This window comes from Burkholderia ubonensis (genome assembly GCF_902833085.1).
Lineage (GTDB): Bacteria > Pseudomonadota > Gammaproteobacteria > Burkholderiales > Burkholderiaceae > Burkholderia > Burkholderia ubonensis.
On sequence record NZ_CADFEB010000005.1, the window covers coordinates 281,641 to 339,311 of the forward strand.

Here is a 57,671-nt window from a genome sequence, read left to right on the forward strand (position 1 = left end):
TCGGTGTTCGGCTGCATCAGCCTGCTGCTGTTCATCGTCTTCATCCTGCGCATCGCCCACGGCGAGCGAACCATGCTCCCCGCGCGCCGCGTGCTGCTCGGATTCGCGGTCCTGGAGGGCGTCACGGCGGCAGGCGCCGCGTTCGGGAATCTGTACTTTTTCGCGCAGGTCAGCCTGGCCGTCAACGGGATGTTCGGCATCGTCGAAGTGGGCGTTGCCGCCGTGCTCTCGCGCCAGGCTACGCCCACCGCACGGATCATGCTGATCACGGTGGGCTTCGGGTTGTTCAACTTTGCGTTGCACCTGGTCGAGACGCTCGGCTTCCTGCCGGCCGGCCTGGCATGGCTGAATGCCGACATTCGTCCGAACCCCGTCATCGCCGTGATTGGACTGGCCAATCATCTCGTCGTGCTCGCCGCATGGATCAACCACGTCGGGAAACAGCGGCAGGAGGCGCGGGAGGAACTTGCCGACTGGCAGCGAAGCGAGCACGAACGGCTGCGGCACGAGGTCGCGCAGCGCACGGCGGCATTGAACGCGGCCTTGCTCGACGCGGAAGAGAAAAACCAGCAGAAGATCGAAACCCTCGGCTATGTGAGTCACGACCTTCGCGCCCCGCTTGCGACGATTGCCGGCTACGCCGGACTGCTGCTGGACGCCGCCGATTCGAAGCAGGCCAACCTGATCCGCGCGATCGAGCGCAGCGTGAGCTATCAACTCGGCCTGATCGACGAGCTGATCGGGTATGCGAAAGCCGAGCTGCAGCCGCTGGACATCGCCCCGGCGCCAACGGACCTGCTCGCGCTGCTGAACGACATCGCCGAATATGCGATCGCACTCTGTACGCAACTGAACAACCAGTTCCACTATCAGGCGCTGACGTCATTGCCTCGCCGGGTGGCGATCGATGGCCGCCGGCTGCAGCAGGTGCTGCTCAACCTGCTGTCCAACGCGTCCAAATTCACCCGTGACGGCATCGTCATGATGACCGTGCGAGCGCGCCGGCAGGACGACCGCTGGCTGATCGGATTCGACGTCGCGGATACCGGCATCGGGATCGGCATCGAGCAACAGTCGAGCCTCTTTTCGGCCTTTCGCCAGATGCAGTCGATGAACGGCACCACGGGCCTCGGGCTGTTCATTGCGCAGCGCATCGTCACCACGATGGGCGGCGACCTGCGCGTGTCGAGCGCGCCTGCTCGCGGCACCTCGTTTTCGTTCGAGATCGTCGTGGCCGCCGCGGAGGCTGGCGCTGCGGCGACGTCGAACGTCATCCCCTATTCGTCCTTCGGTTCCGCCGACATGGGCTTGCGACGCGATCGCCCGCCGGCGATTGCCGTTCCACCCGAAAGCGACCGCCGGGAACTGGCGGTTCTCGCGAAAGACGGACGCCTGACCGACATCGAGCAATGGATCGACAGCACGAGCCGCGTTCACCCCGCAGCCACGGCGTTTCTGGCTGAGATCCGGCTCAGTCTCGACGCACTGGATTTCTCGGGCATCGAAGCGCTCGCGCTGGCGCCTCACGAGCGTCCGGTACATTGAAAAAACCGAAGGCCCGCTACCGGCAAATTGCCGATGCGGGCCTTGGGGGATTCCGATGGCGTCAGCCTATGCACTCGGCTCCAAGTTCCTCGAGGACATTACTGGCACGACAACACCACAACGCCGCCAGCATGGTATTGGCCTCCATTCTTTCCCAATATTGTTGGGAGGTGGTTTTCGGATGAGGTGCTTTGCCTCACGTGTGATTAGGCGCGCGCGATGGACGCTGCGATGACGCACTGGATATGCCTGAAGTTCTCCTTTCGAAGTTTGCGCGGGACCGTTCACAGAGCCTGTTTTGCAAGATCGAAATGGCGCGAAGAAATCAGGCAGGTCGCAACTACCGCGTTTCTCCGTTATTAATGGAGCGTGCGGCCCCGCCTATGGATACAACAAAAAGCCCGCCGGGTTGCAAACCGGGCGGGCCTCTTGGGTACAACTGGGTACATCAGGTCTGGTACATCGGACGGACCGTTACGCCTGCCCCTGGCTCGCGAGGAAGTCCTCGTAATTCCCGCCGAAGTCGGTCAGCGTGCCATGCGTGGTCACTTCGATGATCCGGTTCGCCAGCCCGCTCACGAACTCACGGTCGTGCGACACGAAGATCAGCGTGCCTTCGAACTTCTCGAGCGCGATCTGCAGCGACTCGATCGATTCCATGTCCATGTGGTTGGTCGGCTCGTCCATCAACAGCACGTTGTGGCGGCCGAGCATCAGCTTGCCCCAGATCATGCGGCCCTTCTCGCCGCCCGACAGCACCTTCACCGACTTCTTGATGTCGTCCGCCGAGAACAGCAGGCGGCCGAGCGTGCCGCGCACCATCGTCTCGTCGTCGCCGTCCTTGCGGTACTGGTCGATCCAGTCCATCAGCACGACGTCGTCCGGAAACTCCTCGTACGTATCCTGCGGCATGTAGCCGACGTTCGCGTTCTCGGACCACTTCACCGTGCCGTGGTCGAGCACGAGTGCGCCGAGCAGCGAGCGCAGCAGCGTCGTCTTGCCCGCACCGTTCTCGCCGATGATCGCGATGCGCTCGCCCGGCTGCACCGACAGGTTGAAGTTCTGGAAGATCGTGCGTTCGTACTTCTTCGTGATCTCTTCCGCGACGACCGCGACGTTGTGCAGCTTCTTCTCGAACTCGAAGCGGATGAACGGGTTCTGGCGCGACGACGGCTTGAATTCCTCGATCTTGATCTTGTCGATCTGCTTCGCGCGGCTGGTCGCCTGGCGGGCCTTCGACTTGTTCGCCGAGAAGCGGCGCACGAAGTCCTGCAGTTCCGCGACGCGCTCCTTGGCGCGGGTGTTTGCCGCAGCCTGCCGCTCGCGCGCCTGCGCCGACGCGAGCATGTAGTCGTCGTAGTTGCCCGGCCAGACCTTCAGCGTGCCGAAGTCCATGTCGGCCATATGCGTGCACACCGAGTTCAGGAAGTGACGATCGTGCGAGATGATGATCATCGTCGAGTTGTACTCGTTGAGCATGCTCTCCAACCAACGGATCGAGTTGATGTCGAGGTTGTTGGTCGGTTCGTCGAGCAGCAGCACGTCCGGCTTCGAGAACAGCGCCTGCGCGAGCAGCACGCGCAGCTTCCAGCCCGGCGCGACGTCGCTCATGGGGCCGGTGTGGAATTTCTCCTCGATGCCGATGCCGAGCAGCAGCGCGCCCGCGCGCGCCTCGGCGTCGTAGCCGCCGTACTCGGCGAACTTCGCCTCGAGTTCGGCCGCGTGCATGTAGTCGTCATCGGTCGCTTCGGGGTTCGCGTAGATCGCGTCGCGCTCGGTCATGGCGGCCCACATCTCGGTGTGGCCCATCATCACGACGTCGAGCACGCGCACGTCTTCGTACGCGAACTGGTCCTGGCGCAGCTTGCCGAGGCGGACGTTCGGCTCGAGCGCGACGTTGCCGCCGCTCGGCTCCAGATCGCCGCCGAGGATCTTCATGAACGTCGACTTGCCGCAGCCGTTCGCGCCGATCAGGCCATAGCGATTGCCCTCGCCAAATTTGACCGAGATGTTCTCGAACAGGGGCTTCGGCCCGAATTGCATCGTGATATTGGCAGTAGAAAGCACGGCAGATCCCGTTAAGAGGTAATCGACGGAAAACCGGGTATTTTAGCAGGAGTCGGTGAATCGCTGGGTCACACCGCGTCCGGCTGCCGGATAAACGGGGGCGTATCGCAATTTCCGCGGGGGCGGCAGCCGGCGCCGCAGGCGTCGCGGCCGCCGTGCGCGCCCGTCATTTGCCGACCTTCGCCGACACCTTCGTCGGCGTCTTCAGCTGCGCGAACAGCTCGCTGCACGGCACGTCCTTGTTGTTGCTCGGCGCGATCAGCGGGATCAGCGCGGCCAGCGGGTTGATCAGCCCGAGGCCGACCATCGCGCCGGCGCGCAACGCGAGCGCGCCCGCATCGACGCCGACGTCCGGATTCTTGAACGTGCCCTTCACGTACAGCGGCGAGCGCAGCGAGAAGATCCGGAAGCCCTTCGTGTGCGGATGGACCTTCAGGTTCATCGATTCGTCGCGCAGGCTGATCGGGCCGTCGACGTTGATCAGCGCATCGTCGGTGTCGAGCGCAAACACCTTCGTGTCGAGCACGCCGTTGGTCGCCTGGAAATCGACCGCCGCGCAGTTGATCTTCACGTCGCGGCCGCCGAACAGCTTCTCGTAGACGACGTTCGCGACGTTCAGGCCGGCCGCTTCCATCAGCAGCCGGCTGATCGCGCCGTTGGTCACGATCGCCTTCACCTCGCCGTTCGACGTCGCGGCGAGCGCGGCCGGCGAGTTGCCGGTCGCGGACAACGACGCATCGCCGTTGATCTCGCCGAGCGCCGACTGCATCACCTTCTGCGTCGGGAACAGCTGCTTGAGCTTCAGGTGCCGCGCGGCGACCGTGAAGCGGCCCTTGAGCGGCGCGCCGCTGCCGTCGAGATGCGCGGTCGTCGCGAGCGAGCCGCCCGCGACACCGAACTTCAGCGGCTCGAACGACAGCACACCGTCCTGCATCACGACGTGCGTGTACAGGTCGGTGATCGGCAGGTCAGCGCTCTTGATCAGCTTGCGGCCGGTGAACTTGACGTCCGCGTCGAGCGCGCGCCAGCGGTCGGTGCGGAACGCCTCGACCGGCAGCACGCGGCCTGCAGGCTGGCGCGTCGTGTCGCCGCGCTGCGCCTTGCTCGCGGCGGTGTCCGCGCCGATCACCGGCGCGAGGTCGGCGAAGCGCAGCAGGTTCGACACGAGCTCGCCCGACAGCAGCGGACGCGGCTCGCGCTGCGCATAGGCGAGCGTGCCGCTCAGGTCGCTGCCGCCGACCCGGCCGTTGAAGTTCTCGTAGCGGAACGTGCTCGCGTGCGGCTTGAAGTTGCCGATCAGGCGCCCTTCGGTCGCATAGGGCGGCGTGTCCGGCAGCGTGATGCCGGTCAGCGCATACAGGTGCGACATCGTCGTGCCCTGCAGCCACAGGCGCAGGTCGATCGCGGCCAGTTGACGCGGATCGGTCAGCGTGCCGACGATCGCGAGGCGCGTGTCGCCCGCCTTCAGGTCGGCCTGCAGCGGGAACGGCCGCGACGCATCCTCGAGCGCGAGCACGCCGCCGAGCTTGCCGGTGCCGCTGATCGGCACGCCCTTGTAGCGGCCGTCGACCTTCACGCCGAATGCGTACGCGGGGCCGGCCGCCTTGGCGGTCGCGCGGGCGCCGCTCGCGCCGGAAACCGACGCGACCGCCGCGGTGGACGATGCCTGCGTCGCGGACGAAGCCGCCGGCGTGGATGACGCGTCTGCCGCACTTGCCGCCTGCGCGGCAGACGCGCCCGACGCCGCCTCGGCGCTCGCCTTCGCGCTCAACTGCGCGGCGCCATGCTTGCCGACGCGCTGCGCCGACGCCGCACGCGACGTTTCCTCCTGCTCCTTCATCACGTCGCCGAGCGGAATCGGCTGGCCGAGCGTGTCGATCGCGATCGTCAGGTCGGCCTTCGTGATCGCGTCGTGATACGTGACCATGCCCTTCGCGAAGCCGAAGCTGTCGAGCCGCACCTTCCACGGCGACGGCTGGTTCGACTGCTTGAACTGGAAGGTCCACGTGTTGCGGCCGTCGGCGAGCCGTTCGAGATCCACCGCGGGATTGACGACGTCGATCGACGGAATGACGATTTCATGCGCAAGCAGCGGCAGGATCGCGAGATCGAAATGCGCGGCGTCGAGCGTGACGAACTTCGGCGCCTTCGCCCAGTCGGGGTTGCCGATTTCGATTCGTGTCGCGGAGAGGCTCGGCCACGGCACCCACGCGCGCCAGCCGGTTTCGCCGTCGGGGCGGCGCCAGTCGACCCTGAGGTCGCCGTTGATCGCGAACGGGCGGCCGAGCGCCGCGCTCACCTGTTCGTTGACCCACGGTTTCACGTGGTTCCAGTCGAACGTGTAGACAAACACGCCGGCCGCCGCGATCACGACCGCGACGATGCCGACGATCCATGCAGCCGATTTGCCGATGGCTCGAGTAAGCGTCATGGCGGTTCCGTTGTTGTTCTCGATGCATGTCGCGCCATGCCGGGCCGCTTGCGTGTTGCGTGGACGAACGGCGCACGACACCCGCGCGAGCTTTTCGCTGGGTATTATGACGCACGCTTGCGCGCCGCTTCGGCGCCATTAACGCTTTTTTTCATTTGTGACATGACAGCCATCGGCCTCATCGACGCGCGGGGTGTGACCCGGCGGGACGCGAGAAGCGGCAAGATCCTGCTTGCCCCCACCGATTTCAGCCTGCCCGCGGGCGCGCGCGTGGCGATCACCGGGCCTTCGGGGTCGGGAAAGAGCGTGCTGCTGCGCGCGCTCGCGCTGCTCGACCCGCTCGACGGCGGCCGCGTGCTGTGGCGCGGCAAGCCGATCCGCCGCAGTGCGATTCCGCGCTATCGGCGCAGCGTCGCGTATCTGCGCCAGCGCCCCGCGCAGACGGACGGTACGGTCGAATCGCAATTGCGCTATCCGTATTCGCTCGCGGTCTATCGCGACCTGGCGTTCGACCGCGCGCGTGCAGAGCAGCTCGCCGGGCGCGCGGGCCGCGGCGCGGACTTCCTCGACAAGCGCGCGAGCGAGCTGTCGGGCGGCGAGGCGCAGATCGCCGCGCTGCTGCGCGTGCTGCAGCTCGATCCCGACGTGCTGCTGCTCGACGAGCCGACCTCCGCGCTCGATCCGGACTCGACGCGCGCAATCGAGGCGCTCGTCGGCGCGTGGTTCGATGCGGCGCCCGACGCGCGCGCCTACATGTGGATCTCGCACGATCCCGCGCAGGCCGCGCGGATCGGCACGTTGCGGGTGACGATGCAGGCGGGTGTGCCGAGCGCCGCACAAGCCATGGAGGTCGCGCGATGAATTCCGTCCTGCAGGATCTGAGCCTCGTCGACGTCGGCATCGCGGCGGCGCTCGTCGCGGTCAACGGTGCGATCTCGGCCGCGCTGTCGCTCGGGCTCGGCCGCCAGCTCGCGCTCGCCGCGGTGCGCACCGTCGTGCAGCTGCTCGCGATCGGCTATGTGCTCGGCTGGGTGTTCGGGCATGCGCACTGGTACGTCGTGCTGCCGCTCACCGCGCTGATGACGCTGATCGCCGGCTTCGCGGGCGCCGGCCGCGGCAAGCGCACCTATCGCGGGCAGCGCGTCGACAGCATCCTGTCGATCTGGGCCAGCAGCTGGATCGTCGCGGCGATCGGCCTGTTCGTCGTGATCCGCATTCATCCGTGGTACGCGCCGCAGTATGCGATCCCGATTCTCGGGATGATCCTCGGCAATACGCTGACCGGCGTGTCGCTCGGCGTCGAGCGGATGACCGAGGAGCTCACCGCGCGCCGCGACCGCGTGGAAACGGCGCTCGCGTTAGGCGCGACGCGCTGGGAAGCCGCGCAGGACGCCGCGCGCCAGGCCGTGCGCGCCGGCATGCTGCCGACGCTCAACCAGATGGCCGTCGTCGGCGTCGTCAGCCTGCCGGGCATGATGACCGGCCAGGTGCTGGCCGGCCAGTCGCCGCTGCAGGCCGTGCGCTATCAGATCGTCATCATGTTCCTGATCGCCGCGGCGTCCGCGCTCGGCACGGTCGGCGCGGTGCTGCTGACCTATCGGCGGCTGTTCTCCGCCGATCATCGCTTCCTCGCCGCGCGGCTCGAAGAACGCGCGCATTGACATGCATCGGCGTGCCGCTAACGCGCGCGCCGCTTGCCGAGCGCCTGCCGCAGCGCGGCGAGCACGTCGGCGTCGGGCGCCAGCGCGTCGACCGACGCGACGAGCCGCACCGCGCGCGGCGTCGTCACGTAGGCCTGCGCGCCGACATAGCTGCCGCTGCCGGCCGAGCGCGTCGTCACGACGAGCGCCTGCGGCGCCCGCGCGCCGAGGTCGGCCGTGAACGCGTCGGCGATCGTGCCGTCGCGCGGATGCAGCACGCCTGCCACGTAGTCGTCGGTGTCGAAGCCGGGCGCGGCGTGCGCGGTCGAGTACACGCGCACCGCGTAGCTGCCGGTCGAGCACGGCTCGAGCGCGCCGCTCGACACGACGGCCGTCTGTTGCCGCGACGGCAACGCGACCTTCTTCACGAAGCTGCAGTCGTCGGCCGCATGCGCCGGCGCGGCGACGAGTACAGCGCCGGCGAGCAGCGCGCGCATTCGGTCTTTCATCGGGATTCCGTTCGGAGACTGGGGGTAATGCCGGGGAGGATAACGTGACGCCGGCGTGACGTCACGCCGGCGGTCACGAGCGCAGCGTCGCGCGACCGTTTCGTGTCACGCCGCGCTGCGCCCACGCACCGTTCAGCGCTTGATCGACACCGCCACCTTCGTGCCGTCGCTCATCGTGACGGTTTTCGATCCGCCGTTGGACGAGATCGTCAGCCACTTCACCTGGCTCACCGACACGACGTTCGGGCACAGCAGCGACTTGCCGCCGACCGTCACGCTGCGCGTGCCTTTCGGCGCGGCCGCCTGGAAGCTCATCTGCACGTTCGCCATCCCCTTCGCGTCGATCGACGGCGCGAGCCGGACCTGCGTCTGCCGGACCATCGCGCCGTTCGCGTCGCGCGGCAGGCTGCCGGCGTTCGGACATTCGTCCGGCATCGCGACCGCGCCATCGGGCGGCACCGATTTCCAGTTGAAGTCGTCCGTCTCGCCCGAGCGGATCTTGCGCGTCTCCTGCGTACTGCCGAACGTCTTCGAATCGACCTTGACGGTGTATTCGAGCTGCCCGGTACCGCCGCCCTTCAGGCTGCCCTTGACCGGCGGCGCCGCGAACACGCTGGCGCTGACGCACGCCGCCGCGAACGCGATCGACCACGATGCGGCGACCGACACACTGCGTTGGCTCATGCTGACCTCCTTGTTTTGCGGCGCTGGCGCGCGCCGCGCGGTTTTCGATGCATGATGCGCTGCCAGTCTACCGCCAAGCGGCCCGCCATGCGCCACGATCGCATCGGGTGTTACCCCGCTTGCGCTCGCCGCGCATGCCGTGCGTCCGATGCCGCGCTCAGAAGCCGCTCAGCACCAGCTTGCCGATCGCGCGCCCCGCCTCCAGCAGCCGATGTGCGCGCCGCACGTTGTCCGCGTTGATCGGGCCCAGGTGCTCGCCGAGCGTCGTGCGCAGCACGCCGTCGTCGACGAGCCGCGCGACTTCGGTCAGCAGCTTGTGCTGCTCGATCATGTCCGGCGTCTCGAACATCGCGCGCGTGAACATGAATTCCCAGTGAAACGCGGCGCTCTTCGTCTTCAGCAGCTCGACCGGAATCGGCTTCGCATTCTCGACGATCGTGCAGATGCCGCCCTGCGGCCGGATCACCTCGGCCGCCGCCGGGAAGTGCCGGTCGGTATCGTTGAAGATCAGCACGTAGTCGACCTGCGGGTGGCCCGCATCGCGCAGCTGCGCGGGCAGGTCGCCGAAGTGGTCGACGGCCTGGTCGGCGCCGAGCGCGCGCACCCACTGCACCGATTCGGGCCGCGACGCGGTCGCGATCACGTGCAGCTTGCCGAGCGTCTTCGCGAGCTGGATCGCGATCGAGCCGACCCCGCCCGCGCCGCCGATGATCAGCACCGACTTGCCCGCGTCCGCGCCCTGCGGCGACACGCGCAGCCGGTCGAACAGCGCTTCCCACGCGGTCAGCGCGGTGAGCGGCAGCGCGGCGGCCGCCGCGAAGTCGAGCGTGCGCGGCTTCAGCGCGGCGATGCGCTCGTCGACCGCGTGGTATTCGCTGTTCGCGCCCGGCCGCGTGATGCTGCCCGCGTAGAACACCTCGTCGCCCGGCCGGAACAGCGTCACGTCCGCGCCGACCGCGACGACCGTGCCGGCGGCGTCCCAGCCCAGCACGCGCGGCGCGGCTTCGACCTGCGGCTTCGGCGCGCGCACCTTGGTGTCGACCGGATTCACGGAAATCGCCTCGACCTTCACGAGCAGGTCGCGCGGGCCCGGCACGGGCTGCGGCAGCTCGACGTCGAGCAACGCCTGCGGATCGTCGATCGGCAGGTAACGGGTCAGTCCAACGGCTTTCATCATGCGGCTCCTTGCAGGGGATCGATCGGGCCGCGACGGCGGCCCTGTGACACCGCATCGTAGGCCGCGCGATCATTCGCGAAAACCGCTATATTTCCTGAAACATTTTCTTGAATTTCCGAAGAATGGCATCACCCCCCATTCCCGCCCCCGACAAGCCGCTCGACCTGCTCGACGTCGGCCTGTTCGTGCGCGCGGCGCTGCTCGCGAACGTGACCGCCGCCGGCCGCGAGTTCGGCGTATCCGCCGCGGTCGCGAGCGCGCGCATCGCGCAGCTCGAACGCCAGCTCGGCGCCCGCCTGCTGCATCGCACTACGCGCCGCATCAGCCTCACGCAGGACGGCGAGATCTTCATGGCGCGCGCCGAGGCGCTGCTCGCCGCCGCCGACGCCGCGCGCGCGTCGGTCGGCCACGGCCGCACCGAGCCGTACGGGCGCCTGAAGGTGTCGATGTCGTCGTCGTTCGGCCGCCAGCACGTCGCGCCGGTGATCCCTGCCTTCCTGCGCCGCTACCCGTCGGTGTCACTCGACCTGCGGCTGTCCGACGAGATCGTCGACCTGGTCGACGAAGGCATCGACGTCGCGATCCGGCTCGGCGCGCTGAAGGATTCGACGCTGGTCGCGCGCAAGCTCGCCGCGAACCGCCGCGTCGTGTGCTGCTCGCCCGCCTATCTCGCCGAGCACGGCGCGCCGCGCCATCCGGCCGATCTCGCGCAGCACGAATGCGTGATCCTCGGCGACCAGCGCGACTGGTCGTTCGTCACGCCGCAGGGGCCGCTCACGGTGCGCGTCGGCGGCCGGCTCGTCGCGAGCAACGGCGAGGCAATCCGCGAAGCGCTCGTCGACGGCTTCGGGATCGCGATCAAGTCGACCTGGGACGTCGCGCCCCAATTGGCGCGCGGTGCGCTCGTCACCGTGCTCGACGACTACCCGCTCGCCGACGAAGTCGCGATCTGGGCCGTCTACCCGAGCCGCGCGCACGTGCCGCTGAAGACGCTCGCGTTCATTGCGTTTCTCGCCGGGCATTTCGGTGATCCGCCTTACTGGGATCGGGCGGATGCACGATAGACGGCGCGCGTGGCCGGTGCGGGCCGGCTCCGGGGGCGCGCGTGAGTGAGCCCGACTGCCCGCCCGCGATCGCCGCGTGCCGCCGTCCGGCACCCGAGCCGCACCGACCGGCTACAATGTTGCGTTTGCGGCGCAGCCGCCCGCCGCCGGCATCGGGCGGCCCGGTTCGGCGTCCGCAGGCGGCCACGGCCGCCCACGCATTCCATTCGCATTCCAACCCATCCGTCATGATTCAGAATCTCGTCATCCAGAGCGTCGCGCCGTTGTCGGACGCGCATCACAAACCGTTGCTCGCGCTGGCGCGCGGCGCCCGCGTCGTGCAGGTCGACGAGCACGCGCTGCGCATCGAGGGCGCCAACCCGGCGCAGCGGCCCGACATCGACGTGTATTGCGGCACGCACGCGCTCGACTTCGCGTTCGTCGACGCCGGCCGCACGCTGCGCGACTTCGGGCTCGTCGTGATGGACATGGATTCGACGCTGATCACGATCGAATGCATCGACGAGATCGCGGATTTCTGCGGCCTGAAGGCGGAGGTGGCGGCGATCACCGAGGCGTCGATGCGCGGCGAGATCCGCGATTTCAACGAAAGCCTGACGCGCCGCGTCGCGCTGCTCGCCGGCCTCGACGCGCAGGCGCTCGAGCGCGTGTATGACGAGCGGCTGCGGCTGTCGCCGGGCGCGGAAACGATGCTCGCCGGCGCGAAGGCCGCCGGCCTGAAGACGCTGCTCGTGTCGGGCGGCTTCACGTTCTTCACCGAGCGCCTGAAGACGCGGCTCGGCCTCGACTTCGCGCACGCGAACACGCTCGAGATCGTCGACGGCAAGCTGACCGGGAAAGTGATCGGCGAGATCGTCAACGCCGACGTGAAGGCGCGCATGCTGCGCGACACGTGCGCGGCGCTCGGCATCGCGCCGAGCCGCGCGATCGCGATGGGCGACGGCTCGAACGACCTGAAGATGATGGCGGAAGCCGGCCTGTCGGTCGCCTTCCGTGCGAAGCCGATCGTGCGCGACGCGGCGACGGTCGCGTTCGATCACGTCGGCCTCGACGGCCTGCTGCGCCTGTTCTGAAATCAAAACGCCGGCGCGACCTCGGGTCACGCCGGCGTCTAGCCTATCCGCCCTCTGCGAGCGCCGCTCAGCCGAGCGTCGCCTGCATCGCGCGCTCGATGTCCGCGCGCAGGTCGGCCTCGTCCTCGAGGCCGACGTAGAAGCGCACCAGCGTGCCGCGATGCGGCCACTCCGGCCGCATCGACGCGACGTCGTACGGCATCGCGAGGCTGCACGCGCCGCCCCAGCTCCAGCCGATCGCGAACAGCTCCAGCGCCTCGACGAAGCGGTCGACCTGCTCCGCGCTGTAGCGCGCGTCGAAGATTACCGAGAACAGGCCGCCCGCCGCCGGAGCGCCGCCCGCGGTGAAATCGCGAACGAACGACGCATGCCCCGGACAATCCGGCAGTTGCGGATGCAGCACGGTCGCGATTTCGGGCCGCGCCTTCAGCCAGTGCGCGAGCGCGAGCGCGCTCTTGCTGTGCGCGTCGAAGCGCGCCTGCATGCTCGGCAGGCTGCGCAGCACGAGCGAGCAGTCGTCGACCGACACGCCGATCCCGCAGCGCATCCGCGCGAGCTTCAGATGCGCGTGCAGCGCCGCGTCCGCGGTGATCGTCGCACCCATCAGCAGGTCGCTGCCGCCCGACTGGTACTTGGTCAGCGCCTGCACCGAGATGTCGACGCCGTGCTCGAACGGCTTGAACGCGAGCCCCGCCGAATACGTGTTGTCGATCGCGGTGACGACGCCGTGCTGCTTCGCGACCGTCGTGATCGCCCGGACATCCGGCACTTCCATCGTCACCGAGCCGGGCGCCTCGAGCCAGATCAGGCGCGTGTTCGGCCGGATCAGGTCCGCGATGCCGGCGCCGACGAGCGGATCATAGAAACGCGCGGTGATGCCGAAATCCTTTGCGAGCCAGTTGCCGAAATCGGCGTTCGGGCCGTAGACGTTGTGCGGGATCAGCACGTCGTCGCCGGCCTTCACCAGGCCGAAGTAGACGTTCATGATCGACGCGAGACCCGACGGCTGCAGCAGCGCGTGCGTGCCGCCCTCGATCTCCGCGAGCCGTTGCGCGAGCGCGAGCGAGGTCGGCGTCGCGTGCAGGCCGTAGCGCCACTGGCTGTCCTGGCGCCAGTCGAGGTTGCGCATCGTCGCGAGGTCGGGAAACACGACCGTCGACGCACGCGCGACCGGCGCGGCGAACGAACGGAAGCCTTCCGGAATCACGTCGTCGGGTTGAACGATGCGGGTTTGCAGCGCGCGCTTGGAAGTGGATGCAGTCATGGCGATGAGGCCGGGAGGTAGCCGAACGGTTGCTAAACGGACCGCCAGCATAGTCAAAACGGCCGCGTTTGGCCCGGTACAATGCGCGCCGCGCACACCGAGCCAGCGCGGGACTCAGTCGTCGGCGCGCAGGTCGACGACGCCGCCGACCGTTTCGATCTCCTGCACGCGGCCATCGCGCACCTGCAGCGCCGCGCGCGACCCGCGCGCCGGCCGCAGCACGACCGGCTGCGGGTCCGATTCATCCGAGTTCATCCGGTCCGCCTTCAGGCCGCCCGACGCATCGAAGCGGCCGATCCACACGCCGGTGATGTTGGTGCCGTCGTTCGATTCCTCGATTTCGAGCGTATCGCCGTCGCGGTCGCCGGCCAGCAGGATCACTTCGCCCGTGTCGGCGAACTGGTACTCGCCGTGCACGCCCTCTTCGTTCTCCTTCGGACCGAGACGCACGACGATCGGCCGGCCGCCGAGCGTGCCTTCGTAGCGCGGCAGGCGGGCGAACTCGGGATTCGGCTTGAGCGGCCGCGCGGGGGCCGAGTCGTCCTGTTGCGGGTCCTGCTGCGCGTCCGGCGCGATGACGTGTGCCGCGAATGCATGCGGCGTCGCCATGCCCGCCGCCAGCGCGCATGCGACGACGAGTGCCCGTTGCCATCCCGAATATCGACCCACCTTGTGTTGCTCCTTGCTCTCAGATCCGCTCGAAAATCGCGGCGATGCCCTGCCCGCCGCCGATACACATCGTCACGAGCGCGTAACGGCCGCCGATGCGCTGCAGCTCGTACAGCGCCTTCACGGCAATCAGCGCGCCCGTCGCGCCGATCGGGTGACCGAGCGAAATGCCCGACCCGTTCGGATTCACCTTCGCCGGGTCCAGCCCCAGCGCCTTCGTCACCGCGCAGGCCTGCGCGGCGAATGCCTCGTTTGCCTCGATCACGTCGAGATCCGCGACCGTCAGCCCTGCGCGCTCGAGCACCTTGCGCGTCGCCGGCACCGGGCCGATTCCCATGTACGCGGGATCGACGCCTGCGTGCGCATACGCGACGAGACGCGCGAGCGGCCGCGCGCCGCGCTGCTCGGCCACGCCGCGCTCCATCAGCAGCACCGCGGCGGCCGCGTCGTTGATGCCCGACGCGTTGCCGGCCGTCACCGTGCCGTTTTCCTTGACGAACACCGGGCGCAGCTTCGTGAAGTCATCGGCGCTCGCGTCGTGCCGCACGTGCTCGTCGCGGTCGAACACGACCGGCGTGCCCTTCTTCGAGCCGATCAGCTCGACCGGCAGGATCTGGTCCTTGAAGTAGCCGGCCTGCGCCGCATGCGACGCGCGCCGGTGCGATTCGAGCGCCAGCGCGTCCTGCTCGTCGCGCGAGATCCCGTATTTCGCCGCCACGTTCTCCGCCGTCACGCCCATATGGATCGACTGGAACGGATCGTTCAGCGCGCCGACCATCATGTCGACGACGCGCATGTCGCCCATCCGCTGGCCGAACCGCGCGGCCTGCATCGAATACGGCGCGCGGCTCATGTTTTCCGCGCCGCCGGCGATCGCGATGTCCGCATCGCCGAGCAGCACACCCTGCGCGGCCGACACGATCGCCTGCAGGCCCGAGCCGCACAGCCGGTTGACGGTGAGAGCGGGCACGTGCGGCGCGACGCCGCCGTCGATCGCGGCGACCCGCGCGAGGTACATGTCCTTCGGCTCGGTATGCACGACGTTGCCGAACACCACGTGGCCGACCTCGTCGCCCGACACCTGCGCGCGCTGCAGCACTTCGCGCACGACCTTCGCGCCCAGCTCGGTCGGCGGAAAACCCTTCAGGCTGCCGCCGAAATCGCCGATCGCGGTCCGCACGCCGCTCACCACCACCACTTCACGCTGCATGTTGCCTCCTCATCCCTTGTCCGAATGAAACAACCCCGTGGCCCGGCCGGCGTGCGGCATGCGCGTCAGCCCTGCATCAAGCGCTCCACCGCATCCCGCCGCGGAATCGGCGCGACCGCGCCGTAGCCCGTCGTCGACAGCGCCGCCGCCGCATTCGCGTAGCGCGCCGCCGTGAACGGATCGTCGCCCGCGACGATCCGCGCGACGAACGCGCCGCCGAAGCAGTCGCCCGCGCCCGTCGCGTCGATCGCCTCGACCGTGAAGCCCGGCACGACGCGCCGTTCGTGCGGCGTCGCGACATACGCGCCGTCCTTGCCGAGCTTCAGTGCGACGACCTGCGGCCCGAGCTCGAGCATCGCGTCGACGATCGCATCGCGATCGTCCGCGCCCGTGATCGCCGTGACGTCTTCCCAGCTCGGCAGGCAGATGTCCGTCTGGCGCAGCGCTTCGCGCATCACCGCGCGGGCGCGCGGCAGCGGCCACAGCTTCAGGCGCAGGTTCGTGTCGAAGCTGACCTTCGCGCCGTTGCGGCGCGCATGGTCGATCGCCGCGAACGCGGCGTCGCACGCGGCCGTGCCGATCGCGAGGCTGATGCCCGACAGGTGCACGGCTTTCGCGGCGGCGAGCGCGTCGAGCGGCAGGTCGCCGGTCGCGTAGCGGCTCGCGGCCGAGCCGGCGCGCAGGTAGTCGAACTGATGGCCGGTCGGGCCGTGCGTGACGAAGTACACGCCGGTCGGCGCCGCACGGTCGATGCGCACGTACGTCGTGTCGACGCCTTCACTGCGCCACAGGTCGTTCAGCAGCCGGCCGAACGGGTCGTCGCCGACCGCCGACACGAAGCCCGCCGACGCGCCCTGGCGCGCGGCCGCGATGCAGAAGTTCGACGTGTCGCCGCCGAAGCCCTGCAGGAATTCGGGACGGCCCGGCTGCGACTGGTTGAATTCGACCATCGCCTCGCCGAGCGCGAGGATCTCCGGAAACGGCGCCGCCATTGCTTACACCTCGCCCCACAGATCGTGACCGTCGGCGCCCGTGATCTTCACGGACACGAAATCGCCGACCTTGTAGCGCTTCGACGCCTTCTGCGCCGGCTCGACGTAGACGACGCCGTCGATTTCCGGCGCATCCGCCGCCGTGCGGCCGATACCGCCTTCGTCGCTCACTTCGTCGATCAGCACCTTCAGCGTCTTGCCGACCTTGCGCTCGATGCGCTTCGCCGACACCTCCTCGGCCACTTCCATGAAGCGCGCGCGGCGCGCCTCGCGCACGTCGTCGGGCAGTGCGCCGTCCAGCTCGTTCGCGGTCGCGCCTTCGACCGGCGAATACGCGAAGCAGCCGACGCGGTCGAGCTCCGCCTCGCGGATGAAGTCGAGCAGCGTCTCGAACTGCTCCTCGGTCTCGCCGGGGAAGCCTGCGATGAACGTGCTGCGGATCGTCAGGTCCGGGCAGATCTCGCGCCACTTCTGCACGCGCTCGAGCACCTTCTCGGCGTTCGCCGGGCGCTTCATGCGCTTGAGCACTTCCGGATGCGCGTGCTGGAACGGCACGTCGAGGTACGGCAGCACGTGGCCCTTGAACGGGCCTTCGGCCATCAGCGGAATGACTTCATCGACGCTCGGATACGGATACACGTAGTGCAGGCGCACCCACGCGCCGTACTGCGCCGCGAGCTCGCCGAGCGCGGCGACCAGGTCGGTCATGCGCGTCTTGATCGGCTTGCCGTTCCAGAAGCCCGTGCGGTATTTGACGTCGACGCCGTAAGCGCTCGTGTCCTGCGAGATCACGAGCAGTTCCTTGACGCCGGACTTGAACAGGTTTTCCGCTTCGAGCATCACTTCGGCGACCGGGCGCGACACGAGGTCGCCGCGCATCGACGGGATGATGCAGAACGTGCAGCGGTGGTTGCAGCCTTCGGAAATCTTCAGGTACGCGTAGTGGCGCGGCGTGAGCTTGATGCCGGCCGCGGGCACGAGGTCGACGAACGGATCGTGCGGCTTCGGCAGGTGCGAATGGACCGCCTGCATCACCTCGCCGACCGCGTGCGGGCCGGTGACCGCGAGCACCTTCGGATGCACTTCCTCGATCAGGCCCGAGCCGCTTGCGCTCTTTTTCGCGCCGAGGCAGCCGGTGACGATCACCTTGCCGTTTTCGGTCAGCGCCTCGCCGATCGCGTCGAGGCTCTCCTGCACGGCTTCGTCGATGAAGCCGCAGGTGTTGACGACGACGAGGTCGGCGCCGTCGTAGGTGCCGGAGATTTCATAGCCCTCGGCGCGCAGCTGGGTGATGATTTGTTCGGAGTCGACCAGGGCTTTCGGGCACCCGAGGGATACGAACCCTACTTTGGGGGATTGGGACATCTTGAATGTGGGGGCGTGGCGGCAAAAAAAGAGAGTTTACAGCCATTTAGGGTTCGGCGAGCCAAAATGAGCGGGCGGAATTCACGAGCCACAGGGCGACGTGCGTATCTGCCCTTGTTCTTTCATCTGATGTATCGTGGCGCGATGCGAGCGCCGAACAACGGCCGTTGCGTCGCCTCATACGACCGGCACACGGCGCGCCCGCCCCCGAAACACGAAAGCCGTCCGCCGCGCGAGCGCGTTCGGCCAAACCCCTTCCACCTGCCCTGAAACCCTCGCCATGAAGAAGCTTGTCAACCGCCCGTCCGACGTCGTGCGCGAAATGCTGGAAGGCATCGCGCGGCAGTCGCCGCATCTCGCGATCCTCGGCGACGAGCACGTGCTCGTCCGCAGGCCGCTTCCCGAACCGTCGCAGCGCGTGGTCGCGGTCCTGTCCGGCGGAGGCAGCGGCCACGAGCCCGCGCACGGCGGCTACGTCGGCGACGGGATGCTGAGCGCGGCCGTGTGCGGCGAGGTGTTCACGTCACCGTCCACCGACGCCGTGCTGGCCGCGATCCGCGCGACCGCCGGCCCGAACGGCGCGCTGCTCGTCGTCAAGAACTACACGGGCGACCGGCTCAATTTCGGGCTCGCCGCCGAACTCGCGCGCGCGGAGGGCATTCCGGTCGAGGCGGTCATCGTCGCCGACGACGTATCGCTGCGCGAGCGCGTCGAGCGCGGGCAGCGACGCGGGATCGCGGGCACCGTCCTGATCCACAAGCTCGCCGGTGCCGCCGCCGCACGCGGGCTGCCGCTCGCCCGCGTCGCCGCGATCGCGCGCGAGGCCGCGGCCGATCTCGGCACGATGGGCGTCGCACTCGACGGCTGCACGATACCGGGCGCCGACAAATCGGGCTTCAGCCTCGCCGACCACGAAATCGAGCTCGGCCTCGGCATCCATGGCGAAAAGGGCGTGGAACGCACTGCACCGCTGCCGGCCGACGCGCTGGTCGACACGCTGCTGTCGAGCATCGTCGCCGATCTCGTCCTCGCCGGCGGCGAACGGGTCGCACTGCTCGTCAACGGTCTCGGCGCCACGCCCGACATGGAGCTGGCGATCGTGCTGCGCGCCGCGTACGACAACCTGAGCCGGCGCGGCATCGCCGTCGAACGCGCATGGGCCGGCACGTTCCTGTCGGCGCTCGACATGCCCGGCTGCTCGATTTCCGTGCTGCGGCTGAACGACGAGCGTGCGGCGCTGCTCGACGCGCCGACGCAGGCGCGCGCGTGGCCGGGCGGCGGCGCTGTCAACCCGCAGATCCGGGTGGCCGCCGAGGAAATCCGCGATGCGCCACCCGCAGCGCTCGACGCAACCGGCCGCGCATGGGCCGCGCGCCTGCAGCCGGCACTGCACGCGGTCGCGCGCACGCTGATCGACAACGAAGCGACGTTGGCGGAACTCGACGCGGCGGCCGGCGACGGCGACCTCGGCGCGAGCATGCATCGGGCCGCTCAGGCGATTCTCGCGTTGCCCGACGCCGCGTACGGCACGCCGGCCGGCGCGCTCACGGCGCTCGGCGCCGCGTTGCGTCGCGCGATCGCGGGCAGTTCGGGGCCCTTCTACGCAACCGCGCTGCTGCGTGCGTCGCGCCGCCTTGCCGACGTCGCCGAGCCGTCGGCGCGCGACTGGGCCATGGCGTTCCGCAGTGCGGTGGAGTCGATCGGTGAGCTGGGCGGTGCGCGCGCCGGCGACCGGACGATGCTCGATGCGCTGGTGCCGGCCGTCGACGCGTTCGACCGTGCGCTCGAAGACGATCCGAACGGCGCTGCCGCATGGGCCGTGGCCGTCGAAGCCGCCGAACGCGGCGCGCAGGCAACCGCCCGCATGACGCCGCGCGCGGGGCGTGCGAGCTATCTGGGCGAACGCGCGATCGGCACGCCCGACGGAGGCGCCGTCGCGGTCGCATACTGGTTGCGGGCGTTGCTGCCGCACGTGCGGTAAGCGGCAACTCGGCCGTGCTCGCCAATTGAAGCGGTGTTGTAGTAAGCAAGCGCGTCGCCTTGGTTGCGCCACTCGACAGCCTCTTCGACCATTGCGTACCGGGCAACGATAGAAGCACAGTCTTCGCCACGCTGGACGAGCGCAAGGATGACTGACCGCTGTCTGTCCGGGCGCACGGTCGCGAAGATGCGTCCGCCACCTTCTCGCCGGCCACTCAGGCCGGCGCCTAACCCTCCGCAATCACCCTGCCGAAACGAAAGGACGGCTCCATGTCATTACGACGTTTGATACGCACTGGGCTCTCGCTATGCCTGTTGATCGCAGGCACGGCGATGGCCCAACCGGTCGAAGTACCGGGTTTTACCCACGTACGCTCCCTGGGCGGTATCGACGAATACCGCCTGGACCCCAACGGTCTCACCGTGCTGGCCATGCCCGACCCTGCCGCGACGGTGGTCAGTCTCCAGGTGTTGTACAAGGTGGGTTCACGCAACGAGGTCACCGGCACCACCGGCGGCACCCACCTGCTGGAGCACCTGATGTTCAAGGGAAGCCGGCACTACAACAGGGAACAAGGCAACTCGCTGAACGTCTACATGGAGCGGGTCGGCGCCAGCTTCAACGCCACCACCTCGATGGACCGCACCAACTACTTCGGCACACTCGGGCGTGATGCGTTGGAAGGCTACATCGCGATCGAGGCCGACCGCATGCGTAACCTGCTGCTGCGCCCGGAAGACCTGGCCAGCGAGATGACGGTGGTGCGCAACGAGTACGAGCAGGGCGAGAACAGTCCTTTCCGCGCCTTGTTCCAGCAGGTACTGGCCACCGCTTACCAGGCGCACCCCTACCATCACCCCACCATCGGCTGGCGTAGCGACATCGAGCATGCCAGCGTGAACAAGCTGCGAGCCTTCTACGACACCTACTACTGGCCGGACAATGCGGTGGTCATCCTGGTCGGAGACTTCCGGCCGGAGCAAGCGCTCGGCTGGATCAAGCAGTACTACGGCGACATCCCGCGCGCACCCGCGGCGATCCCGGCGTTGACTACCGAGGAACCGCCGCAGCAGGGGCCGCGACGGCTGGTGCTCAAACGGGCCGGTGCAACGGGCAATCTGATCATCGCCTTCAAGGCACCTCACGCCCTGCATCCCGATGCGGCTGCATTAACCGTGCTGGGCCTGGTATTGAGCCAGGGCAAGAGCAGCCCGCTGTATCGCACGCTGGTGGACACAGCGGTTGCCACGAATGCCAGAGCCAGCTTCATGGCGCAGCACGATCCCGGTCCGTTTCTGGTCACGATCAGCCTGTCGCCCAACGCCAAACACGAGCAAGCCGAGAAAATCGCCTGGGCCGAACTGGAACGCATCAAGACCGAGGGCGTGACTCGCGAGGATATCCAGCGGGTGCTGGGTCCTTACCGCGCCGAACAGATCTACAAGCGCGACGGTGTCGGCATGACCTCCGCCCTGTTGGGCGAGGCGGTCGCGCAGGGCGATTGGACCCAGTTCGTCACCGAGCTGGAACAACTGGAAAAGGTCACGCCCGCCGATGTGCAGCGGGTTGCCCGCAAGTACCTCAATGAAGACCAGAGCACCACCGGCTGGTTCGTACCGGAGAAGTCCACATGATGCGCGTTCGTTTCAACTACCTGCGGCCATGGCTGGTGTTGTTCGCCGCGCTGTGGTTGCCTATTGCGGCTCAGGCGGGCATCGCCGATCGCGTCGTGCGCTCCCGGGCCGGCAGCATCGACCTGTTGGTCTATCCCATGGCGCCGCAGGAGATGGTGTCCCTTTCCGGCGTGATGCCCCTGGGCGATGCCGATGCGGCGAGCAAGGCGGCCAATCCCGCCGTGCCCTTGCTGACCGGCATGTTGCTGCAGGAAGGCAGCGCCCGCCGCGACAAGGTGGCCATCTCCGCGCTGCTGGACAGCCTGGGCGCGCAGTTGTCGTTCCGGACCGAGGGAGGCTACGTCGGCATCCACGGCCGAAGCCTGACCAAGGATTTGCCTACGCTGATCGACCTGATGGCCGAGCAGTTGCGCCTGCCGGCCTTCAAGGCGGAGGAACTCGCGAAGGCCAAGACCCGGCTGGAGGCTCAAGTCCGCCAGAGAGGGGAAAATCCGTCCGCGCAGGCCGCCGAGGCGCTCTATCGATCCATCTACCCCGACGCGCACCTCAACGCCCCGGTGCCACGCGAGCGGATGCTCCAGGCCATTGCCGCCGCCACGCTGGACGATATCAAGGCGTTTCATCGGGCCTACTACGGACCGGCGCATATGACCCTGGTCGTGGTGGGCGGTGCGGACCCTCGCCGCCTGCAGTCCTGGGTGACCGACGCTTTCGCCGGCTGGAGCGGTGGCAAGGCCCTCGTGCGGCAGGGGCCGCCACGCAAGGCGAACCGGGCCGACACGCAGCGCATCGCCATGAAGGACAAGGCGTCCATCAGCGTGATGCTGGGTCAGGCCATCGACGTGCGCGCCAACGACGCCGACTACCTGCCCCTGAGCGCGGCCGTCAACATCCTGGGCAGCGGCTTCACCGGCCGGCTGATGGCGAGCGTCCGCGACAAGGAAGGCCTGACCTACGGCATCCGTGCGAGCCTGTCCGGGCTCTCCATCATGGACGGAGGATTCCTCATCAACACCAGCTTCGCCCCGCCCCTGCTGGACAAGGGCGTCGCAAGCACCCGCCGCGTACTGGACGCCTGGTGGAAACAGGGCATCACCCAGGCGGAACTGAATGCGCGCAAGGACGGCATGATCGGCCGCCATCAAGTCGCCATGGAAACCACGGGACAGATGGCCGCCATGCTCACCCAGACGGTGCTCCAGGACCAACCCCTGAGCGACCTGGATACCTATCCCGAGCGCGTCCGTGCGCTGACCGTGGACCAGGTCAACGCCGCCATCCGCAAGCACCTGGACCCCAGCAAGATGGCGCTGGTCGAAGCGGGGACGTTTGCGGAGAAATAGCACGCCTCCCGCTTGATCGCTTCACTCCGACCCGGCTCGCCCGGGTCGTTCTTCGTCAAGGTCCGCGCCGCATTCCCCGGTAATCCGCGACGAACCCGAAAATATGGGGTTCACGAAGAAGTTAAAGCTCAGGCTCGCACTACCCGCCATGTTCCACTACCGGCATCACGATTGTAAAAATACGAAGCCGAGACGTTGAACAGGAAACCGGAGCCAGGACTGGCGTGATTGCGGGTGTCCAGAAAGCCGGTGCCGTTATTGAAATCATTTAAAAGATGCAACTGATCCCCGGCGACGAGACCAGGGTTATTGTTGGCACTTGATTCAATTAAAATGTGCCAGACAGCCGACCCATTACCCGTCGCCACACCGAAATCACCATTGGGCAAAAATGTGTTGCCGAACAGCGCCAAACTTGCTTCATTCTTGAGAGCCAGAATGGCCACCCGATCGCAACTTCTAATTATATTCCCATTATCCTTGGCGCCACCGAGCGAAAAAATTACCCATTGCGTTACAGTGTCATAGCCATTTATGGACGGATAGGTTCCGACATCGTCCACGGCACCGGCAATGTTCGACCCCGCCCCTGCACCGAGGTAGCTACCGCCCTGGTAGCCGTTTACGAAACGAACAAGATCGCCATACCTAATATAATCTTCCATTTTCACCCTCCGGGTCGTGACGCATTGGTCCATACAGTCATGCAGAATGGGCCTCACAAGCCAACCAGACAATACTTACACATATAAAGCCACGTTTTGGAGCCCGCGCACTGCAAACATACTCTCCCCAACACAACAACAGCAAGAAACAAGCACACCATTCAACAAAGTCGCGCACCATTCAACAAACTCGAATATCCCCTGAAGCTTGCGCAAAGGCGACCGGGAAGCGTCTTGCCGCGCGCCTCCCTACGCTCACCTCATCGTCATCTCGCCATCAACCATCCGATTCAACATCGATACTCATTCAACATCCACAACTACCACCAAAGCGCTGAACAATATCCATCACAATATTGCAAAATCCAGCCAATCCAGCCCCTTATCAACCCGGAAAAACGATAAATTAATTTAATTGGAATTGTTCAATGCCAAACCATAATCTCTGTTGCGCACCGCAGCAGAGGAACACTGCAGTCCAATTACGAAGCAATATGGAATTCCGGACAGCCTTCCAAAACAGATAACTCACGCCCGAAAGCCGCAGAACCAAAACGAACCATAAGGTCACAGACCCCATTTCCTTATAAAAACAAACGCCACCTCACCGAGCATCAACCGCATCAAAAACCACATCATCGATTAACTCACAAAGGAAAAATCGTGAAAAAGATTGTACCGATGCTTTTTACTGCCATGATGCTCGCCTCTTCCTACGCGTCTGCTGACACCCTGTGCAAAGCCGGCAAGATCGACAAGATCGAAACCGATACCAGCGGCAATCTGGTGGTCGTTATTGCCGACGGCTCCTACGCGTTCAGCGCGAAGGAATTTTTCCCGATCATTTATTCCGCCTACAACGACAACCGGAATTTCTTCATCTACGGCAATGGATGCGCGAACGGAACGGTGGCAACCCGCTTCGCGATTCGATAAGCGCACCTCGCGGTTAGTCGACGGCAACGGCGATTAACTTTTATTTTCATGTCGGCGACCGGCATTCGCCGGTCGGCCTCACTCGAGGTTGCCTGACGCCGTTTTTTCGGCGCACAGAATCCACCCGCATTTGGACGGCGCGTTTCGCGCGCTGATCGACGCCGGCGCGCGCGATCACCGCTGCGGGGCTGACGTCACCAGTTGAACCGCGCATGTTGCGCAAGCGATGCATGCGCATGTCGAACGCACGCGCACGACGATCGAGCGGACGGCATTGCCATGCGCTCGTGCGTGGAAGATCGGGAAATCGGGAGCAACACGCTACGGCAGCGATTCAGGCTCGCTCCGTGCATCAGAGAGCCACGAACCCGCAGACGCCGATGCAAACGACCGGCCCAGGGTATCGTCGTACGGCGCCGCCGTCGCAGCGGACCACGAGTCCGCACGACATGCGGCGACCTTGGCGCGGACCTTGGCGCAATACGACAGACTTGCGTCCAATCCACGCGATCCCGGCGCGGCGCGTTGCGCGCCCGCACCGGCTATCCGCTTACTTCTTCTCCGGCTCCGAGCCAGGCGGCTTGAACGGAAACGAACTGAACATCGACTTCGCCTGACTCTGCATCTGCTCCTGCATCTGCACGAACATGTTCTTCGATTGCTCGATGTAGCTCGTCATCATGCCCTGCATCATCGGCGCCTGCATGTTCATGAACTGCGACCAGATCTCCGGATTCATCGCATTGTTCTCATACAGGTTCTTCGACTGGTCCGCGAGCTTGTTCTGGATGTCGATGAACGCCTGGATGTTCTTCTCCAGGTAGGTGCCCATCATCCCCTGCATCGCATGCCCGTAGAAGCGGATGATCTGCGACAGCATCGACGACGAGAACATCGGCACGCCGCCGCTTTCCTCTTCGAGGATGATCTGCAGCAGGATGCTGCGGGTCAGGTCTTCGCTCGATTTCGCGTCGACGACCTTGAAATCCTCCTGGTCCAGCACGAGCTGTTTCACGTCGGTAAGCGTGATGTACGTGCTTGTCTCGGTATCGTAGAGCCGGCGGTTCGGATATTTCTTGATGAGCCGTTCAGCCGTTTTCTTTGTAGTAGTCATGTAACGCCTTTAAATGCCAGCGCAGCGCAGTGACGATCCCCCGCCGCCCGAAAGACGGGCGGCGGGGCCCCTTTGTAGACGCCGAGCCGCGCGGCCACCCGGCCCGCGCGGTTCGGGGGCTCAGCCCATGTGCAGGCCGCCGTTCAGCGAGAAGTCGGCGCCCGTCGCGAAGCCCGAGTCGTTCGACGCGAGCCACGCGACGATCGAGCCGATCTCCTCGGGCCCGCCGAGGCGGCGCACCGGAATCGTGGCGACGATCTTCTCGAGCACGTCAGGGCGGATCGCCTTGACCATGTCGGTGCCGATGTAGCCCGGCGACACGGTGTTGACCGTCACGCCCTTCGTCGCGACTTCCTGCGCGAGCGACATCGTGAAGCCGTGGATGCCGGCCTTCGCGGTCGAGTAGTTGGTCTGGCCGAACTGGCCCTTCTGGCCATTCACCGACGAAATGTTGATGATCCGGCCCCAACCGCGCTCGACCATCCCGTCGATCACCTGTTTCGTCACGTTGAACAGGCTCGTCAGGTTGGTGTCGATGACGGCCGTCCAGTCCTCGTGCGTCATCTTGCGGAACACGACGTCGCGCGTGATGCCCGCATTGTTGACCAGCACGTCGATCTCGCCAACCTCGGCCTTGACCTTGTCGAACGCTTCCTTGGTCGAGTCCCAGTCGCCGACGTTGCCTTCCGATGCGATGAAGTCGAACCCGAGCGCCTTCTGATCCTCGAGCCACTTCACGCGGCGCGGCGAGTTCGGGCCGCAGCCCGCGACCACCTTGAAGCCGTCCTTCGACAGACGCTGGCAGATGCTTGTGCCGATGCCGCCCATGCCGCCCGTTACGTAAGCAATTCGCTGAGACATAAATCTCACTCCATTTTTTTGGTTTCGAGAGCAGCCAAGGCCACCTCTGACTTCACGCGGCGCCGGCCGGACCTCACGGCCGGCGCCGAGAACCGGACGACGGGATTACGGACGCTCGAGCGCGAGCGCAACCCCCATCCCGCCGCCGATGCACAGCGACGCCAGCCCGCGCTTCGCGTCGCGCTTGACCATCTCGTGCAGCAGCGTCACCAGGATCCGGCAGCCCGATGCCCCGATCGGATGACCGATCGCGATCGCCCCGCCGTTCACGTTCACCTTCGACGTGTCCCAGCCCATCTGCTTGTGCACCGCCAGCGCCTGCGCCGCGAACGCCTCGTTGATCTCCATCAGGTCCAGGTCGCCCGGCGTCCAGCCCGCACGCTCCAGGCACCGACGCGACGCCGGCACCGGACCCATCCCCATCACGCTCGGGTCCACCCCCGCGTTCGCGTACGCCTTGATCCGCGCCAGCGGCGTCAGACCCAGCGCCGCCGCCTTCTGCGCCGACATCACCAGCACCGCCGCCGCGCCGTCGTTGATCCCCGACGCGTTCGCCGCCGTCACCGTGCCGTCCTTCGCGAACGCCGGCTTCAGCCCCGCCAGCGCGTCCGCCGTCACGCCGTGACGCACGAACTCGTCGGTCGCGAACTGCAGCGGCTCGCCCTTCCTCTGCGGGATCGCCACCGGCACGATCTCGGCATCGAAGCGCCCCGCCTTCTGCGCCGCTTCCGCCTTGTTCTGCGACAGCGCCGCGAAGGCGTCCTGCTCCTCGCGCGTGATCCCGTATTCCTTCGCGACGTTCTCCGCCGTGATCCCCATGTGGTACTGGTTGTACACGTCCCACAGCCCGTCGACGATCATCGTGTCGACCAGCTTCACGTCGCCCATCCGGAACCCGTCGCGCGAGCCCGGCAGCACGTGCGGCGCCGCGCTCATGTTCTCCTGCCCGCCCGCGACCACGATCTCCGCGTCGCCCGCCGCGATCGCGTTCGCCGCCAGCATCACCGCCTTCAGGCCCGAGCCGCATACCTTGTTGATCGTCATCCCCGGCACCGCGCTCGGCAGCCCGGCCTTGATCAGCGACTGCCGCGCCGGGTTCTGGCCCGAGCCGGCCGCCAGCACCTGGCCCATGATCACTTCGCTCACCTGCTCCGGCTTCACGCCGGCGCGCTCCAGCACCGCGCGGATCACCGTCGCGCCCAGCTCCGGCGCCGCGATCTTCGCGAGCGTGCCGCCGAATTTGCCGACCGCGGTCCGCGCGGCCGATACGATCACTACGTCCGTCATTTCCATTTCCTCCGGGCCGGCGCGACACGGCGCATCGCTCCCCGCCCTGTTAAAAAAACCGCGGCGCACCGGACAGCGTGCGCCGCTGTCCGGTTTTCGTCAATCGCGCTGCAACACGTACCGGCCAGGCGCCGGCTCGATCACCGGGAACTGTGGCGAGCCGAGCTGCGCGCGCGGAGCCACCTTGCGGCCGCCGTACTGATCGAGCCATTCGATCCAGGCCGGCCACCAGCTGCCGGGCTGCTCGGTCGCGCCGGCGAACCAGTCGTCGGCCGATTCGGACGGGCTGTCGTCGTTGACCCAGTAACTGCGCTTCTTTTTCGCGGGCGGATTGACCACGCCGGCGATGTGGCCCGACGCACCCAGCACGAACTTCAGCGGGCCCGTCAGGATCGACGTCGACGCGTAGGCCGTCTGCCACGGCACGATGTGATCCTCGCGCGAGCCGTAGATGAACGTCGGCACGTCGATGCGCGACAGGTCGACCGCTTCGCCGCACACGGTCAGCGCGCCCGGCACGCGCAGCCGGTTCTCGAGATAGGTATTGCGCAGGTACCACGCGTACATCGGGCCGGGCAGGTTCGTCGAGTCGCTGTTCCAGTACAGCAGGTCGAACGGCGCCGGCGTGCGGCCCTTCAGGTAGTTGTCGACGACGTAGTTCCACACGAGATCGTTCGGGCGCAGGAACGAGAACGTGTTCGCGAACTCGACGCCGCGCATCAGCCCGGGCGGCGTGCCGTTCTTGCCGCCGATCGTCTGTTCGCGCATCTGCACGTGCGCCTCGTCGACGAACACGTCGACGACGCCCGTATCGGAGAAGTCGAGCATCGCCGTGAGCAGCGTCATCGACGCGGCCGGGTGCTCGCCGCGCGCCGCGAGCACCGCGAGCGCGGTCGCCAGCATCGTGCCGCCGACGCAGAAGCCGAGCGTGTTGATCTGCTCGCGGCCGCTGACCTGCTGCACCGCATCGATCGCGGCCAGCATGCCTTCGTTCATGTAGTCGTCCCAGGTCTTGTGGGCGACCGACGCGTCCGCATTGCGCCACGACACGAGGAACACCTGGTGGCCGCACGACAGCGCGTGCGCGACGAGCGAATTCTCGGGCTGCAGATCGAGGATGTAGAACTTGTTGATGCACGGCGGCACGATGAGGAGCGGCCTTTCGAACACCGTCTCCGTCGTCGGCTTGTACTGGATCAGCTGGATCAGGTCGTTCTCGTAGACGACCGCGCCCTCGGTGCAGCCGAGGTTCCTGCCGACCACGAACTGCGATTCGTCGGTCTGCGAAATCTTGCCGCGCTGCAGGTCGCCGAGCAGGTTCATCATCCCCTGGCGCAGGCTCTCGCCCTGGGTCTCGATGATCGACTTCTGCGCGTCCGGATTGAGCGCGAGGAAGTTGCTCGGCGCGGCGGCGGCCGTCCACTGCTGGACCGTGAAGCGAATCCGCTCGCGCGTCTTCGGATCGGTCTCGAGCGCGTCGGCAAGCTCCTGCAGGTAGCGCGCGTTGAGCAGGTACCACGCCGCGGCGAACGCATGCGCGGGCGACGCCTTCCATGCGTCGCCGCTGAAGCGGCGATCCTTCAGTTCGGGCGCCTCGAGCTTCGCGGCGCTCGCCTGCTGCATCAGCGTCACGCAGTCGCGCGCATAGTCGGCCTGCAGCTTCTGCAGGCGCTCCGGGGCAATCGCGGCGACCGGCAGCTTCAGGCCCGCGAACGGCGACGCCGCGCCGCCGAAATCGGGCATCGACGGCACCTGGAACGGAAACGACTTGGGAAACTGGAACGTCGCGAACGGATTCGTCGCAGTCGACGCCGCTGCCGCGCGCGCCGGGTCCGCGAAGCCCCGCCACGCGCTCAACCACGCCTCGAACATCTGCTGCATCGGCTGGGCTGCCTGATCGAATGCCTGGCGGCCCGTGGAAGTGTCCGCCTGTGCGGACGTCGACGAGTTTTTCGATGCTGTCATTACCTGCCTTACCGGTGATTCCTGAGCGTCAATCGTAGAAATCCTGCTCGCGGCGCGGCGTGCCGGCCGCACGAGCCGGGCCGTCATGCACTGGAGAGGCGCCTCCAGATTCTGCCGCAGTGCGGTATTTTTATCATTATCGTTTTCCCCATGTGAAGCGTTGGATCAAAGCAGCGTCCCGTTCACCGTTACACATCGAGATAATCCGCGCAAAACAGACGGGACAAGGCTTTCGACGAACCTTGATCATTTTGATTCGCTTGACTTCACATATTTTCTATCGACTGCGGACACCGCGGCGCAACGCCGCGCAAATATCGAGATAAACCGATTCCGCATCGCAGCAAGCCCGTGCGCGCACCGGGTCAGTCGGCCAGCCAGATCGCCGCGGCCATACGGCCCGTCACGCGATCGCGCCGGTACGAATAGAAGCGCGAACGCTCGGCGACCGTGCACGCGCCGCCGCCGCTCACGTGCACGACGCCCGCGCGCGCGAGGCGCAAGCGCGCCAGCGCGTACAGATCGGAGAGATACTTGCCGGGCGCGCCCTCGATCGCGACGAACGCGCGGCCGGTTTCATCATGCTCCGACTGCGGGGCCGTGTCGAGAAATGCGTCGCGCACGTCCGCGCCGACCTCGAACGCATCCGGGCCGATCGCCGGCCCGAGGAACGCGTGCAGGCCATCCGTCGCGCCGCCGGCAAGCGCCGCGACGCGCGCGGCGGTCTGCTCGACGATGCCGGCCGCGAGCCCGCGCCAGCCCGCGTGCGCCGCGCCGACTGCGCGCCCCTGCGCATCGCACAGCAGCACCGGCAGGCAATCGGCGACCATCACGACGCATACCGCATTGGCGCGATCGGTCACGCTCGCGTCGGCCTGCGCCGGCGCCGGCGCCGCGGATTCGGAATCGGCTCCGATCACCTCGTCGGCACGCACGATCCGCGCGCCGTGAACCTGATCGAGCCATGCGGCGCACGGCTGGCCCGCGAGCGCGAGCAGCCGTGCACGGTTCTCCGCGACATGGGCCGGGTCGTCGCCGGTATGCAGGCCGAGATTCATCCCGCCCGGCAGCGCCACGCCGTCCAGCCAGCGCCCGTAAGGGCCTTCGCTGACACCGCCGTTGCGCGTCGTGACCAGCGCGCGCACGCGCGGCGACACCTGCCAGTCGGGCTGCACGCAGTCCTGCCACGTCAACGGCGCCAGGTTCGTCATCGCCACTCACTCCTCCTCGTCGTCCAGGTACGGCTCATCGTCGTGATAGTCGCCGCCGAAATCATCGTCGTAGACACCGTCGTCGTCGTCGAATTCCCCTTCGTCCTGCCCGAACCCGAGCGCCGCGACGAGCGCGTTCATGTCGTCCGGCAGCGGGCAGCGCCATTGCATCGTCCTGCCGCTCACCGGATGCACGAGACCAAGCCGCCACGCATGCAGCGCCTGCCGCGCGAAACCGTCCGGCAGCGGCGTCACCGAGCGCTTGCCGCGCACGCGTCCGTACACGGGATCGCCGAGCAGCGGATGCCCGGCGTGCGCGCAATGCACGCGGATCTGATGCGTGCGGCCCGTCTCGAGATCGCACTGGATCGCGGAAACCGGCTGACGTTGCCACAGACATGTGTCAACCGTGCGGAAATGCGTGCGCGCCGGCTTGCCGGACGCGCCGGTCACGACCGCCATCCGGGTGCGCTCGCGCGGATCGCGGCCGATCGGCGCGTCGATCGTGCCTTCGTCGGGCATCGTGCCCCAGACGAGCGCGAAATAGCGGCGCTTCACGGTGCGGGCCTGCAGCTGGCGGACCAGGTCGGTCTGCGCGGCAAGCGTGCGCGCGACGACCATCAGCCCCGAGGTTTCCTTGTCGAGGCGGTGGACGATCCCCGCGCGCGGCAGGCCGGCCGCCGCGTCGCCGTAGCGGTGCAGCAGGCCGTTGAGGATCGTGCCGCTCCAGTTGCCGGCGGCGGGATGGACGACGAGGCCGGCCGGCTTGTTGATCACGACGAGCGCATCGTCCTCGTACACGATGTCGAGCGGCACCGGCTCCGGCGTGAACGCGAGCTGCTCCGGCAGCAGGTCCGGCACGAGCTCGATCGTCGCGCCGAGCGGCACCGGCTGGCGAATCTTCGCGGGCGCGCCGTCGACGCGCACGCGCTGCGCGTCGATCCAGCTCTGCAGCCGGCTGCGCGAGAATTCGGGGAACAGCTGCGCGAGCGCCTTGTCGAGGCGTTCGCCGGCGAGCGACGGCGGGACTTCGACGACACGCGGTGCGTCGTCGGCCGTGGCGGACGACGCGCCGGACGACGGCAGCGCGTCGCCGACGAGGTCGTCATCGAGCGAATCGCCGGGAGCGGCGTCGGCGGGCCGATCGCTTGGGCTATAATCTTCGCGATTTGACTTGCCCTTCCGGGCATTCAGCGAATTAGAACGGGTCATTTAGACTGGGTCACCGAGACTTGAAGCTAGGACATGCGAGCATGATGAATTCGACCAAACGTGCGGCAATAACCGTCGCCGCCCGGGCAACGGCGGTTGCGGCCGCAGCCCTCATCGCGGGTTGCCACGGCTTGCCGCAGAAGCAGGACGAGACCGCGACCTGGTCGAACAACAAATTATACTCAGAGGCTCAGGATGCCCTGACCGGCGGCGACTGGGGCAAGTGCGCGAAATACTTCGAAGCGCTGCAGGGCCGCGACCCGTTCGGCCATTTCGCGCAGCAGGCGCAGATCAACGTCGCGTACTGCAACTGGAAGGACAACGAACCGGCCGCCGCCGACCAGGCCGTCGACCGCTTCATCCAGCTCCACCCGGATCACCCCGACATCCCGTATGCGTACTACCTGAAGGGCATGATCCACTTCAACGACGATCTCGGTCTGTTCGGCCGCTTCTCCGGCCAGGACATGAGCGAGCGCGACCCGCAGGCGCTGCGCGAATCGTATGACGCATTCAAGGTCGTCGTCGACCGCTATCCGAAGAGCAAGTACGCGCCCGACGCCGCAGCCCGGATGCGCTACATCGTCAACGCGCTCGCGTCGCACGAAGTGCACGCCGCCGACTATTACTACCGTCGCGGCGCCTATGTCGCGGCGATCAACCGCGCGCAGCTCGCAATCAAGGAATACAAGGGCGCGCCGGCGATCGAGGACGCGCTGCACATCATGGTCCTGTCGTACGACAAGCTGCAGCAGCCGCAGCTCGCCGAGGACACGAAGCGCGTGCTCGCGGGCACGTTCCCGGACAGCCCGTACGTGACGGGCAAGGCCCGCCCCGGCGCGAAGAAGTCGTGGTGGCAGTTCTGAGCCGCTGCTGCGCATGAAGCGACAAAAAAACCCGGCCGATTGGCCGGGTTTTTCATTGGCGGCGCGCCGCTACACCCGCTTCGCCGCGCGCTGCTCGTCGAAGAACTCCTCGACGACTTCGATCTCGCGGGTCCGCTTGAACGGCGGCAGGCTCTGCCAGATCCGCCGCCCATAGGGCTTGTCGACGAGGCGCGTGTCGCAGATCATCAGCACGCCGCGATCGGTTTCCGCGCGAATCAGCCGGCCCGCACCCTGCTTCAGCGTAATCACCGCCTGCGGCAGCTGGTGCGCGGCGAACGGACTCAAGCCCTTCTTCGCGAGCGCGTCGAGCCGCGCGGCCAGCACCGGATCGTCGGGCGGCGCGAACGGAAGCTTGTCGATCACGACGAGCGACAGCGCGTCGCCGCGCACGTCGACGCCTTCCCAGAAGCTCTGGCTGCCGACGAGGATCGCGTTGCCGTACGCGCGGAACCGATCGAGCAGCTCGGTGCGGCTCGCATCGCCCTGCACGAGGAGCGGCGTGTTCCACCCGCGCGACTCGATCACGTCGCGCAGCTTCGCGGCGATCCGGTCGACCGCGCGCAGCGTCGTGCACAACATGAACACACCGCCGCCCGATGCCTCGATGGCCGGCAGCGCGGCGTCGAACACCGCATCCGTGAAGGCCGGCGACGACGGCTGCGGCAGATTGCGCGGCACGTACAGCAGCCCCTGCGCCTGGTAGTCGAACGGGCTTGCGAGCGTCATCGAGCGGCGCGAGCTGAGCCCCATCTGCGCCGCGTAGTGCGTGAAATCGCCGCGCACCGACAGCGTCGCCGACGTGAACACCCAGGCGCGCGGCACGCCCGCGCGCTGCTTCGCGAAGATCGGCGCGACGGACAACGGCGTCTCGTGCAGCTGGACCGTATGCGAGAACACCTCGACCCAGCGCACCTTCTCGCCGGCGTCGCCGCCCTCGCCGGCCTTCGATTCCGCCGCCTCCGCGCCGGCAGCTGCCTGCGCGGCGCCGGGCGCGACCCAGCCGGCGAGCAGGTCCTGCAGCTCGCGCGCGCGCCGCAGGCATGCGCCGAGCGATTCCGCGCGTTCGGCCTGGCTTGCGAGCGCCGATGCCAGCGCATCGAGCGCCGCCTCCAGATCGTCGAGCGCGCCGAACATCGGATGGTCGTCGCCGAGCTGCGCGAGCGACATGCGCACGATCGTGTCGTCCGCGAACGCGAGCCGCAGGTCCCGCGCCGCGCGCTCGAGCGCGCCGCCGAGCTTCACCCATTCGACCGCGTCGCGCGCGTGGCTCAGGCCCTCCGCGACCGTATCGCGCGCAAGCTCGAGGATTTGCGTCGTCGACAGCGTTTCGCCGAAGAACAGCGTCGCCGTCTCCGGCAGCTGGTGCGCTTCGTCGAAGATGATCGTGTTCGCGTTCGGCAGCAGCTCGGCCATGCCGGTGTCGCGCAGCATGATGTCGGCGAAGAACAGGTGATGGTTGACGACGACGATGTCGGCCTGCTGGGCCTCGCGCCGCGCCTGCATCACGAAGCAGTCCTTGTAGTGTGGACACTCCTGGCCGAGGCAGTTGTCGCGCGTCGACGTGACCATCGACCATACGGGCGCGTTCTCCGGCACGCTCGCCAGCTCGGCCTTGTCGCCGCTTCGCGTGACTTTCGCGAAACGGACGATTTCCTGCAGGTACGCGGTGTCCTGCCGCGACGGCAGCCTGCCGTTGTCCGCGGTGCGCTGCAGGTAGTAGTGGCACAGATAGTTCGCGCGCCCCTTGAGCATCGCGACCGTGACCGGCACCGCGAGCGCGTCGCGCACGGTCGGGAGGTCGCGCAGGAACAGCTGGTCCTGCAGGTGCTTGGTGCCGGTCGACACGATGACCTTGCCGCCCCACAGCATTGCCGGCACGAGATACGCGTAGGTCTTGCCGGTGCCCGTGCCCGCCTCGACGATCAGCGTGTTGTCGCCCGCATCGCTGTCGGCCTCCGCGGCCGCGGCGCCATCCGCACCGGGTTCGGCCGCGTTCTCCGCATCGCCCTGCAGGCGCCGCGCCGGGCGCTTGCGGGTCTCGAATATCTCGGGTTCGGGCATCCGGCGCGCGGACGCCTCCATCGCGGCCGCGACCGCACGCGCCATCTCGATCTGCGATGCACGGGGTCGGTAGCCGTCGAGCGCTCGCGCGAACAGCCCGCCGTCGCCGAAGATCGCGTCGAGCTCGTCGACGCGCTTGCGGCTCAGCTCAAAGGCGGCTTCAGGCGCACGGGCGCGCCCGGCGGACGAGGTGTCTCGCCGGGCATCGGGGGTGGCTTCAAGCGGTGAATTCAAGGCAAGCGTTCCTGTGTCCAGCGCCCAAGCGGCGCCGGCGCTTGCCAGGCCGCGCTCAGGCGCGCTTATCTGGTTCCAGCTGCGATTGCAGCATGATGATTTTGTCTTTGGCCGCCAGCTTTTCTTTCTTCAGTCTGTGCAGCGTAATGTCGTCGATGTCGGACCGCCCTTCCTTCTGCTCGATCTCCCGAGCAAGCTGAGCGTGGAGCTCCTGCAATGAAGCCAACCGGTTGTGCAATTCCTGCTGCTGTTCCGCATGACGGCTTTGCATATGCGCCTCCTCATCGAAGCGGCGCGCCGGCCAGCGTGCCGGTGCGCTCGAGACTGCTTTCCGGATCAACCCAACACGTTACTGCCCCTGCATTTGCTGCTGTTGCTGCCTGGCCTTCTCGGCCGCTTCCTTCTGTCGCTGCTCCACGTCGGCCTTGTGCTGCGCGGCCTCCTTCTGCTTCTGCTCGTAGCGCGCGGCGTTGTCCGTCCGTTCCTGCGCCTTCTGGGCCGCCTGCTGGTGAGCTTCGTCGAGCTTGCGCTGGAAATCGGCCTGCTTCTGGTCGTAGGCCTGCTTGTTCGCCGCGCGCTGCGGGCCATCCGCGCCGCGCTGCGCCTGCTTCAGCGCATTCTGCTCCTGCTTGTCGCGGAACGCAGCCGCGTTCGCCGCTTCGTTCGCCGCGCGCTGCGGCGCCTCCGCCGCATTCTGCGCCTGTTTCAGCGCGGCTTGCTGGTCACGCTGCTGCGCCCGCACTGCACGCTGCTCGTCGTCGAGCGCGAGCTGCTCCTGCCGGATGCTCGCGCGCTCCTCGCGCATCTGGTCGCGCGCCTTGCCGAGACAGTAGTTGACGAAAAACTTGCTGTAGCAGTCGTGTTCGGCCACCGCATAACGATAATCGTTTTTGGCCGTGCGTTGATCGAGCACTTTTTGACGTGCGTCGAAGTCGTGCGTGGTCGAGGCCGGGACGGTCGCAGCCGCGTCGGCGGCCGATGCCGCGATGGCGGACGCCTGCGCATGCGCGCCGGCCGCCCCGAAGGACAAAGCCGCGGCAAGCGCTGCGCCGAGCGCGACGAGAGGAAAGCGGGAGGTTGGCAACGTCGTAGGAAAGCTGCGGGACATGTGTCAAATTCTATCACCCCGCGGATGGACGCTCTGCCATTTATGGCAAAATGCCCCGCTTCATTCACCCGCGGCGTCTGGTTCGGCGGGCTCGCCGCGAGCGGCCCGCCAGGCGGGCCTCACCGGCCCGCGCCGCGATTTCAGCAGGCAGAGATCATCCACGACATGACGGAAACCGTAGCACTCAAGATCGTACAGCGCATCGCCACCGAACTGACCGTCCAGCCGCGCCAGGTCGCGGCGGCAGTGCAACTCCTCGACGAAGGCGCCACCGTTCCGTTCATTGCCCGGTACCGCAAGGAAGTGACCGGCAACCTGGACGACACGCAACTGCGCCAGCTCGAGGAACGCCTGCTGTACCTGCGCGAGCTCGAGGAGCGCCGCGCCACGATCCTCGCGAGCATCGACGAGCAAGGCAAGCTGACCGACGAACTGCGCGCCGCGATCGACGCCGCCGACAGCAAGCAGGTGCTCGAAGACCTTTATCTGCCGTACAAGCCGAAGCGCCGCACGCGCGCGCAGATCGCCCGCGAAGCCGGCCTCGAGCCGCTCGCGCAGGCGCTGCTCGGCAACCCGCTGCTCGACCCGCAGGCCGAAGCGGCCGCCTACGTCGACGCCGACAAGGGCGTCGCCGACGTGAAGGCCGCGCTCGACGGCGCCCGCGACATTTTGTCCGAGCAGTTCGGCGAGACGGCCGAGCTGCTCGGCAAGCTGCGCGACTACCTGCACAACCAGGGCGTCGTGTCGTCGGCGGTCGTCGAAGGCAAGGAGAACGAAGAAGGCGAGAAATTCCGCGATTACTACGACTACGCGGAAACGATCAAGACCGTGCCGTCGCACCGCGCGCTCGCGCTGTTCCGCGGCCGCAACGCCGGCGTGCTGACGGTCAAGCTCGGCCTCGGCGAGGAACTCGACGCACAGGTGCCGCATCCCGGCGAGGCAATGATCGCGCGCCATTTCGGCATCGCGAACCAGAACCGGCCGGCCGACAAGTGGCTGTCCGACGTCTGCCGCTGGTGCTGGCGCGTGAAGGTGCAGCCGCACATCGAGAACGAATTGCTGACGCAGTTGCGCGAGGACGCCGAGCACGAGGCGATCCGCGTGTTCGCGCGCAACCTGAAGGACCTGCTGCTCGCGGCGCCGGCCGGCCCGAAGGCCGTGATCGGCCTCGATCCCGGCCTGCGCACCGGCGTGAAGGTCGCGGTCGTCGACCGCACCGGCAAGCTGCTCGCGACCGACACGATCTACCCGCACGAGCCGCGCCGCGACTGGGACGGCTCGCTCGCGAAGCTCGCGCGCATTGCCGCGCAGACCCAGGCGGAACTCGTCAGCATCGGCAACGGCACCGCGTCGCGTGAAACCGACAAGCTCGCGAGCGAGCTGATCGCGAAGCACCCCGAACTGCGCCTGCAGAAGATCGTCGTGTCGGAGGCCGGCGCGTCGGTGTACTCCGCGTCCGAACTCGCGGCGAAGGAATTCCCCGAGCTCGACGTGTCGCTGCGCGGCGCCGTGTCGATCGCGCGCCGCCTGCAGGACCCGCTCGCCGAACTCGTCAAGATCGAGCCGAAAGCAATCGGCGTCGGCCAGTATCAGCACGACGTGAACCAGCGCGAACTCGCGCGTTCGCTCGACGCGGTCGTCGAGGACTGCGTGAACGCGGTCGGCGTCGACGCGAACACCGCGTCGGCCGCACTGCTCGCGCGCGTGTCCGGCCTGAACGCGACGCTCGCCCGCAACATCGTCGACTACCGCGACGCAAACGGCCCGTTCCCGTCCCGCGAGCACCTGCGCAAGGTGCCGCGCCTCGGCGACAAGACCTTCGAGCAGGCAGCCGGCTTCCTGCGCATCAACGGCGGCGAGAATCCGCTCGACCGCTCGTCGGTCCACCCGGAAGCGTATCCGGTTGTCGAACGGATCCTCGCGAAGATCAGCAAGCGCATCGACGACGTGCTCGGCAGCCGCGAAGCGCTCGCGGGCCTGTCGCCCGCCGAGTTCGTCGACGAGCGCTTCGGCCTGCCGACCGTGCGCGACATCCTGTCGGAACTGGAAAAGCCGGGCCGCGACCCGCGCCCGGAATTCAAGACCGCGACGTTCCGCGAAGGCGTCGAGAAGGTGTCGGACCTGGTGCCGGGCATGGTCCTCGAAGGCGTCGTGACGAACGTCGCCGCGTTCGGCGCGTTCGTCGACGTCGGCGTGCACCAGGACGGCCTCGTCCACGTTTCCGCGCTGTCGACGAAGTTCATCAAGGATCCGCACGAAGTCGTCAAGGCCGGCCAGGTGGTCAAGGTCAAGGTGCTCGACGTCGACGTCAAGCGCCAGCGCATCTCGCTGACGATGCGCCTCGACGACGATGCGACCCCGGGCACGGCGGCGCGCGGCGGCCAGGATCGCGGCGGCGCAAGCCGGGGCGGCCAGGCGCGGCCGCCTCGCTCGCGCGAGCCGGAACCGTCCGGCGCGATGGCCGCGGCGTTCGCGAAGCTCAAGCAGCGCTGAGCGCGAGCGTTCCACAAAAGGAAAAGCCCCGCTGGTTCGACGGGGCTTTTTTTCGTTCCGGCACGGCCAACGCGGGGCGCGCGCCCCGCAGCCGTCAGATCTCGATCTTCGTGCCGAGCTCGACCACGCGGTTCGCCGGAATCGCGAAGAAATCGGTCGGCTTCGCGGCGTTCTGGTGCATCCACGCGAACACGCGCTCGCGCCAGATCGACATGCCCGGCAGCTGCGTCGGCACGACCGTTTCGCGCGCGAGGAAGAACGACGTGTCCATCAGCTCGAACGTCATGTCGTGGGTGCGCCCGAACTCTTCCAGCACCGCCTTCACGTCCGGCGTTTCGTTGAAGCCGTATTCCGCCGTCACGATGTAGAGCCCGCCCCCCGCGTCGCGCGCGCTCAGCCGCTTGTCGTCGCGCACGTATGGGATGTCGCGCGTGACGAACGTCAGGAAAATGGTCCGCTCGTGCAGCACCTTGTTGTGCTTCAGGTTGTGCAGCAGGCTGACGGGCACGAGCTTGTCGTTGCCGGTCAGGTAGATCGCCGTGCCCGACACGCGGTGCGGCGGATGCGCGAGCAGCCCCTGCAGGAACGGCTCGAGCGGGATGCCGTCGGCCGCCGTGCGCTCCTTCACGATGTGCCGCCCCTTGTACCAGGTCATCAGCAGGAAGAACAGCAGCGCGCCGATGCCGAGCGGCAGCCAGCCGCCCTGCGCGACCTTCAGCAGGTTCGCGCCGAAGAAGCCGAGGTCGACCGCGAGGAAGACCGCGATGATCGCGCCCACCAGCAGCCGGTTCCAGTTCCACACCTTCACCATCACGACCGCGGCGAGCACGGTCGTGATCACCATCGTCGCCGTCACCGCGATACCGTACGCGGCGGCGAGGTTGTCCGAGCTCTTGAAGCCGATCACGATGCAGAGGATCACGAACAGCAGCAGCCAGTTCACGACCGGCACGTAGATCTGGCCGATCGCCAGTTCGGACGTGTGCAGCACCTTCATGCGCGGCACGTAGCCGAGCTGGATCGCCTGCGAGGTCAGCGAATACGCACCCGAGATCACCGCCTGCGACGCGATCACGGTCGCGACCGTCGACAGCACGACGAGCGGCAGCAGCGCCCAGTCGGGCGCGAGCAGGAAGAACGGGTTCTCGATCGCCTTCGGGTTCTGGATCAGCAGCGCGCCCTGCCCGAAGTAGTTGAGCACGAGCGACGGCATCACGAGCCCGTACGCCGCGATCCGGATCGGCTTCGCGCCGAAATGGCCCATGTCCGCGTAGAGCGCTTCGGCGCCCGTCAGCACCAGCACGACCGAGCCGAGCACGACGTAGGCCTGCAGCACGTGGTCCGACATGAACGATACCGCGTAGTACGGATTGATCGCCGCGACGATGCCCGGCACGCGCACGATGTGATACACGCCGAGTGCTGCGATCGCGACGAACCACAGCACCATGATCGGGCCGAACAGCTTGCCAACCGTCGCGGTGCCGTGGCGCTGGATCCAGAACAGTGCGATCAGGATCACGATCGTGATCGGCAGCACGAGATGCGAAAGATGCGGGGTCGCGATTTCGAGACCTTCGACCGCCGACATCACCGAGATCGCCGGCGTGATCACCGCGTCGCCGTAGAACATGCATGCTCCGAAGATCCCGAGCGCCATCAGCGCGCCCGTCACGCGGCTCTTCGAATTGAGCGGCCGCAGCGACAGCGCCATCAGCGCCAGCACGCCACCCTCGCCGTTGTTGTCGGCGCGCATCACGAACAGCAGGTATTTGATGCCGACCACGAGAATGATTGCCCAGAACAGCAGCGAGATCACGCCGAGGATCGAGCTTTCCGTGAGCGGAATGCCGTGTGCGGGGCTGAACGCCTCCTTGAGCGAATACAGCGGACTCGTGCCGATGTCGCCGAACACCACGCCGATCGCGGCGATCGCGAGCGCCTGCAGCGAATGTTGTTGCGTCGACGAATGCGGCGCGTGAATCGCGTTGGTCGCGTGAGTCGTATCGTTCATATGCAGCGAAATAATCGGGTCCGGAGTCGAACAAAACGAGCGCTATTCTACTCGCGCGGGGGTCGAATGCCGTCCTGTCCTGTTGCCGCGAAGCCACGAGGCCCATTGCGCCGATGCAACGCAGCGCGAGCTGTGGCAGGGAGGCCATCATAGCCGTGACGCCGGCGGTTGCCTACCCGGGTCGCGACGCACCAATGAAAAACGGCGCCGCAAGCGGCGCCGTCGGAGCGGTTTGGCGATCGGCCGGCAGGCGCTTACGCGCGTGCGCCATCGCGCTGCGCGTCGCCCCGCTTGATCCAGGCCTCGAGATTGTGCGGGCGAACCGTATCCCATTCCTCGAACGGCTGATGGATCCACGGATTCGTCGGCAGGAACTGTGTGTGGTAGTCGGGCTTCACCTTCGAGCAGCCCTTGTACCAGAGCACTGCCGAGCGCACCGCCGTGACGGCCGGATAGCGCTCCTTCAGGTGCTCCTGCACGCGCGCGAGCGTGACGCCGGAGTCGACGAGGTCGTCGACCAGCAGCACGTTGCCGGCGAGATTGCCGCGCGTCATCGTGATGTACTGCGCGATGTCGAGATCACCCTGCTCGCGGCCGGCCGCTTCGCGGTACGAACTGGTCGCGAGGATCGCGAGCGGCACGTCGTAGATGCGCGACAGCTGGTCGCCGACGCGCAGGCCGCCGCGCGCGAGGCACAGGATCTGGTCGAACTTCCAGCCGGACTCATGCACCTGGAGCGCGAGCATCTCGATCAGGCGGTGATATTCGTCCCAGCCCACCCACAGGTTCTTGTCGTCGTTGCGCGGATCGGTCATCACAAGCGTCATCGTGTTCTGCTGCGTCATCGTGCATTACACCTTGAACGGATGACGGAGCAGGATCGTCTCGTCGCGGTCCGGGCCGGTCGACACCATGTCGATCGGCACGCCGGCCACTTCCTGGACGCGGGTCAGATACGCACGGGCGTTTTCCGGCAGCGCATCCCACGTGTTGATGCCGACGGTGCTTTCCTTCCAGCCGACGAACGTCTCGTACACGGGCTCGCAGCGCGCGACATCGGCCGCGCCGCGCGGCAGGATGTCCGCATCCTTGCCGTCGATCTTGTAGCCGACGCACAGCTTGACCTCGTCGAGGCCGTCGAGCACGTCGAGCTTCGTCATGCACAGGCCCGACACGCCATTGATCTGGATCGAGCGGCGCAGCGCGGCCGCATCGAGCCAACCGGTGCGGCGCGGGCGACCCGTGACCGAACCGAACTCCTTGCCGACGTTCGCGAGCGTGACGCCGACCTGATCCTGACGCTTCGGGTTGTCGGCGTCGTACAGCTCGCTCGGGAACGGGCCCGAGCCGACGCGCGTGCAATACGCCTTCGTGATGCCGAGGATGTAGTTGAGCTTCTGCGGACCGACGCCCGCGCCTGCCGCCGCCGCACCGGCAACGCAGTTGCTCGACGTGACGAACGGATAGGTGCCGTGATCGATGTCGAGCAGCGTGCCTTGCGCGCCTTCGAACAGCAGGTTCTGGCCCGCGTTGTTCGCGTCGTACAGGCGGCGCGACACGTCGGCCACCATCGGCTTCAGTCGGTCCGCATAGCCGAGCATCGTGTCGAGCGTGGCCTGGAAGTCGACTGCCGCGCCGCCCAGGTACTGGGTCAGCACGAAGTTGTGGAAGTCGAGGTTTTCGCGCAGGCGGTCGGCGAAGGTCTTCGCGTCGAACAGGTCCTGCACGCGCAGCGCGCGGCGGCCGACCTTGTCCTCGTACGCCGGGCCGATGCCGCGGCCGGTCGTGCCGATCTTGCCCGCGCCCTTGCGCGCTTCGCGCGCCTGGTCGATCGCGATGTGATACGGCAGGATCAGCGTGGTCGCTTCGGAAATGAACAGTCGGTCGCGGACGTTCAGGCCGGCCTCTTCGAGCTCGCCGATTTCCTTGAACAGTGCCTCGGGGGACAGGACGACGCCGTTGCCGATGTAGCAGGCGACGCCTTCACGCATGATGCCCGACGGAATGAGGCGCAAGATGGTCTTCTTGCCGCCGATGATGAGGGTGTGGCCGGCGTTGTGGCCGCCCTGGAAACGCACGACGCCCTGAGCGTGGTCCGTCAGCCAGTCGACGATCTTGCCCTTGCCTTCATCACCCCATTGAGTCCCCACGACGACGACATTGCGCCCGGGAGTCACATTCACTGCGCTGGCAGACATGTTGATTCGTTAGCTGGTTAAAAACGTATTCTACCTATGTTCGCGGGCGATTCCGAATTTTTCCGTTTCGCTTCAACGATGTGGCACGCGAAAACGCGGCCCGCGAACGCCTTTTTAGCGGGGCTCGACCACCCACGCGCCGTTGCGCTCGACGAGCGAGCGGTCGCAGGCGAACTCGTCGAGCACATGATCGTGCCCCGGCAGCGCCTGGATCACGACCTCGCCTGCATCGCGCAGCGCCGCGACGGCCGCGCGCAGCGCGTCGTCCTGCGCCCACGGCGCGAGGATCGCGGTGCCGCGCGCCTCGACCGGCGAAATCCGCGCGAGCTCGCGCAGATCGAGCGAGAAGCCCGTCGCCGGGCGGGCGCGGCCGTACGCCTGGCCGACGTGATCGTAGCGGCCGCCGCGCGCGATCGCGTTCGGCACGCCATCGATGTAGGCCGTCAGCATCGCGCCGCTGTGGTACGCGTAGCCGCGCAGGTCGGCGAGATCGATCGCGACTTCGACGCCCTTCGCCTGCGCCGCGAGCTGCGCGAGATCGTCGAGCGCCCGCGTGATCTCCGGCAGTGCGGGCAGCCGCGCGCGCGCCTCGTCGAGCACGCTCGCATCGCCGTACAGATGCGGCAGCGCGCGCAGCGCGGCCCGTGTGTCGGCGCCGAGATCGTCGGTCAGTTCGTTCAGCAGCGGCACGTCCTTGCCCGACAGCGCGTCGTACAACGCCTCGCCACGCTCGGCGGCCAGTGCGTCGCGCGCGAGCAGCGCCGCGAGCACGCCCGCATGGCACAGGTCGAGCCGGATGCGCGACAGGCCCGCGAGATGCAGCGCGTCGAGCATCAGCTGCTGAATTTCGAGATCGGCTTCCAGCCCGGCGTGACCGTAGATTTCGGCGCCGATCTGGATCTGCTCGCGGGTGGCGTGCAGGCCGCGCGGGCGCGTGTGCATCACGTGGCCCGCATAGCAAAGGCGCGTCACGCCCTGACGGTTCAGCAGGTGCGCGTCGATGCGCGCGACCTGCGGCGTGATGTCCGCGCGCAGGCCGAGCGTGCGCCCCGACAGCTGGTCGACCAGCTTGAAGGTGCGCAGGCGCAGATCGTTGCCACCGCTCGTCAGCAGCGACTCGAGGTATTCGAGCAGCGGCGGCATCACCATTTCGTAGCCGTACGAACGGAAGCGATCGAGCAGCCTGCGGCGCAGCTCCTCGATCTTGCGCGCTTCCGACGGCAGCACGTCGGCGATATTCTCGGGAAGTAACCAGGTCGACATCGGTACGGTCCTACGACGGGAAACGCGGCGCGCGACACGCGCACCGCGGTGTGAATCGGAATCGGGTTCAGGCAAACGGCCGGGTGCGCCGTCCGGATCAGGTGGCGAGCAGCAGCAGTGCGAGCCCGAGCGCCATCACGATCAGCCCGCCTATCCGGATATGATGCGGCGGCCGCTCCGCTATTCTACGAAACGTGTCCCGCCATGCGGACGGAAACACGAAGGGAAATGCGCCCTCGATAATCAGCATCAGCGCAACTGCGAGCAACAACGAGCCAGCCAGATCCATGCGAGCGACGGCGCCGCAAGACGCGGCGCCCCAAGGTCAGTGTTTGCGGGGAGCGGGCGCCGCCGGTGCGGCGCCGCCCGTCGGGCTGCGCATGAAGCGGAAGAACTCGCTGTCGGGGTCGACGACGATGATGTCGTTGCGCTTGAACGTGTTGCGATACGCCTGCAGGCTCGCATAGAACTGGTAGAACTGCGGATCGCGGCCGAACGCGTCCGCGGCGATCGTCGCGGCCTTCGCATCGCCCTCGCCCTTGATCGTCTGCGCCGATTTGTATGCGTTCGCCAGTACCGCCTGCTGCTCGCGCTCGGCGTCGGCCTTGATCTGCTCGACGTCCGCCGCGCCTTCGGCGCGCACCTGCGCAGCCTGCTCGCGCAGCACGGCGATCATCCGCTGGTATGCGGCGTCGGTCTGCGCGGCCGGCAGGTCGACACGCGTGAGCTGCACGTCGACCACGTCCACGCCGAACCCGGACGCCGTCGCCAGCACCGCGCCGCGGGCGGCGTCGGCGATCGCGCGCTGGCCGCCGATCACGTCCTCGCGCTCGCGCTTGCCGATCGCGTCGCCGAGCGCGCCCTTCAGCGCGACGCTCAGGCGGTCGCCGGCCGCGGTCGGCTCGCCGCCCGTCGCGGCGAAATACTTCATCGGATCGGCAATCCGATACTTGACCATGTAGCCGACGAGCAGGTCATGCTTGTCCGCGGTCGCGAACTGCAGCGGATCCGCCGATTCGAGCGACTGCAGGCGGGTGTCGATCAGCGTCGCCGTCTGCAACGGCGGCGGCAGCTTGAAATGCACGCCGGGGCCGGCCAGCGTAGGGTCGGCGCCCGAACGGCCCGACAACACGGCCGCGTGGCGCGGGTCGACGGTCAGGACGGTCGACGACGCAGCGAAGGCAACGATCACGATTGCGACGACGAGCGCAATGATTCGATTCATGACACGCGCTCCCGTTACTTCAGATCGTCTTCGCGCGACCGGCTGCGAAAGGCTTCGCGCGATCGCAGCACATCGCTGCCGGATGCCGGTGCGGCCGCCGAGGCGGGCACGCTTGCCGACGGCGTCGATGCCGCGGCCGGCGCCGGCGCTTCCGCCGCCGATGCGCCGGCGGGCGCAGCGGCCCCCGCCGCGCTCTGCCGGCCCTGCTCGACCAGCTTGTCGAGCGGGAGATACAGCACGTTGTTGCCGCCCTTGCTGCCGACGAAGATCTTCGTCGAGTTCGAATAGATTTCCTGCATGGTCTCCAGGTACATCCGTTCGCGGATCACGGCCGGCGCCTTCGAATACTGCGCGTAGACCTGCTTGAAGCGCTCCGCGTCGCCTTCGGCCTGCGTGACGACGCGATCCGCATACGCCTTAGCCTCGTCGATCAGTTTCGCGGCATCGCCCTGCGCCTTCGGCAGCAGGTCGCTCGCATAGGCCTGCGCGGCGCGCTTCGCGGCCTCGCGCTCGTCGCGCGCCTTCGCCACTTCGCCATAGGCGGCCTGCGTCTGCTCGGGCGCCGCGACGCTTTGCATCGTCACGGACGTGACTTCGAGCCCCGTGTGATAGCGGTCGAGATCGCGCTGAATCGCTTCGCTCACCTGCTGGCGCAACGCATCGCGATCCTGATTGAGGATGTCCGCCGCGCTGCGCGTGCCGACGATCGCGCGCACCGCGGCCTGTGCGGCCTGCGTGACGCTGCGCTCCGGATCGACGCTGCGGAACAGGTAATCGGTCGCCGAACGGATCCGGTACTGCACCGCGAAGCGCACGTCGACGATGTCGGCGTCGCGCGTCAGCATCGCGGATTCCTTCACGTTCGCGAGGCGCACGACGTTGTTGCGGCCGACCTCGACCGAGCGGCTCTGCGACGTGTCGACGATCTCGTGCGATGCGAACGGATACGGCGCTCGCCAGTGCACGCCCTGCTCGACGGTGCCGGTAAGCTGGCCCATCTGCAGCACGACGCCCGTCTGGCCTTCCGGCACGACGAACAGGCCGCTGCCGGCATAGACCGCGACCAGCACGCCGATCACGATGCCGACACCGACGCGCGCGGCACGGCCGTTGTCCGGGCGGAACCCGTTGCCGCCCTTGCCGCCGAACAGGCCGCTCAGGCGCCGGTTGAAATTGCGCCACATTTCGTCGAGATCGGGCGGGCCTTCACCGTCACCGCCTGGTGGGCGCTTCGATTCGTTCGCGCGGGGCTGCGTCCCGCCATTGCCTTCGCCACGTCCCCAGCGGGGATCGTTGATCGACAGCAAGGCGTGCTTGCGCCGCCCGTTACTCCGCTCGTTGTATTCGTTCACCAGAGTTTGTTCACCAGATTAGACGCCGGCAAACCGGCCGGGACCGGCTAGCGCCCGTGTTCGGAAAGCGTATGGTCTTCGTGTGATTCCGCGGGCGCGCCGTCGAGCGGCATCGCGCCGTCAAGGTGTTCCGCAGAGGCGATTTCGGCGATGGCGGCGCGCAGCGCGTCCAGCCCTTGACCGGTGCGCGCGCTCAAAAAGACGCGCGAAATATTACCATACTCGTCCCGCTCGACCGCGTCGCCGCGGGCCGCCAGCTCAGGCACGGCGTCGATCTTGTTGAATACCAGGACCTGCCGGATCGTGTCCGCGCCGATCTCGTGCAGCACACCGTTGACCTGCTCGATCTGCTCGAGCCGCACCGCGCTCGACGCATCGACGACATGCAGCAGCAGATCCGCGTGGATCGTTTCCTCGAGCGTCGCGCGGAACGCCGCGACCAGCTGGTGCGGCAGCTCGCGGATGAACCCGACCGTGTCGGACACGACGATCTGGCCGATCTCGTCGCCGAGATACACACGCCGCGACGTCGTGTCGAGCGTCGCGAACAGCTGGTCGGCCGCATATGCCTGCGCTTTCGTCAACGCATTGAACAGCGTCGACTTGCCTGCGTTCGTGTAGCCGACGAGCGAGACCGACATCGTGCCGCTGCGCGCCCGCTGGCGACGCTGCGTGCTGTGCTGGCGGCGCAGCCGGTCGAGGCGCGACTTCAGCATCTTGATGCGATCGCCGATCAGTCGGCGGTCGGTTTCGAGCTGGGTTTCACCGGGGCCGCGCAGGCCGATACCGCCCTTTTGCCGCTCGAGGTGGGTCCACGCGCGAATCAGCCGGGTCGACAGGTATTGCAGTTGAGCGAGTTCGACCTGCAGCTTGCCTTCGTGGCTGCGCGCGCGCTGCGCGAAGATGTCGAGGATGAGGCTCGTGCGGTCGACGACCCGCCTGTTAAGCGCACGCTCCAGATTGCGCTGCTGGGCCGGCGCCAACGCGTGATTGAAGATGACGATGTCGACGTCGTTGGCTTCGCAGGCGAGCCGCAATTCTTCGGCTTTGCCGCTGCCGACGAACATCGCGGCATCGGGGCTGGAGCGGCGGCCGGTCAGGGTGACGGCGGGATGCGCACCCGCGCTGGATGCGAGAAGACTGAGTTCTTCGAGACTGGCCTCGAAATCGGTCTTGCCGAAATCGATGCCGACGAGCGCTGCGTTGATCAAATTGTCAGGTGTCAAGATTTGGCGGCTGGCATCGGTCGCACGCGGCGACCGGATGCCGGCCGCTGCGATAGGTTAGGACGAGGCTTCCGCGTCCGGGTGGAAGTTCACCGGGCGCGCCGGAACGACCGTCGAGATGGCGTGCTTGTAGACCATCTGGGTCACCGTATTACGGAGCAACACGACGTACTGGTCGAACGATTCGATGTTCCCTTGGAGCTTGATGCCGTTGACGAGATAGATCGAAACGGGAACGTGCTCCTTGCGCAGTGCGTTCAAAAACGGGTCTTGTAACAATTGCCCTTTGTTGCTCATGGCGTACTCCATCTTGTTTTGCAGGTTGATCTGGATTGGCGACGAAGAAAAAGAGATCCGGCGCCAATCGCTACACTATAGCTGATTTTGCGTGCCCCGCCCGGGCATCGGCCATGCGGCCTACCCTTGCGGGACGTGCGTTCAGCTCTTGTCCGCGTACGGGTTGTGCGACGAACGGAACTCTATGCGCAATGGAGTCCCGGTCAGGGAGAAAGTTTCGCGGAAGCGGTTCTCCAGGTAGCGCTTGTAGGTGTCGGTCACCGCATCGAGCGCATTGCCGTGGATCACGATGACCGGCGGATTCTGGCCGCCCTGGTGCGCGTAGCGCAGCTTCGGGCGCACCGGGCCGCGACGGCGCGGCTGCTGGAACTCGACCGCCTCGATCAGCGCGCGCGTGAGTTTCGGCGTCGGCAGCTTCGCCATCGCCGCGCCGTACGCGTCGTCGACCGAGCGCATCAGCGGGCCGATGCCGGTCTTTTCCGCTGCGGAAATGAAGTGGAATTTCGCGAATTCGAGGAATTTCAGCTTGCGGGTCAAATCGGCTTTGGTGCGTTCGCGCACGTGCGGATCGAGACCGTCCCACTTGTTCACGCCGACCACCAGCGCCCGCCCTTGCTCGACCACGAACCCGGCGATGTGCGCGTCCTGGTCGGAAATGTCCTGGCGGGCATCCAGCAGAAGAATGACGACATTCGCGTCGGCAATCGACTGCAGCGTTTTCACGACCGAGAATTTCTCGATCGCCTCGAACACCTTGCCGCGGCGGCGCAGGCCGGCCGTGTCGATCAGCGTATAAGGCTTGCCGTTGCGCTCGAAATCGACGTAGATCGAATCGCGCGTGGTGCCGGGCATGTCGAACGCGATCACGCGGTCCTCGCCGATCAGCGTGTTGACGAGGGTCGACTTGCCGACGTTCGGCCGGCCGACGATCGCGATCTTGGTGCCGCGCGACGCCTTGTCCTCGTCTCCCTCTTCCGGCTGGCCCGCGTAAGCGACCCCGAGCGCCTCGTTGATCATCTCGGTTACGCCGTCGCCGTGCGCGGCCGAAATCGCGCGCGGATCGCCGAGCCCGAGCTCGTAGAAGTCCGCCGCGACGGCCGTGTACTTCATCCCCTCGGACTTGTTGACGACGAGAAAGATCGGCCGGCCGGTCTTGCGCAGATAGTCGGCGATCGACTTGTCCTGCGGCGCGAGCCCGTTGCGACCGTCGACGATGAACACGACGACGTCGGCCTCCTCGACCGCCTGCCGCGTCTGGCGCGCCATCTCGTGCAGGATGCCGTCCTTCGCGACCGGCTCGAAGCCGCCCGTGTCGACGACGAGATACGGCCGCTCGCCGACCCGCCCTTCGCCATAGTGGCGATCGCGCGTCAGGCCCGGCAAGTCGGCTACCAGCGCATCGCGCGAGCGCGTGAGCCGGTTGAACAGCGTGGATTTCCCCACATTGGGGCGCCCAACAAGGGCAATGACCGGTTTCATCTGTGTAGTCTACGGTGAGGCGCAGCAGCGGGAGGCCCGCTGCTGCGGGCGGCTGCGCTGAATGAAAATATCACGAATTCGCGCCGCGCCGGATGCGCGCGCCCGGCGCGCGCCGCGCGCCGTCCATCTTTCGTCTCGTACTGCCTTCCAAATACCGAACGGCCGGGAGCACCCGGCCGCCTTCATGTGATGCGCGGCGCACCGTGCGGCGAACCGCCGCACGAGGCGAGCGCGCCGTCGCGTCAGCGCGGACGGAAGCCGTACAGCCCGCCGTCGCTCGTCTGCACGACGAGCGTGTTGCCCGCGAGGACCGGCGCCGCCGTGATCGGGCTGCCGTCGGTCTTCATCCGTGCGATGAACGAGCCGTCTTCGCGCGACAGAAAATGCACGTAACCCTTGTAGTCGCCCATCACGACCGCATGACCCAGCAGGTACGGCACGCCGACGTCGCGGCTCTTCAGCTTGGTGTTGCGCCACAGCTCGTTGCCGCTCGCCGCGTCGTACGCGGTGACGACCGACCAGTCGTCGCCGCCCGCGACCACCGAGTCGTCCTGCGCGATGCCGCTGCGGCTCGAGAACGCCTTCTCCCACACCGGGCGGCCCGAGTTCGCATCGAAGCAGCCGAGCTGCCCCTGGAACGTCACTGCGCACGCTTGCGCGCCGACGAGCGTCGGCGGACCGCTGACGTCGTTGATCCGCTCGACTTCCGTCACGCCCTTCGGAAACGACACCGGCGTCTGCCAGTACGGTTCGCCCGTCTGCAGGTTGATCGCGACGAGGCCGCCACCCGGGAAGCCCGCGAGCACCGCGGCGTCGCCCGCGAACGTCATGCCCGCCGACACGCGCAGGTTCAGCGGCACCGCGCGGTTGCGGTAGTTCCACTTCTGTTCGCCGGTTTGCGCGGAGAACGCGATCACCTGGCCGTCGATCGTGCGGACGATCACGAGGCCGTTGCCGACGAGCGGCGGCGAGAAGATCTCGCCCTGCACGCTCGTCTTCCACAGCAGCTTGCCGTCCGGGCCGAGCACGAACACGCCGCCCTTCAGCGCGCCGACCGCGGTCAGGTTGCCGTCGCTGCCGACGCCTGCCGACAGGTCCGAGTCGAGCTTGGTGCGCCAGATCCGCTGACCGGTCTTTGCATCGATCTTCTCGACCGAGCCGTTTTCGCCGGCCGCGAAGACCGCATCGCCCACCGCCACCGGCGAGAACAGGTAGCGGCCGCCCTTGCTGACGCTCGACGACCAGACCTGTTGCACGTCGAGGGCGGGTTTGAACTCGGTCAGCGGCGTCGGCACGCGACGCGCGTCCTTCGTCGACGAGCAGGCCCCCAGTGCCAGGACGGCCGCCGCGCAGGCAACGGGCACAGCGTAACGTTTCAGCAAATTCATCGGTTAGCGAAGCAAAGTTAAGAGGTTGAGGAAGCCGTGGCTCAGCTGCCCAGCGCGTCCAGCTTGAACTGCACGAGCTGGCGCGCCGACATGTCTTCCTTCGGCAGGCTGTCGAGCGCGAGCTTGTACGCGGCGCGCGCATCGTCCGCCTTGCCTTGCGCGGCGAGCAGATCGCCGCGGCGATCGGCCACGAGGCCCTTGAATGCATCGATCGGCGTGCCGGACAGCAGCGCGAGCCCCGCGTCGTACGCCTTCTCGTCGAGCAGCAGCGACGCGAGGCGCAGCTTCGCGATCTGCTTGTACTCGTCGTCCTTAGCGTGATCGACCGCCCATTGCAGCTGCGTCTTCGCGCCCGCGGCGTCGCCCGCCGCGTACAGCACCTTCGCGGCCGCGAGCGCCGTCATCTGCGCATACGGCGTGCCGCCGTACTTGTCTTCCATGTCGGCGGCAGCGCGGGCCATCGTCGCCTTGTCGTTCGACGCGGCGGCCTTCTGCACCTGCTCGTACAGCCCCGATGCCTGCGCGGCCTGGCGACGCTGCCAGAAATTCCAGCCGTTGAAGCCGGCCGCGACAACGAGCGCCGCGAGGACGATCCACGTGGTGAGGTTGCCCCAGCGGGCCCACCACGCCTTGAGGCTTTCAATCGATTCTTGTTCGTCGTGGTAACTCATCGGCGAGCGATTCCTTCCTGTTCAGGCCTTTCTTGTCGAGCGAACACCAGCGCGATCAGTCGTCGCCGTCTTCGGCGGATGCAACCATCGCATTGATTAGGAATTCGGTCAAGCTTTCGACCGGTACGGTCTGCTGAGCGTTCTTTTCCCCTTCCTCGCCCATGCCGCGCAGCGCTTTCACGCCCACCGTGCCGTTCGCGATCTCTTCTTCGCCGAAGATCACCGCGAACGCGGCGCCGCTCGCATCGGCGCGCTTCATCTGCGACTTGAAGCTCGCCGGCGCGCCGTCGGCGCTGCAGTGGAAGATCACGTCGAGGCCCGTGTCGCGCAGACGCTCGGCGGCGATGAACGCCTGCTCGCGCGCCGCCTCGCCCTGGTGCACGACGTACACGTCGACACCGTCCTGCTCGGGCACGAGCTGCTCTTCCTTCAGCAGCTCGAGAATGCGCTCGACGCCCATCGCCCAGCCGCACGCGGCGGTCGGCTTGCCGCCGAGCTGCTCGATCAGCGGATCGTAGCGGCCGCCGGCCGCGACCGTGCCCTGCGCGCCGAGCTTGTCGGTGACCCACTCGAACACGGTCAGGTTGTAGTAGTCGAGGCCGCGCACGAGGCGCGGGTTGATCGTGAACGGAATGTTGTTCGCCTTCAGCAGGCGCTGCAGCCCGTCGAAGTGCGCGCGCGAGTGGTCGCCGAGGAAATCGATCAGCTTCGGCGCGTTCTGCACGATTTCCTGCAGCGCCGGGTTCTTCGTGTCGAGCACGCGCAGCGGGTTCGTATACAGGCGGCGCTGCGCATCGGCGTCGAGCGCGTCGACGTGCTGCTCGAGATACTTGATCAGCTCGACGCGGTGCGCCGCGCGCTCTTCCGCGAGGCCCAGCGAGTTGATCTCGAGCTTGATGCCGGTCAGGCCGAGGTCGTCCCACAGGCGCTGGCACATCATGATGATTTCCGCGTCCGCGTCCGGGCCCGCGAAGCCGAGGGCCTCGACGCCGACCTGGTGGAACTGGCGATAGCGGCCGCGCTGCGGACGCTCGTGACGGAACATCGGGCCGATGTACCAAAGGCGCTTCGGGCCGTCGTACAGCATGTTGTGCTCGATCGCCGCGCGCACGACGGCGGCGGTGTTCTCCGGACGCATCGTCAGGTGTTCGCCGTTCAGCGCGTCGGTGAAGCTGTACATCTCCTTCTCGACGATGTCCGTGACTTCGCCGATGCCGCGCGTGAAGAGCTGCGTGTGCTCGACGATCGGCGTGCGGATGTTCTGGTAGCCGTAAGCGCGCAGCAGCGACTTCACGGTGGCTTCGAAGAACTCCCAAAGGCCGGCATCCTGCGGGAGGATGTCGTTCATGCCCTTGACGCCCGCGAGCTTCTCGATCTTGCGTTTCTGTTCAGTCATCGTGTCTGTTACGAATTAGTTCTGGACGGCCGCGCGGCCGTAATTGCGTTCGACGTAGTCGCTGACGATCTGCTGGAATTCCTCGGCGATGCGCTCGCCGCGCAGCGTCCTGACCTTCTCGCCGTCGATGAAGACCGGTGCGGCCGGGTTCTCGCCCGAGCCCGGCAGGCTGATGCCGATGTTCGCGTGCTTCGATTCGCCCGGGCCGTTGACGATGCAGCCCATCACCGCGACGTTCATCGTCTCGACGCCCGGATATTCCTTGCGCCAGACCGGCATCTGCTCGCGCAGGTAGGTCTGGATCTGCATCGCGAGCTCCTGGAACAGCGTGCTCGTCGTGCGGCCGCAGCCCGGGCACGCGATCACCATCGGCGCGAACGAGCGCAGGCCCATCGTCTGCAGGATTTCCTGGCCGACCACCACTTCGCCCGTGCGCGATGCGCCCGGCTCCGGCGTCAGCGAAATGCGGATCGTATCGCCGATCCCTTCCTGCAGCAGCACGCCGAGCGCCGCCGTCGACGCGACGATGCCCTTCGAGCCCATGCCCGCCTCGGTCAGCCCGAGGTGCAGCGCGAAGCCGCAGCGGCGCGCGAGCTCGCGGTAGACGGCGATCAGGTCCTGCACGCCGCTGACCTTGCACGACAGCACGATGCGGTCGCGGCCGAGGCCCAGTTCGACTGCGCGCTCCGCCGAGCCGATCGCGGACTGGATCAGCGCTTCGTACATCACGCTCTGCGCATCCCACGGCTGCGCGCGCGCGCCGTTCTCGTCCATCATGCGCGCGAGCAGGTCCTGGTCGAGGCTGCCCCAGTTCACGCCGATCCGCACCGGCTTGTCGTACTTGATCGCCGCCTCGATCATCTGCGCGAACTGCGTGTCGCGCTTCGCGCCCTGGCCGACGTTGCCGGGGTTGATCCGGTACTTCGACAGCGCCTCCGCGCAGCCCGGATGGTCGCGCAGCAGCAGGTGGCCGTTGTAATGGAAGTCGCCGACGAGCGGCACCGTCACGCCCATCCGGTCGAGCTGCTCGCGGATCGCGGGGACGGCCGCCGCCGCCTCGGCCGTGTTGACCGTGATGCGCACGAGTTCGGAACCCGCGTTCGCGAGCTCCTTGATCTGGATGGCCGTGCCGATCGCGTCCGCGGTGTCGGTATTCGTCATCGACTGCACGCGCACCGGCGAATCACCGCCGATCGTCACCAGCGTTCCGCCCCAGCGGACATTCACCGCATGCGATACGCGGCGCGGCGCATGCCCGCCGAACACCGGCTCGGTTGAACAAATCTGGCTGCTGCGTGGGGATTGAGCTTCGGATTGCATCGATAGATCCATTTACGCCGAATGCGCCGCGTTGCGGCGCATGAATTGAAAAAGCGCCGTGCCTTCAGGGTCCGTCGACGCACGTCACAGACCCTCGCCACGGCGCTTGCCGTCAGGGCAACGTGAACCGTGCCACGTTACCCCGCGCTGCCGAATATTTTGCCGGATCGACCGGTTTGCCTTCGAACGCGATCGCGTCGAGGCCCGCCTTGTTGCCGATCGTGACCTTGAACGGGCCGTCGCCCGCGACCTGCTTCGTCTCGCCGCCATGCACCAGCCCCGAGAACAGCTCCTTGCCGCTCTTGTCGCGCACGCTGAACCAGCTGTCCTGCTTGACCTTCAGCTCGACCATCGACTGACCGGCCGCGACCACGACGCTCGCCGGCTGGGCCGCGGCCGCCACGACCGCGCTTGCCGCCGGCGCGACCGCCGCGGGCTGCGACACCGGCTCGGCTGCGGCCGGCACGGCGGAAGCCACGACTTGCGGCGCGGCTGCCGATGCGACCACCTGCGGCGCCGCTGCCGTCACGGCCGGCGCCGACGCCTCGACCGCGGTCGAGACCGACGCACCGCCCGCGCTCGCCGCGTCGGCGCTGGCCGCCGACGCCGCCGGCGCCGATGCGGCGGACGCACCGCCCTGCACCGCGCCGCTCTTGAAGCGCGCGAGCCAGTTCGACGAATCGCCGCCAGTGTGCCACATCGCCGCCGCGATCAACGCGACTGCCGCCGCCGCCGTCCCCCACAGCCATGGCCGATGGCGCGACGAGCCGCCGAGCGGAATCGACACGCGGCCGCGCGGCAGATCCGTCCCCGACGACGCGGGCATCGACAGATCCACCTCCGGCTCGCCGCGCTCGCGGCGCAGCGCCTGCGCAAACGGTTCCGGATCGACGCCGAGCATCTTCGCGTAGCTGCGCACGACGCCGATCGCGAACGTCACGCCGGGAAGATGGCTGATGTCGCCCGACTCGAGCGCCCGCAGCTTCTGCGGCGCGACCTTGAGCCGCGCCGACACGTCGTCGACCGTCCAGCCCTTCGCCTCCCGAAGCTGCGCCAGCCGTCCCCCGACGGCCGTCAGCGATTCCAGTCCAGCCGTTGCCGGCTTCGCGGCATTCGTCTCTGCGCCGTTTGACGGCTGCGGCTCACTCATCCTTTTCCTCGCGTCGATTCTTCTTCACTGGCGGGCGCACCCGGCTCCTGCCGGCGCGGCGCTCGCGCGTCGTCCATACCATGCGCGGCGCACGAGGCGCCGCGTCCGATCGCTATTCGCGTGTTGTACCGCCAAAAAGTCCGGGCATCCCCACCTAGGCGGCCCCGTCAAACCGCCCGGACCTCGATTATTTTTCCTGCTGCGCCCGTGCGCTCGGCAAGGCGCGTGCGATCCTTCACCGCACCGGCCAGCTGGCCGCACGCAGCGTCGATGTCGTCGCCGCGCGTCTTGCGCACCGTCGTGACGACGCCCGCGTCGATGAGGATCTGTGCGAAGCGCTTGATCTGCTCCGGCTTCGAACGGATGAGCCCCGACTCCGGAAACGGATTGAACGGGATCAGGTTGAACTTGCACGGGACGTCGCGCGTCACCGCCAGCAGTTCGCGCGCATGCGCTTCGGTGTCGTTGACGCCGTCGAGCATGCAGTATTCGAATGTGATGAAGTCGCGCGGCGCCACCTTCAGATAGCGCTGGCACGCGGCCATCAGTTCGCGAAGCGGGTGCTTCTTGTTGAGCGGCACGAGCATGTCGCGCAGCGCATCGTTCGGCGCGTGCAGCGACACGGCGAGCGCCACCGGCAGCTCGGCGCCGAGGCGGTCCATCATCGGCACCACGCCGGACGTCGACAGCGTGACGCGGCGGCGCGACAGCCCGTACGCGTTGTCGTCGAGCATCAGCCGCATCGCAGGCACGACCGCGCTGTAATTCAACAGCGGCTCGCCCATGCCCATCATCACCACGTTGGTGACCACCCGTTCGGCCTTGCCGTTCGGGCCCGGCGCGCGGCCGAGCGAAGCGCGCAGCGCGAATTCGGCCATGCGCAGCTGGCCGATGATTTCAGCCGTCGACAGGTTGCGGGAGAAACCCTGCTTGCCCGTCGAGCAGAAGCGGCAGTTCACCGCGCACCCGGCCTGCGACGACACGCACAGCGTGCCGCGCGTCTCTTCCGGGATGAACACGGTTTCGACCGCATTGCCGTTTCCGACGTCGATCAGCCACTTGCGCGTGCCGTCGGTGGAAACGTGGTCGCTGACGATATCCGGCATCACGATCGATGCGCGGCCCTTGAGCTTTTCCCTCAGGGACTTCGCGAGATCGGTCATGCCGTCGAAATCGCCGGCGTTGTATTGGTGGATCCAGCGCTGCAACTGCTTGGCGCGGAACGGCTTCTCGCCGAGGCTGCCGCAATACGCGACAAGACCCTCGGCGTCGAAGTCGAGAAGATTGACGGAAGTTTCGCTCGTCATGATGTGCTGCCTTGCCGCGTGCGCTGAATCCTGCCTGCCTGAATGCTCAGCCAGTGCTTAACGCGAGTAGACGTTCATTTCCGGGAAGAAGAACGCGACTTCGACGCTTGCCGTTTCCGGCGCGTCCGAGCCGTGCACCGCGTTCGCGTCGATGCTGTCGGCGAAGTCGGCGCGGATCGTGCCCTTTTCCGCCTTCTTCGGATCCGTCGCGCCCATCAGGTCACGGTTCTTCAGGATCGCGCCTTCGCCTTCCAGAACCTGGATCATCACCGGGCCCGAGATCATGAAATCGACGAGGTCCTTGAAGAACGGACGCGCCGCGTGGACTGCGTAGAACTTCTCTGCATCAGCGCGCGACAGGTGTGCCATGCGTGCTGCGATGACCTTCAGACCGGCGCCTTCGAAACGGCTGTAGATCTGGCCGATCACGTTCTTTGCCACCGCATCCGGCTTGATGATCGACAGGGTACGCTCGATTGCCATAAAAACTCCAAGAAATTAAGAAGTTACACTTCCAAATGAATCCGCTATTGTAGCACGATCCCGTGTATCATTGCGATTGAACCCTTACACGTGTGAAAGGTTCCAAATCCATATGTTTTGCGCCGCCCGGCCATTGAAACCTCCCGGCGCGGAACATATCTTAGCCATAGCTGTTCCGGTTTGCTGCGCCGCACACCGCGCGCGCCGAACCGGCCCCGGA

The 57,671-nt window shown here is 67.0% G+C and carries 48 protein-coding genes (1 of these 48 running past the window's edge); 11 read left to right on the plus strand and 37 right to left on the minus strand.

Annotation, left to right across the window (positions count from 1 at the left end; all coding sequences use genetic code 11):
• Nucleotides 1-1,545: the 3' portion of a sensor histidine kinase gene (locus HWX31_RS15735; protein WP_279613151.1), read on the plus strand. The gene continues 738 nt to the left of window position 1, outside the view; 1,545 of the gene's 2,283 nt are visible here — the last part of the coding sequence; the start codon falls outside the window, past its left edge; the stop codon is at nucleotides 1,543-1,545.
• Nucleotides 1,546-2,019: 474 nt separating this feature from the next.
• On the opposite strand, the gene HWX31_RS15740 is transcribed toward HWX31_RS15735, so the two are convergent.
• Nucleotides 2,020-3,612 (minus strand): ABC-F family ATPase, encoded by a 1,593-nt coding sequence (locus tag HWX31_RS15740; RefSeq protein WP_174960111.1) that lies wholly within the window; start codon nucleotides 3,610-3,612, stop codon nucleotides 2,020-2,022.
• A 166-nt stretch (nucleotides 3,613-3,778) separates the two neighbouring features.
• The gene (locus HWX31_RS15745; protein WP_174960113.1) at nucleotides 3,779-6,043 is read right to left on the minus strand and encodes an AsmA family protein; all 2,265 of its coding nucleotides are present in this window, start codon (nucleotides 6,041-6,043) and stop codon (nucleotides 3,779-3,781) included.
• Between the two features lie 162 nt (nucleotides 6,044-6,205).
• Between HWX31_RS15745 and HWX31_RS15750 the strand changes: the two genes are divergently transcribed.
• Nucleotides 6,206-6,904: an ABC transporter ATP-binding protein gene (locus tag HWX31_RS15750; protein ID WP_174960115.1), complete on the plus strand. Its 699-nt coding sequence runs from the start codon at nucleotides 6,206-6,208 to the stop codon at nucleotides 6,902-6,904.
• Nucleotides 6,901-7,704: an ABC transporter permease gene (locus tag HWX31_RS15755; RefSeq protein ID WP_042584126.1), complete on the plus strand. Its 804-nt coding sequence runs from the start codon at nucleotides 6,901-6,903 to the stop codon at nucleotides 7,702-7,704. The genes HWX31_RS15750 and HWX31_RS15755 overlap by 4 nt, the downstream gene beginning before the upstream one ends.
• Nucleotides 7,705-7,721: 17 nt before the next feature.
• Here HWX31_RS15755 and HWX31_RS15760 read toward each other — a convergent pair whose 3' ends face one another.
• The 3 genes from HWX31_RS15760 to HWX31_RS15770 all read right to left on the minus strand — a co-directional run bounded on the left by HWX31_RS15760 (nucleotide 7,722) and on the right by HWX31_RS15770 (nucleotide 10,050).
• Nucleotides 7,722-8,192: a PliI family lysozyme inhibitor of I-type lysozyme gene (locus HWX31_RS15760; RefSeq protein WP_174960117.1), complete on the minus strand. Its 471-nt coding sequence runs from the start codon at nucleotides 8,190-8,192 to the stop codon at nucleotides 7,722-7,724.
• A gap of 132 nt (nucleotides 8,193-8,324) precedes the next feature.
• Nucleotides 8,325-8,876, minus strand: a complete 552-nt coding sequence (locus tag HWX31_RS15765; RefSeq protein ID WP_059611703.1) for a DUF6013 family protein — start codon at nucleotides 8,874-8,876, stop codon at nucleotides 8,325-8,327.
• A gap of 157 nt (nucleotides 8,877-9,033) precedes the next feature.
• Nucleotides 9,034-10,050 carry a zinc-binding alcohol dehydrogenase family protein gene (locus tag HWX31_RS15770; protein ID WP_174960119.1) on the minus strand — a complete coding sequence of 339 codons (1,017 nt, stop codon included), beginning with the start codon at nucleotides 10,048-10,050 and terminating at the stop codon, nucleotides 9,034-9,036.
• 125 nt (nucleotides 10,051-10,175) lie between these two features.
• On the opposite strand from HWX31_RS15770, the gene HWX31_RS15775 reads away from it, so the two are divergent.
• Nucleotides 10,176-11,117 (plus strand): LysR family transcriptional regulator, encoded by a 942-nt coding sequence (locus HWX31_RS15775; RefSeq protein ID WP_174960121.1) that lies wholly within the window; start codon nucleotides 10,176-10,178, stop codon nucleotides 11,115-11,117.
• A gap of 227 nt (nucleotides 11,118-11,344) precedes the next feature.
• Nucleotides 11,345-12,190 (plus strand): phosphoserine phosphatase SerB, encoded by an 846-nt coding sequence (gene serB, locus HWX31_RS15780; RefSeq protein WP_059752373.1) that lies wholly within the window; start codon nucleotides 11,345-11,347, stop codon nucleotides 12,188-12,190.
• Nucleotides 12,191-12,257: 67 nt separating this feature from the next.
• Here the strand turns inward: serB and HWX31_RS15785 are convergent, their stop codons facing one another.
• The 5 genes from HWX31_RS15785 to rimO all read right to left on the minus strand — a co-directional run bounded on the left by HWX31_RS15785 (nucleotide 12,258) and on the right by rimO (nucleotide 17,690).
• Entirely contained in the window at nucleotides 12,258-13,454 is a 1,197-nt protein-coding gene (locus HWX31_RS15785; RefSeq protein WP_174960123.1) for a cystathionine beta-lyase, read from the minus strand.
• A 114-nt stretch (nucleotides 13,455-13,568) separates the two neighbouring features.
• Nucleotides 13,569-14,123, minus strand: coding sequence for a hypothetical protein (locus tag HWX31_RS15790; RefSeq protein ID WP_174960125.1), 555 nt, complete (start codon nucleotides 14,121-14,123; stop codon nucleotides 13,569-13,571).
• A gap of 19 nt (nucleotides 14,124-14,142) precedes the next feature.
• The gene (bktB, locus tag HWX31_RS15795) at nucleotides 14,143-15,333 is read right to left on the minus strand and encodes a beta-ketothiolase BktB (RefSeq protein WP_174960127.1); all 1,191 of its coding nucleotides are present in this window, start codon (nucleotides 15,331-15,333) and stop codon (nucleotides 14,143-14,145) included.
• Nucleotides 15,334-15,398: 65 nt separating this feature from the next.
• Nucleotides 15,399-16,325: a sugar kinase gene (locus HWX31_RS15800; RefSeq protein WP_174960129.1), complete on the minus strand. Its 927-nt coding sequence runs from the start codon at nucleotides 16,323-16,325 to the stop codon at nucleotides 15,399-15,401.
• Nucleotides 16,326-16,328: 3 nt separating this feature from the next.
• The gene (rimO, locus tag HWX31_RS15805; RefSeq protein ID WP_059619141.1) at nucleotides 16,329-17,690 is read right to left on the minus strand and encodes a 30S ribosomal protein S12 methylthiotransferase RimO; all 1,362 of its coding nucleotides are present in this window, start codon (nucleotides 17,688-17,690) and stop codon (nucleotides 16,329-16,331) included.
• A 280-nt stretch (nucleotides 17,691-17,970) separates the two neighbouring features.
• On the opposite strand from rimO, the gene HWX31_RS15810 reads away from it, so the two are divergent.
• The 3 genes from HWX31_RS15810 (at nucleotide 17,971) to HWX31_RS15820 (ending at nucleotide 22,648) form a co-directional block, all read left to right on the plus strand.
• Entirely contained in the window at nucleotides 17,971-19,671 is a 1,701-nt protein-coding gene (locus HWX31_RS15810) for a dihydroxyacetone kinase family protein (protein ID WP_174960131.1), read from the plus strand.
• Nucleotides 19,672-20,003: 332 nt separating this feature from the next.
• The gene (locus HWX31_RS15815; protein ID WP_244143756.1) at nucleotides 20,004-21,305 is read left to right on the plus strand and encodes a M16 family metallopeptidase; all 1,302 of its coding nucleotides are present in this window, start codon (nucleotides 20,004-20,006) and stop codon (nucleotides 21,303-21,305) included.
• Entirely contained in the window at nucleotides 21,302-22,648 is a 1,347-nt protein-coding gene (locus HWX31_RS15820) for a M16 family metallopeptidase (RefSeq protein ID WP_174960135.1), read from the plus strand. The genes HWX31_RS15815 and HWX31_RS15820 overlap by 4 nt, the downstream gene beginning before the upstream one ends.
• A 128-nt stretch (nucleotides 22,649-22,776) precedes the next feature.
• Here the strand turns inward: HWX31_RS15820 and HWX31_RS15825 are convergent, their stop codons facing one another.
• Nucleotides 22,777-23,313, minus strand: coding sequence for a hypothetical protein (locus tag HWX31_RS15825; protein WP_174960137.1), 537 nt, complete (start codon nucleotides 23,311-23,313; stop codon nucleotides 22,777-22,779).
• Nucleotides 23,314-23,976: 663 nt separating this feature from the next.
• Here HWX31_RS15825 and HWX31_RS15830 point away from each other — a divergent pair.
• Nucleotides 23,977-24,249 (plus strand): hypothetical protein, encoded by a 273-nt coding sequence (locus HWX31_RS15830; protein ID WP_174960139.1) that lies wholly within the window; start codon nucleotides 23,977-23,979, stop codon nucleotides 24,247-24,249.
• Nucleotides 24,250-24,799: 550 nt separating this feature from the next.
• Here the strand turns inward: HWX31_RS15830 and phaR are convergent.
• From phaR to HWX31_RS15860, 6 genes are all read right to left on the minus strand, one after another.
• Nucleotides 24,800-25,363: a polyhydroxyalkanoate synthesis repressor PhaR gene (gene phaR, locus HWX31_RS15835; RefSeq protein ID WP_059611667.1), complete on the minus strand. Its 564-nt coding sequence runs from the start codon at nucleotides 25,361-25,363 to the stop codon at nucleotides 24,800-24,802.
• Nucleotides 25,364-25,483: 120 nt separating this feature from the next.
• Nucleotides 25,484-26,224: a 3-ketoacyl-ACP reductase gene (locus HWX31_RS15840; protein ID WP_174960141.1), complete on the minus strand. Its 741-nt coding sequence runs from the start codon at nucleotides 26,222-26,224 to the stop codon at nucleotides 25,484-25,486.
• Nucleotides 26,225-26,329: 105 nt separating this feature from the next.
• A complete protein-coding gene (locus tag HWX31_RS15845; RefSeq protein WP_174960143.1) occupies nucleotides 26,330-27,511 on the minus strand; it encodes an acetyl-CoA C-acetyltransferase in 1,182 nt (393 codons plus the stop codon).
• A 99-nt stretch (nucleotides 27,512-27,610) separates the two neighbouring features.
• A complete protein-coding gene (gene phaC, locus HWX31_RS15850; protein WP_174960145.1) occupies nucleotides 27,611-29,476 on the minus strand; it encodes a class I poly(R)-hydroxyalkanoic acid synthase in 1,866 nt (621 codons plus the stop codon).
• 365 nt (nucleotides 29,477-29,841) lie between these two features.
• Nucleotides 29,842-30,687, minus strand: coding sequence for a peptidoglycan editing factor PgeF (pgeF, locus tag HWX31_RS15855; protein ID WP_174960147.1), 846 nt, complete (start codon nucleotides 30,685-30,687; stop codon nucleotides 29,842-29,844).
• Nucleotides 30,688-30,693: 6 nt separating this feature from the next.
• Nucleotides 30,694-31,899 carry an RluA family pseudouridine synthase gene (locus tag HWX31_RS15860; RefSeq protein WP_174960149.1) on the minus strand — a complete coding sequence of 402 codons (1,206 nt, stop codon included), beginning with the start codon at nucleotides 31,897-31,899 and terminating at the stop codon, nucleotides 30,694-30,696.
• A gap of 41 nt (nucleotides 31,900-31,940) precedes the next feature.
• Between HWX31_RS15860 and HWX31_RS15865 the strand changes: the two genes are divergently transcribed.
• Entirely contained in the window at nucleotides 31,941-32,765 is an 825-nt protein-coding gene (locus tag HWX31_RS15865) for an outer membrane protein assembly factor BamD (protein WP_174960151.1), read from the plus strand.
• Nucleotides 32,766-32,834: 69 nt separating this feature from the next.
• Here HWX31_RS15865 and yoaA read toward each other — a convergent pair whose 3' ends face one another.
• The 3 genes from yoaA to HWX31_RS15880 form a co-directional block, all read right to left on the minus strand.
• Nucleotides 32,835-35,081, minus strand: coding sequence for a DNA repair helicase YoaA (gene yoaA / locus HWX31_RS15870; RefSeq protein WP_174960153.1), 2,247 nt, complete (start codon nucleotides 35,079-35,081; stop codon nucleotides 32,835-32,837).
• Nucleotides 35,082-35,136: 55 nt separating this feature from the next.
• A complete protein-coding gene (locus HWX31_RS15875) occupies nucleotides 35,137-35,352 on the minus strand; it encodes an HP1242/YdcH family protein (RefSeq protein ID WP_010092269.1) in 216 nt (71 codons plus the stop codon).
• A 78-nt stretch (nucleotides 35,353-35,430) separates the two neighbouring features.
• Nucleotides 35,431-36,189 carry a hypothetical protein gene (locus HWX31_RS15880; RefSeq protein WP_174960155.1) on the minus strand — a complete coding sequence of 253 codons (759 nt, stop codon included), beginning with the start codon at nucleotides 36,187-36,189 and terminating at the stop codon, nucleotides 35,431-35,433.
• Between the two features lie 165 nt (nucleotides 36,190-36,354).
• Between HWX31_RS15880 and HWX31_RS15885 the strand changes: the two genes are divergently transcribed.
• Complete coding sequence (locus HWX31_RS15885; RefSeq protein WP_045567716.1) at nucleotides 36,355-38,682, plus strand: Tex family protein; 2,328 nt, start codon at nucleotides 36,355-36,357, stop codon at nucleotides 38,680-38,682.
• A gap of 94 nt (nucleotides 38,683-38,776) precedes the next feature.
• Here HWX31_RS15885 and HWX31_RS15890 read toward each other — a convergent pair whose 3' ends face one another.
• The 17 genes from HWX31_RS15890 to ndk all read right to left on the minus strand — a co-directional run bounded on the left by HWX31_RS15890 (nucleotide 38,777) and on the right by ndk (nucleotide 57,451).
• The gene (locus HWX31_RS15890) at nucleotides 38,777-40,696 is read right to left on the minus strand and encodes a potassium transporter Kup (protein ID WP_174960157.1); all 1,920 of its coding nucleotides are present in this window, start codon (nucleotides 40,694-40,696) and stop codon (nucleotides 38,777-38,779) included.
• 254 nt (nucleotides 40,697-40,950) lie between these two features.
• Nucleotides 40,951-41,541, minus strand: coding sequence for a phosphoribosyltransferase (locus HWX31_RS15895; RefSeq protein ID WP_059750774.1), 591 nt, complete (start codon nucleotides 41,539-41,541; stop codon nucleotides 40,951-40,953).
• A gap of 6 nt (nucleotides 41,542-41,547) precedes the next feature.
• On the minus strand, nucleotides 41,548-42,894 hold the full coding sequence (locus HWX31_RS15900) for an adenylosuccinate synthase (protein WP_059527498.1): 1,347 nt from the start codon (nucleotides 42,892-42,894) through the stop codon (nucleotides 41,548-41,550).
• 114 nt (nucleotides 42,895-43,008) lie between these two features.
• Nucleotides 43,009-44,157 carry an ATP phosphoribosyltransferase regulatory subunit gene (locus HWX31_RS15905; RefSeq protein WP_174960159.1) on the minus strand — a complete coding sequence of 383 codons (1,149 nt, stop codon included), beginning with the start codon at nucleotides 44,155-44,157 and terminating at the stop codon, nucleotides 43,009-43,011.
• 97 nt (nucleotides 44,158-44,254) lie between these two features.
• Nucleotides 44,255-44,446: a DUF2065 domain-containing protein gene (locus HWX31_RS15910; protein WP_010092260.1), complete on the minus strand. Its 192-nt coding sequence runs from the start codon at nucleotides 44,444-44,446 to the stop codon at nucleotides 44,255-44,257.
• A 36-nt stretch (nucleotides 44,447-44,482) separates the two neighbouring features.
• A complete protein-coding gene (gene hflC / locus HWX31_RS15915; RefSeq protein WP_174960161.1) occupies nucleotides 44,483-45,382 on the minus strand; it encodes a protease modulator HflC in 900 nt (299 codons plus the stop codon).
• Between the two features lie 14 nt (nucleotides 45,383-45,396).
• A complete protein-coding gene (gene hflK, locus HWX31_RS15920; RefSeq protein ID WP_174960163.1) occupies nucleotides 45,397-46,734 on the minus strand; it encodes an FtsH protease activity modulator HflK in 1,338 nt (445 codons plus the stop codon).
• A gap of 47 nt (nucleotides 46,735-46,781) precedes the next feature.
• Nucleotides 46,782-47,945, minus strand: coding sequence for a GTPase HflX (hflX, locus tag HWX31_RS15925; RefSeq protein ID WP_010092257.1), 1,164 nt, complete (start codon nucleotides 47,943-47,945; stop codon nucleotides 46,782-46,784).
• A gap of 72 nt (nucleotides 47,946-48,017) precedes the next feature.
• Nucleotides 48,018-48,257 (minus strand): RNA chaperone Hfq, encoded by a 240-nt coding sequence (hfq, locus tag HWX31_RS15930; RefSeq protein WP_006399927.1) that lies wholly within the window; start codon nucleotides 48,255-48,257, stop codon nucleotides 48,018-48,020.
• Between the two features lie 141 nt (nucleotides 48,258-48,398).
• Entirely contained in the window at nucleotides 48,399-49,736 is a 1,338-nt protein-coding gene (gene der, locus HWX31_RS15935) for a ribosome biogenesis GTPase Der (RefSeq protein WP_174960165.1), read from the minus strand.
• A 242-nt stretch (nucleotides 49,737-49,978) separates the two neighbouring features.
• Nucleotides 49,979-51,124, minus strand: a complete 1,146-nt coding sequence (gene bamB / locus HWX31_RS15940) for an outer membrane protein assembly factor BamB (RefSeq protein WP_174960167.1) — start codon at nucleotides 51,122-51,124, stop codon at nucleotides 49,979-49,981.
• Nucleotides 51,125-51,165: 41 nt separating this feature from the next.
• Nucleotides 51,166-51,795: a tetratricopeptide repeat protein gene (locus HWX31_RS15945; protein ID WP_059527512.1), complete on the minus strand. Its 630-nt coding sequence runs from the start codon at nucleotides 51,793-51,795 to the stop codon at nucleotides 51,166-51,168.
• Between the two features lie 55 nt (nucleotides 51,796-51,850).
• A complete protein-coding gene (gene hisS / locus HWX31_RS15950) occupies nucleotides 51,851-53,191 on the minus strand; it encodes a histidine--tRNA ligase (RefSeq protein WP_174960169.1) in 1,341 nt (446 codons plus the stop codon).
• 15 nt (nucleotides 53,192-53,206) lie between these two features.
• On the minus strand, nucleotides 53,207-54,511 hold the full coding sequence (gene ispG, locus HWX31_RS15955) for a flavodoxin-dependent (E)-4-hydroxy-3-methylbut-2-enyl-diphosphate synthase (RefSeq protein WP_042584631.1): 1,305 nt from the start codon (nucleotides 54,509-54,511) through the stop codon (nucleotides 53,207-53,209).
• Nucleotides 54,512-54,623: 112 nt separating this feature from the next.
• Entirely contained in the window at nucleotides 54,624-55,661 is a 1,038-nt protein-coding gene (locus tag HWX31_RS15960; protein ID WP_174960171.1) for a helix-turn-helix domain-containing protein, read from the minus strand.
• A gap of 167 nt (nucleotides 55,662-55,828) precedes the next feature.
• Nucleotides 55,829-56,968: a dual-specificity RNA methyltransferase RlmN gene (gene rlmN, locus HWX31_RS15965; protein ID WP_010092248.1), complete on the minus strand. Its 1,140-nt coding sequence runs from the start codon at nucleotides 56,966-56,968 to the stop codon at nucleotides 55,829-55,831.
• A 57-nt stretch (nucleotides 56,969-57,025) separates the two neighbouring features.
• Nucleotides 57,026-57,451, minus strand: a complete 426-nt coding sequence (gene ndk / locus HWX31_RS15970; protein WP_059611461.1) for a nucleoside-diphosphate kinase — start codon at nucleotides 57,449-57,451, stop codon at nucleotides 57,026-57,028.
• Nucleotides 57,452-57,671: the final 220 nt, after the last annotated feature.

Bases quoted from the DNA above. Each gene is read 5' to 3' on its own strand.
- der (WP_174960165.1), bottom strand. From the start codon at position 49,736: ATGAAACCGGTCATTGCCCTTGTTGGGCGCCCCAATGTGGGGAAATCC.
- HWX31_RS15865 (WP_174960151.1), top strand. From the start codon at position 31,941: ATGATGAATTCGACCAAACGTGCGGCAATAACCGTCGCCGCCCGGGCA.
- HWX31_RS15810 (WP_174960131.1), top strand. From the start codon at position 17,971: ATGAAGAAGCTTGTCAACCGCCCGTCCGACGTCGTGCGCGAAATGCTG.
- ndk (WP_059611461.1), bottom strand. From the start codon at position 57,451: ATGGCAATCGAGCGTACCCTGTCGATCATCAAGCCGGATGCGGTGGCA.
- HWX31_RS15800 (WP_174960129.1), bottom strand. From the start codon at position 16,325: ATGGCGGCGCCGTTTCCGGAGATCCTCGCGCTCGGCGAGGCGATGGTC.
- phaR (WP_059611667.1), bottom strand. From the start codon at position 25,363: ATGACTACTACAAAGAAAACGGCTGAACGGCTCATCAAGAAATATCCG.
- bamB (WP_174960167.1), bottom strand. From the start codon at position 51,124: ATGAATTTGCTGAAACGTTACGCTGTGCCCGTTGCCTGCGCGGCGGCC.
- HWX31_RS15960 (WP_174960171.1), bottom strand. From the start codon at position 55,661: ATGAGTGAGCCGCAGCCGTCAAACGGCGCAGAGACGAATGCCGCGAAG.
- HWX31_RS15895 (WP_059750774.1), bottom strand. From the start codon at position 41,541: ATGACGCAGCAGAACACGATGACGCTTGTGATGACCGATCCGCGCAAC.
- HWX31_RS15840 (WP_174960141.1), bottom strand. From the start codon at position 26,224: ATGTCTCAGCGAATTGCTTACGTAACGGGCGGCATGGGCGGCATCGGC.
- HWX31_RS15775 (WP_174960121.1), top strand. From the start codon at position 10,176: ATGGCATCACCCCCCATTCCCGCCCCCGACAAGCCGCTCGACCTGCTC.
- HWX31_RS15910 (WP_010092260.1), bottom strand. From the start codon at position 44,446: ATGGATCTGGCTGGCTCGTTGTTGCTCGCAGTTGCGCTGATGCTGATT.
- HWX31_RS15820 (WP_174960135.1), top strand. From the start codon at position 21,302: ATGATGCGCGTTCGTTTCAACTACCTGCGGCCATGGCTGGTGTTGTTC.
- bktB (WP_174960127.1), bottom strand. From the start codon at position 15,333: ATGCAGCGTGAAGTGGTGGTGGTGAGCGGCGTGCGGACCGCGATCGGC.
- serB (WP_059752373.1), top strand. From the start codon at position 11,345: ATGATTCAGAATCTCGTCATCCAGAGCGTCGCGCCGTTGTCGGACGCG.
- HWX31_RS15945 (WP_059527512.1), bottom strand. From the start codon at position 51,795: ATGAGTTACCACGACGAACAAGAATCGATTGAAAGCCTCAAGGCGTGG.
- HWX31_RS15875 (WP_010092269.1), bottom strand. From the start codon at position 35,352: ATGCAAAGCCGTCATGCGGAACAGCAGCAGGAATTGCACAACCGGTTG.
- HWX31_RS15860 (WP_174960149.1), bottom strand. From the start codon at position 31,899: ATGACCCGTTCTAATTCGCTGAATGCCCGGAAGGGCAAGTCAAATCGC.
- HWX31_RS15750 (WP_174960115.1), top strand. From the start codon at position 6,206: ATGACAGCCATCGGCCTCATCGACGCGCGGGGTGTGACCCGGCGGGAC.
- HWX31_RS15845 (WP_174960143.1), bottom strand. From the start codon at position 27,511: ATGACGGACGTAGTGATCGTATCGGCCGCGCGGACCGCGGTCGGCAAA.
- HWX31_RS15755 (WP_042584126.1), top strand. From the start codon at position 6,901: ATGAATTCCGTCCTGCAGGATCTGAGCCTCGTCGACGTCGGCATCGCG.
- HWX31_RS15745 (WP_174960113.1), bottom strand. From the start codon at position 6,043: ATGACGCTTACTCGAGCCATCGGCAAATCGGCTGCATGGATCGTCGGC.
- HWX31_RS15890 (WP_174960157.1), bottom strand. From the start codon at position 40,696: ATGAACGATACGACTCACGCGACCAACGCGATTCACGCGCCGCATTCG.
- hisS (WP_174960169.1), bottom strand. From the start codon at position 53,191: ATGACTGAACAGAAACGCAAGATCGAGAAGCTCGCGGGCGTCAAGGGC.
- phaC (WP_174960145.1), bottom strand. From the start codon at position 29,476: ATGACAGCATCGAAAAACTCGTCGACGTCCGCACAGGCGGACACTTCC.
- HWX31_RS15885 (WP_045567716.1), top strand. From the start codon at position 36,355: ATGACGGAAACCGTAGCACTCAAGATCGTACAGCGCATCGCCACCGAA.
- HWX31_RS15760 (WP_174960117.1), bottom strand. From the start codon at position 8,192: ATGAAAGACCGAATGCGCGCGCTGCTCGCCGGCGCTGTACTCGTCGCC.
- HWX31_RS15815 (WP_244143756.1), top strand. From the start codon at position 20,004: ATGGCCCAACCGGTCGAAGTACCGGGTTTTACCCACGTACGCTCCCTG.
- HWX31_RS15880 (WP_174960155.1), bottom strand. From the start codon at position 36,189: ATGTCCCGCAGCTTTCCTACGACGTTGCCAACCTCCCGCTTTCCTCTC.
- hflC (WP_174960161.1), bottom strand. From the start codon at position 45,382: ATGAATCGAATCATTGCGCTCGTCGTCGCAATCGTGATCGTTGCCTTC.
- HWX31_RS15785 (WP_174960123.1), bottom strand. From the start codon at position 13,454: ATGACTGCATCCACTTCCAAGCGCGCGCTGCAAACCCGCATCGTTCAA.
- HWX31_RS15825 (WP_174960137.1), bottom strand. From the start codon at position 23,313: ATGGAAGATTATATTAGGTATGGCGATCTTGTTCGTTTCGTAAACGGC.
- HWX31_RS15900 (WP_059527498.1), bottom strand. From the start codon at position 42,894: ATGTCTGCCAGCGCAGTGAATGTGACTCCCGGGCGCAATGTCGTCGTC.
- HWX31_RS15770 (WP_174960119.1), bottom strand. From the start codon at position 10,050: ATGAAAGCCGTTGGACTGACCCGTTACCTGCCGATCGACGATCCGCAG.
- rlmN (WP_010092248.1), bottom strand. From the start codon at position 56,968: ATGACGAGCGAAACTTCCGTCAATCTTCTCGACTTCGACGCCGAGGGT.
- rimO (WP_059619141.1), bottom strand. From the start codon at position 17,690: ATGTCCCAATCCCCCAAAGTAGGGTTCGTATCCCTCGGGTGCCCGAAA.
- hfq (WP_006399927.1), bottom strand. From the start codon at position 48,257: ATGAGCAACAAAGGGCAATTGTTACAAGACCCGTTTTTGAACGCACTG.
- pgeF (WP_174960147.1), bottom strand. From the start codon at position 30,687: ATGACGAACCTGGCGCCGTTGACGTGGCAGGACTGCGTGCAGCCCGAC.
- ispG (WP_042584631.1), bottom strand. From the start codon at position 54,511: ATGCAATCCGAAGCTCAATCCCCACGCAGCAGCCAGATTTGTTCAACC.
- HWX31_RS15905 (WP_174960159.1), bottom strand. From the start codon at position 44,157: ATGTCGACCTGGTTACTTCCCGAGAATATCGCCGACGTGCTGCCGTCG.
- HWX31_RS15765 (WP_059611703.1), bottom strand. From the start codon at position 8,876: ATGAGCCAACGCAGTGTGTCGGTCGCCGCATCGTGGTCGATCGCGTTC.